Below are 56,168 nucleotides of genomic sequence, written 5' to 3'. Positions count from 1 at the left end.
CTCGCGCTGCCTGCCGCTGAAACTGGCGCCGCTAGCCGACGAGGCCCTCGTTGCGGCGCTTGCCCATCTCGGTTTGTCAGGCGGGGGCGGCGTGCTTTCGGCGGCCAAGGGCAGCGTCGGCGAAGCGTTGAAGCTCTTGAACTATGGCGGCGGAGACATCATCGCCTGTTATGACGAGGTGCTTTCCGCCGAGGGGCCGATGGCCCGCAAGGCGATGCACCGGCTGGCCGACACGCTTTCGGGCAAGGAAAGCAACACGATCTTCGATTTCTTCGTCAGCCATGTCAGCGATGACATCATGAACCGGGCGCGTACGGCGGCGGGCGAAGGGCGGATCGCCGCGGCGGAACGGCTGGCGCGGCTCTATTCGGAAATAACTGAGCGGCTTGCCGTTTCCGACGCCTATAATCTCGACCGCAAGCAGACGATCATCAGCATTCTCGCCGATCTCAAGCAGCCGGGTCTCTAGATCAGGCCAGCAGTTTCCATGCGACAACCGCAAGCGTCACCGCAAGGACAATGCGGATGGTGCGTTCGTGCAGCTTCGGCGCCAGAAGGCTTCCGATGACAATGCCCGGAATGGAGCCGACGAGCAGGGCAAACAGCATCGGCCAGTCTATCTCGCCGATCAGCCAGTATCCGGTGCCGCCGATCAAGGTCAAAGGGACGGCGTGGACGATATCGGAACCGACAATCTCCCGCACATCGAGCCTGGGATAGAGAACGAGCAGGATCGTCACTCCAAGCGCACCAGCTCCAACCGAGGTCAAGGTGACAAGGACGCCGAGACAGAACCCGAGAATGACGGTGAGGGCAAGTATGGTCGCCGGCCGCGGCGGCATGCGTTCGCCGATGACGCGGCGCGCCAATTCGAGGATCGGGCCGCGAAAAACCAGCATGAATGCGGTCATGACAAGAAGCCAGCCGAGGGCCGATGTAATGGTGTTGGTGACGCCGATACTCTTGCGATCGACGCCGGCCAGCAGCCAGAGCATCAGCAAGGCGGCCGGCACGCTGCCGGCGGCGAGACTGCCGACGACCTTCCAGTTGACGCGCCCGTGCACGCCGTGAACGGCAGTGCCGGCCGTCTTGGTGATCGCCGCATAGAGAAGATCGGTGCCGACGGCAGTGGCGGGATGGACGCCGAAGAGCAACACCAAGAGGGGTGTCATCAGCGAACCGCCGCCAACGCCGGTGATACCCACGAGGGCGCCGACGAACAGGCCCGAAATCGAATAGAGAGGCTCGAATGTCAAGCAAGCGCCTCCGATGGCGCGCAGCTACGACGCTTTCGGTAGATGAAAATTGGCACTTGGTTCTGTCCCGCCCTCTTTCTGGCGACCGGTAAATTGCGCGCGAAGCGGAGTCAAGTTCACGACCTCCGCTCCTGGAAATCATCGACAGGGGCGAAACTTGATGTTTCGCTTGGCGGTGACATGCGCTAAGAGCGGCTGACCATTTTTATAGAGTTAGCCGGACATTGGCCGCCATGACAGACAAGACACCCTTCTACATCACCACCGCGATTTCCTATCCCAACGGCAAGCCGCATATCGGCCATGCCTATGAGCTGATCGCGACGGATGCGATGGCCCGTTACCAGCGGCTGGATGGCAAGGACGTCTTCTTTCTGACCGGCACCGACGAACACGGCCAGAAGATGCAGCAGACGGCGCGGGCCGAAGGGATTTCCGCGCAGGCGCTGGCCGATCGCAACTCCGGCGAATTCCAAGCGATGGCGGAGTTGCTCAACGCCTCGAACGACGACTTCATCCGCACCACGCAGGAGCGTCATCACGAGACTTCCAGGAATATCTGGAAGTTGATGGCCGATAATGGCGACATCTACAAGGACAGCTATGCCGGCTGGTATTCGGTTCGCGACGAGGCCTATTACCAGGAAAACGAGACGGAATTGCGCGCCGACGGCGTGCGCTACGGCCCCCAGGGCACGCCCGTCGAATGGGTGGAAGAGGCAAGCTATTTCTTCAAGCTCTCCGAATACCAGGAGAAGCTGCTGAAGCACTACGAGGAGAACCCCGATTTCATCGGCCCGGCCGAGCGCCGCAACGAGGTGATCTCCTTCGTCAAGTCGGGGCTCAAGGACCTCTCGGTGTCGCGCACGACCTTCGATTGGGGCATCAAGGTGCCGAACGATCCCGCCCATGTCATGTATGTCTGGGTCGACGCGCTGACCAACTACCTGACCGCGACCGGCTATATTGAGGACCGGAACGGTCCGCGGGCGAAATACTGGCCGGCGGATGTGCACATCATCGGCAAGGATATCATCCGCTTCCACGCGGTTTACTGGCCGGCCTTCCTGATGTCGGCGAAGCTGCCGCTGCCGAAGCGCGTCTTCGCCCACGGGTTCCTGCTCAACAAGGGCGAGAAGATGTCGAAGTCGCTCGGCAATGTCGTCGATCCCGTCAATCTCGTGAATCACTTCGGTCTCGACCAAGTGCGCTATTTCTTCCTGCGCGAAGTCTCCTTCGGCCAGGACGGCAGTTACAGCGAAGAGGCAATCGGCACGCGCATCAATTCCGACCTCGCCAACGGCATCGGAAACCTCGCTAGCCGGTCGCTGTCGATGATCGTCAAGAACTGCGACGGCAAGATCCCGGAATGCGGGCCGCTCAGCGACGAGGACAAGGCGATGCTGGCCCAGGCCGACGCGCTGCTTGCATCGACGCGCGAGGATATGGGCAAGCAGCTCATCCATCGTGCGCTTGCCTCGATCATTGCAGTCGTTTCGGAGGCTGACCGCTATTTCGCCGGTCAGGCGCCCTGGGCGCTGAAGAAGACCGATCCGGCGCGCATGGGCACGGTGCTTTACGTCACCGCCGAAGTCGTGCGCCAGATCGCCATCCTGCTGCAGCCTTTCATGCCGGAATCATCGGGTAAGCTGCTCGACCTCGTGGGCGCTCCCGCCGACAAGCGCGATTTTGCCGCCCTTGGCAAGACGGGCCGGCTCGTTGCCGGAACAGTGCTCGAAGCGCCGACTCCGGTCTTCCCGCGCTATGTGGCTCCGGAGGCTTGAGGCCGTGCTGATCGATACGCATTGCCATCTTGATTTCCCCGACTTCGAGGCGGAGCGCGACGAAATCGTCTCGCGCGCCCACCAAGCCGGCGTCAAGCAGATGGTGACGATCTCGACGCGCGTGCGCAAGCTCGACGGCCTGCTCGCCATCACCGAAAAATATCCGTCTGTCTTCTGCTCTGTCGGCACGCATCCGAACAATGCCGGTGACGAGCTGGATATCCAGACGGAAGAGCTGGTGCGTCTAGCCAACGCCCACGCAAAGATCGTCGCGATCGGCGAGGCCGGTCTCGACTATTTCTACGATACGCAGAAGCCGGAGGACCAGCAGACCGGCTTTCGCCGCCATATCGCAGCGGCGCGCATCACGCAGCTGCCGCTGGTCATCCATAGCCGCAGCGCCGACGTGGACATGGCTGCTATCCTGACCGAGGAAACGGGGAAGGGGGCATTCCCCTTCATCCTGCACTGCTTCTCGGCCGGCCCGGAGCTTGCCAGGACCGGCGTCGAGCTCGGCGGCTATATCTCCTTCTCCGGCATTTTGACCTTCCCAAAGTCGGAAGAGCTGCGTGAGATCGCCAGGACCATCCCGCCTGAGCGGCTGCTGGTGGAAACCGACGCCCCCTACCTGGCGCCGAAGCGCTGGCGCGGCAAGCGCAACGAGCCGTCCTATGTCGTCAACACGGCGGAAGTGCTCGCCGAGGCGATCGGCCTTTCCTACGCGGACGTCGCACGGATCACGACGGAGAACGCTTTGCGCCTGTTCTCGAAAATGCCGAGGATCTAGCGGCGTGCTCTACCGGCGGCGTTTCACCATTCTCGGCTGTTCGTCGTCACCGGGCGTGCCGCGCATCACCGGCGACTGGGGCGCCTGCAATCCCGACAATCCAAAGAACCGGCGTACCCGCGCCTCGTTCATGGTGCAGCAATTCGGGCCTGACGGCGGCGTGACGACGGTGGTCATCGACACCGGGCCGGATTTTCGCGAGCAGATGATCAGGGCAGGGGCCGACCATGTGGATGCAGTGCTCTACAGCCATCCGCATGCCGACCATATTCATGGCATCGACGATCTGCGCGGCTATTTTCACAATACGCGTCGCCGGGTGCCGATCTTTGCCGACCAGTATACGATGGACAGGCTGCGTGAAGCCTTCGGCTATTGCCTGGAAACGCCGCCGGGCAGCAATTATCCACCTATCGTGCTGCCTGTTGTCATCGAAAATCTTGACGAACCCGTCGAAATCCGCGGCCCTGGCGGCAAGATCCAATTCTCACCGCACATTCAGCAGCATGGCGATATTCATTCGCTCGGCTTCCGGATCGGCGATGTGGCTTATTGCAGCGATATCAGCGATTTCCCGCCGCAGACCGTCGAGAAACTGCAAAATCTCGACGTGCTGATCATTGATGCCCTGCAATATACCTACCATCCAAGCCATTTGTCGCTGGAACAGTCGCTCGACTGGATCGGCCGGCTGAAGCCGACACGGGCGATTCTCACCCATATGCATACGCCGCTGGACTACGACGCAGTGATGGCGCAGACGCCGGACCATGTGGTGCCGGCATTTGATCAGATGAGCTTCGAGATAGAGGTTCGCGCCTAATTCGCGGAATATCAGAAAGACGCGCGCAAAGCAGGGCCGGGGGCCGAGCCCCCGACCGCTGAGGAGGTCACTGCATATAGGGCAGAACCTCGACGGCGCCGCGATAGATCATGTCGAGCGAGACATAGAGGATGATCAGCAGGCCGACATAAGCGATCCAGCGATGGCGACCGAGCAGCCGGGCGATCAGGTTGGCGGCGATGCCCATCAGCGCGATCGACAGGCCGAGGCCGATGACCAGGACGCTGGGATGTTCGCGCGCAGCGCCCGCAACGGCGAGCACGTTGTCGAGCGACATCGAAACGTCGGCGACGACGATCTGGGTCGCTGCCTGAAAGAAGGTCTTTCGCGGCACGCCTTCGCCGCTTTCCGCTACTTCTTCCTCATGGTGGCCGTTGCGAAGCTCGCGCCACATCTTCCAGCAGACCCAAAGCAGCAGCAGGCCGCCGGCCAGCAGCAGGCCGACGATCGCCAGCAGATAGACGGCGACACTGGCAAAAAGAATACGCAGAATCGTTGCGGCAAGGATGCCGACAATGATCGCCTTGCGCCGTTGCGTGGCCTCGAGGCCGGCAGCGGCAAGACCGATAACCACGGCATTGTCGCCGGCGAGAACAAGGTCGATAGCAATGACCTGCAGCAAAGCCGTCATACCGGCTGCCGTGAAGATATCCATATGAAATGTCCCCTATGCGTCAAGAGCCGTGCTAGCGTCTCGATGGTTTGACGTCAACCGCCGAGGGATGCAACAGGCGGTGCAATTCATCGCGTGGTGCTTCTGAAACCACAGGCGACAACGTTATGGAACTGCTGGTGGCATGCAGGCCGATCCATCGCCGTTGCCGTGGAACATTCATCTCGGCTGCCGGTTCTTCAAGTCAGAACCAGGCGTCGGGTCGACGGCTGGAACGAGACATCGAGAGGAGCGTTCCGTGAGCAACCTTCACAACGATACCAACCCGGGCATTTCGGGCCCGATGGGCGGCGGCAGCCTTACCGCATTCTTCGACAGCCGGTCCGACGCCGAATCCGCCGTCTCCCGTCTTGAGGATGCGGGAGTGCCGGTCGCCAGGATCAGATTGATGCCGGGATATGAGGCGGATGAAAAAAATGCCGGCGTCATGAGCGACCGCAGCGGCTTCTTCGACGCGCTCGCCGATTTCTTCTTCCCGGACGAGGATCGCGCGATGTACGCAGAAGGGCTGCGGCGAGGCGGCTTCCTCGTTCAGGTCAACGATATCGACGACGCGCTCTATGAGACCGTTCACGATATTCTGGACGACGAGGGCAGCATTGACATTGATGAGCGGGCGGATCTCTGGTTATCGGAAAGCGGCCGTCAAGGCGGGTCCAATACGGGTTTTGCCGGCTCGGCCCGTGGCGGCAAAGCCGCGGATGACCTGGCCGTGTCCGAGAGCGCGTTCGAAGCGTCGTCTTCCGAGGCGGCGCGACCGGTGGCGATGCGCGACACGACGCACGGAAGCGCCAAGGTGCGTGCCTATACCTTTCCCGGCAGTTCGGCATCATCGAACGATTCAGATCGTCAATCGCAGACACAATCGCAAGGCGGATCTCACCAGAGCCAGGGCTTCCGGCGTGACCATTGATGTCGACCAAGCCGGAGAATCCTTTGCGCTCGCTAATTCGAGGACATGTCCATGCAATCATCAATCAACCGCGACGGCCACCTTCCTGACCCCGATGAACTGATCGCGGAAGGTGAGCCGCCTTTCGCCGATGCCGCCGTGGAGACTGCGCGTGAAAAGGACGACCAGGATCTGAGCGCTTTGCAACACGAGCTGAGGCTGCTCAGGGCCCGCATCGGCGGGCTGCGAGAGGACGCCGAAACGGCGCTGAAAGCCAAGGCCACATCGGTCGATGCAAATGCCCATGTGCAGCTCGGCGATTATCCTTGGCTGAAGCTCGCCGCAGCGATCTGCGCAACCTTCATCGGAGCTCGGCTGGTTCGACGCCTTCCGCTCGGGGTCATGCTTGCCGGAGTTGCCGGTCATCTCTCGGAGTCGAGATCGCGTTGACGTTCTAACGCTCCGATACGAGCGCCGCCAACGGCTCGCCGAACACAACCCCGCGGGTTCTGACCGCGGGGGCAATACGCGCTTGGAGCTGCCGTTACCTCGAAGTAGTGTCTCAGAAAATCTACACAGAATTCGGGGGCACTATGGATTTTCTGGACATTGCGGCGATCATTTTTTTCATTCTCGTCTGGGTTGCCGTAGAACCTTTGATGGCAGCAGGCTGGCCGCGAAGGAATGACAGCCTTTCCGTTGATATGGTGCGCGTTCGTACGGCCTGGATGCGGGAGGTCCTGACCCGAGACAACAACTTCATCGGCGATGCCGCGATCCTCGGGCACACGATCAATTCGGCATCCTTCTTCGGCTCCGCCAATCTCATCGTCATCGTTGGGCTAAGCGGCGCGCTCTTTATGGAGCCGAACTATGGATCGGGTGGCCTGATCGCGGTGTTTGCGGCTCAGGACCCCGCATGGTTTTTCCAGTGCAAGGTCCTGTTGGTCATGGCCACGCTGTTGCGAGGACTATCCGATTTCATATGGGCAGTACGGCAGATCAACTACTGTCTGGCAGCGATCGGAGCGAGTCCGTCCCGCGATGAAGAAAGGGACATCGCCAGTTGGACGAATGCCCTGACCCTGGTTTTGAATCCCGCGCTTCGATCATTCAGCGTCGGTGTGCGGTCTTACTATTTCACCGTCGCGGCCGCCTTCTGGTTCATCGGGCCGATCCCGTTCGCTGTCGCGACCATCCTGAGCGTCGGCGTTTTAATCTGGCGTCAATCCTGGTCGGATGCCGCAAAGGGGATCATGGCCATACGCAAGCTGCTTGACTAAGACCAAGTCTGGACCTGAAAGGAAGGGCCGGCCGTTGACCCGCCCGGATGTCCGCCAACCTCCGGTGATAAAGCTCGATGCCGTTGCTTACGGACGACAGAGCGTCTGTCTAGGTTCATCGATTGAAGTTGATCGCGCAACGCTTCACAAAGCCCGAAGTCGCCGCTGCCGGTAGCAGTGGCGCAGGAGAGACGCAAATTCGAGCGGCCGAGAATGCGGGCCAACCGGGTCGATAGCTATGCTATTGTAATCAAAGGAGATCGTTATGTTCCATAATCTGTCTTATGTGATTTTTGCTTGTCGCGGTGGCTTCAGGGATGAGCTGCGATTTGCGATAGCTACCAATGCCACCGTCCCTGTTGGCCCAAGCCAGACATCGGGGTAAATTGACACCGTACTTCGCTTCTCCTTTGAGGTTATAAGGTAGCGGATGCCCGTATCGGCTTACTTTCAGGCAGGTTTGTTTGTAGTCGCCGCAGCTGCCGCATTGTTCGCATCGGCCGGCACGATCGCTCTGCCAGGCTTTTGGGCCTATCTCGCAATCATCGCTGTCGTCATGATCGTTTCGTTCGCGGCGCTCGATCCGGACCTCCTGCGAGAACGCATGCGGCCGGGTGGCGAGAAGCCCCCGATCTCGCTGAGAGTCTTCTCGCTCGTTCTGTTCCTGCACTGGATCGTTGCCGGGCTCGACCGTGGCCGCTTCCATTGGAGCGACAACGTGCCCGATTGGCTTCAGGGCGTCTGCTTGTTCACGGTCGCGGCCGGCTACGCCCTTGCACTATGGGCGATGCGTGTGAACCGATTTTTCTCCTCGGTCATTCGCATCCAGGCCGACCGCGGCCAGCACGTCGTCAGCACGGGACCTTATGCCTTCGTCCGCCACCCTGGCTACACCGCTGGATTTCTGATCATAGCGGCAAGCGGACCGGCGCTCGGATCGTGGCTTGCGGCTGCGCTTGTCGTGCTCTTTAGCCTGCCGTTTCTGCTCTACCGCACCATCACGGAGGACCGAATTCTTCGCGCGGAGCTTATTGGCTACTCGGATTACGCCGCGCGGGTCCAATGGCGGCTTCTGCCGGGTATTTGGTGAGACCAAACCTCCTCAGCAGGCGGAAGCTTGTTCGAAGGTCGCCGCGGCCTGCCAGTGCAGCTGTTTTCTCAGCGGTTTATGTCAGATTGATAGGTCCTGACTCTGGCAGTCTTGACATTTTCCTGAACACATTGCCCCATCCCACTGATATCAGGGGTAACGGGCGGTCGAGCTTGTACGAAGAGGACGCACTATGACCGGTGGGCATTCTTGAAATGAGCGTCACAAAGCTGCTGCTAATCCCGTTGCTGGCGGTGGCTTTCGCCTATATCTCGATTGTCGGTTTGGTCTATCTTTCGCAGCGCGCCCTACTCTATCCCGGCGCCAGCGCGGCACCTGTTCCCGAGACTGCGGGCTGGGGCGAGAATGTCCGTATAATGACCTCAGACCACGAGACTCTTCATGGCCTAAACCATGCGTGCTGCTTTTCTTCGGCAATGGGGACCGCGTCGACAATTACGACTTTCTCTCACGCGCCTTGGCCGCGCGCGGCATCGGCCTGCTGGCGGTTTCCTATCGCGGTTATCCGGGATCGACCGGTTCGCCGAGTGAACTGGGTCTGCTCGCCGACGGAATCGCCGCATTCGACTGGCTCTCGACACGCTGCAAGGGCGAGATCGTCATACTTGGCCGGTCGCTCGGCACCGGCGTCGCCGTGAACACGGCTGCGCAGAGGCCGGCCGCCGGCGTTGTCCTTGTGTCCCCATACCTGTCGGTTCTATCCGTAGCGCAGACGCATTATCCGTTCTATCCGGTTGCGCTTCTGCTTAGAGATCGGTTCCGCTCGGACCTCAAGATCGCGGCGGTGAGACAACCGAAGCTGTTCATTCACGGCCGCCGCGACGACAGCATCCCTCTCTCTTCGGGCGAGGCACTGTACCGGGTCGCGCCCGAGCCCAAGCGGATGGTGATTGACGACGGCGCGGGCCACAACGACATCTGGAACGACAGCACGATCGGTGAGTTGATCCGCTTTGTGGAAGGATTGAAAAGCGCCGCTCGCTGAAGCCGTCAAGCTCGAGTAGCGCCTTTGCGCGAAGAAGCCCACGCCCCTACCCTCAAAGCGGCACGATGCCCGGCTGGATTCTCCGCCAAAGAGTTGAACTATCCCCATTCTACAACGTTGAATATTATTGAATGGCCGGAAGTTTGCGAACGGGATCGGCAGCGATGAACAAGCGTGGTGTCTCCGGCCCTGCAATGGTGGATCCATTTCGGCCTCCTGATGGGCGGGCTGGTCGGTTTAGCGTTGCCTTAAAGAAACTGTGCAAGGATGCAGGCCTATCATCCACACCGGCGACCTGATGACGTTTCTAAGAAATCCAAAGATAGCACGCAGGCGCGCGGGCTCCCTGGCCAGCCATGCAAGCGCCTTTGCTCCAGCAATATTTGCGGCCATTATTGCAGTCATCCTCGTCTGGGTGGCAACGAACTGGCGGATCGAGCGATCTCTGGCGGATGAACGCTCGATTATTGCCGGTGAGCTTGCCACCATATCATCCCGGCTGCAAACGAACCTCAACAGCAATGTGAAACTCTTGCAGGGGCTGGCTGCCGGTATTGCAGTCGATCCCGCTATGGGTCAGGACGGATTTTCCAAGCTTGCCGCGCAGATTTTGCAGCCCGATTCACAATTGCGAAGCTTTGCCGCGGCGCCGGACATGGTGGTCAGGTGGGTTTATCCGGAAAAGGGAAATGAAAGGGCGATTGGACTCGACTACCGCAAGAACGAGAAGCAACGGGCTGCTGCAATGCTGGCGCGCAACACCCACAATATCGTTTTGACCGGCCCGGTAGAACTTGTCCAGGGTGGAACGGCTTTCGTGGTCAGGTGCCCTATTTATATCAATGATGGGAACAGCCAGATCTTTTGGGGTCTGCTTTCCGGGATTATCGATACTCCGAGGCTTTACACAGACAGCGGCCTCGGTTCGACCGATCTGGAGATTGCCATCAGCACCGTCCCGGAGCCGAATTCGTCCAAACAGGTTTTTCTCGGCAGCCTGGAGACCTTTCAAAAGAAACCGGTCGTGGCCTATATCGATATGACCTACGGCCGGTGGACGCTCGCCGCGCGCCCCAAGAGCGGATGGGGCCAAAATAACGGAATCGGTACATTCGAGTTCTACGCCAGCCTGTTGGCTTTCTGTGTCGTTGCGCCAATCGTCTGGGTCGGATTTCTGACCAAATCGCGCCAGGGCACCATCGAAAAGCTTCGCCTGCACAAGAAAAAGCTCGTTCGCGCGCGGGAAAGGCTGGAATACCTGTCGCTGCACGACGCATTGACGGGGCTTCCCAATCGTCGGTTCGTCGACAAGATGATCTTGCAACCGCCGCGCCCCGCTCCGGAAGATTGCCTGATCCTTATTCATATCGACCTTGATCGATTTAAAGAGATCAATGACACCAAAGGGCACGCCGGCGGTGATTTCGTCCTCCGAACAACGGCGTCTCGCCTTGCCGATTTGACCGGGCCAAACGATGTCGCTGCCCGGGTCGGTGGCGACGAGTTCATCTTCGCGAGTTGGGGCACCAATCCCGAGCCCAAAGCAACCGAATTGGCCAACCGGATTGTCGGTGCGCTCCAACAAAACATCTTCATCGACGACGCGGCATATGTGGTCGGAGCAAGCGTCGGCGTCGCCTGGGAGGCTGAACCTGCGAGGCGGGATCTCGGCCAGTTGCTTCTGGATGCCGATCTGGCTCTGTACGAGGCGAAGAAGGCGGGTCGCGGCCGCGCCGCTGTTTTCACCGAAGAGCTTCGCAGCGCCGCAATCCATTCAAAAGAACTGGCGGATGAATTCAACCAGGCGCTCGAACGCGACGAACTCGTTGCGTTCTTTCAGCCGCAGTTCAATGCAAACACCTTGACGATCGAAGGCGTCGAAGCGCTCGCCCGCTGGGACCATCCCAAAAGAGGTCTGCTCGGCCCGAATGAGTTTCTTGATGCTGCGGAAAAGCTCGGGCGCAGCGGCGACATGGATCGGCTGATCCTGCAGAAGGCCCTGTTCGAACTGACAAGATGGGACGGGTTGGGAATGCAGATCCCACGGGTCTCGGTCAATATTTCAGCGCGCCGGCTGGCGCAGGCAAGTCTGCTCGCCGAACTGTCCGCACTTCCCGCAGCCAGGGGTCGCCTGTGTTTCGAGTTGCTTGAGACGATCTCCTTCGACGAGCTTCAACCCGCTCTCACTGAGGTAATTCCAGCGATCAAGGCGCTCGGCATTGAAATCGAGATCGATGATTTCGGCACCGAACATGCCAGCATCGTCAGCCTGCTTCGATTTGAGCCGCGAAGACTGAAGATCGATCGAGAGATTATCAAGCCGATTATTGCGTCTCCGTCCCAACGCCGTCTGGTCTCCTCGATTATCGAAATCGGCCGCTCGCAGAACATCGACATCGTTGCCGAAGGTGTTGAGACCATGGAGCATGCGAAGATCCTGAAAGATCTCGGGTGCCATCTGCTGCAAGGTTACGCTCTGGCCCGGCCCATGACCTCGGAGCAGTTGATCGAATTTTGCCGTAGGAAAAACAAGGGAACGGCAGCGGCAGCCCGATAGCGCCGGCCGCATTACGTTGCAGACCTTCTCCTCGTCAACACGCCGGCTTGCGACCGGCAACAGGCGTGGCATTCAAAAGGCGATCGTCATTCCGCCGCCTGTTTGTGCTTGCGGGTTTTCGTCAGCAGGTTCATTCTCATCTCTATTGTGAAGCCCGCCGGCTGACATTGGCCGTTGCATCGGGTTTTCGTGAGATGCCTGCGATGGAATGCGCCGGCTGCGGTTTCGATATTCAGAGCGGCTATGCTTTCTGTCCGCGATGCGGCGCAAGGCAACCACTGTCCTGCGCGGCGTGCGGCTTTCCATCTCAGCCTGATTTCGCCTTCTGCCCCAAATGCGGCGCATCGCTCTCGGGCAAATCCCAGCCCGCCGCGATGCCAGCCATCGGAACGGAACCGGCCAAATCCGATGGCGATGCCGACCGGCGGCCCGTGACGGTGCTTTTTGCCGATCTCTGCGGCTTCACGACCTTGAGCGAGCAGATCGATCCCGAAATCATGCGGGTGCTGCAGAACGAATTGTTCGAAGAGATGACCCGGGCAGTCGAAGCCTATGGCGGCTTCGTCGACAAATTTGTCGGCGATGCTCTCCTGGCGCTGTTCGGCGCGCCGGTTGCCCATGAGGACGATCCGGTGCGGGCGGTTGGCGCCGCACTTGATATGATCGACCGCGCCGCCGCCGTCGGCACACGCTGGCAGTCGCGCGCCGGCGTGCCGCTGCGTCTGCATATCGGCATCAATAGCGGCCCGGTCGTCACTGGCGGCTTCGGCGGCGCCGGTACAAAATCCTATTCCGTGACCGGCGACACGGTGAACACCGCCCAACGGCTGCAATCCATGGCCGGCGAAAACGATATTCTCGTCGGTCCCCTGACATACCGCCTCACCCGCCATGCCTTTGCCTTCGACAGTCTTGGCTCGCAGAGCCTGCGCGGCAAGAGCGGAAACGTCCTCGTGCATCGGCTCACCGGGGTCCTGAAAGCGCCGCATACGGCGCGCGGACTCGAAAGTTTCGGCCTCCAGGCACCGATGGTCGGACGGGACGCGGAATTGTCGCGCCTGCTGACATGCCTCGATCTTGCCTGCGGGGGTGCGGCGCAGCTCGTCCGCCTGATCGGTGAAGCGGGCATCGGCAAGTCGCGTCTGGCCAGCGAATTCGTCGGGATCGCCGCCGATGCGGCCCGGTTTCCCGGCCTTGCCATCCGCAAAGCCACCTGCTCTCCCCTCGGCGAACAATCCTACGGTACGCTCGCAGCGGTCGTGCGCAGCGCCTACGGCATCGGCGAGCGCGACGATCCCGACAGGACGCGACAACTGCTGACGACCGGGTTTCGCGCGCTCGATCTCACGGCTGATGACGTCGAGGCACTCTTGCCGCTCTTTCTGCATGTCCTCGGTCTCGGCGACCCCGGTGGCGCGCTTCGACACATCGAGCCGGAACAGCTGCGGCGGCAGATCTTCTATGCGGTCCGCACCGTTTTCGAGCGGCGGCTGGCGCAAGGCCCTCTCCTGCTTGTCATCGAGGATCTCCACTGGGCGGATGCGGCCTCACTGGAGGTGCTCCGCTTCATGATGGACCGGCTGGAGCGCAGCCGGCTGATGCTGCTTGCGATCTACCGGCCGACGTCGCAGACCGACCCGCTGAACTCCAATCGCGTCAGCGTCACCGTGCAGCGTCTCGGCCCCCTCGTCGCTGCCGATGGGCACAAGCTGCTTGCCGCCTTTTTTGGCGAGGGTCACGGCAAGTTGCCGATGCCGGTGCGCAAACGCATCCTTGAGCGCGCCGGCGGCAATCCGCTGTTCATCGAAGAAATCCTGCGCGGACTGATCGACATGGGCACGCTGCACAATGACGGGCAGCACTGGCATGTCACGGCCGAGGACATGGATGTCGATATACCGGTCAATCTGCAAGCCCTGTTGCTTGCCCGCGTCGATCGGCTGCCACAGGAGATCAGGCGTTTGGCGCAGGAGGCGGCGGTCGTCGGCCCGAAGTTCGAGACCGCCCTGCTCCGCACCGTTGCGACCGACCCGGCCGCCATCGATGCGGCGCTGGACTATCTCTGTGATGCCAATATCATCGAGGAACTGCGCGGACCGGATGCGGTGATATCGCCGGGCTATCGCTTCAGCCAGACGCTGATGCACGACGTCATCTACCACAATCTGCTGCTGCAACGGCGGATGGAGCTTCATCGACGGATCGGCCGGGCTCTGGAACGCCAATATGGAGTCGCGCCTGATCGGGCCGAGCATCTGGCCCAGCTTGGCCATCACTTCAGCCTGACCACCGAAAAGGCCAAGGGCGCCGGTTATCTGATGGCGGCGGGCGATTTGGCCCGCAAGGTCTATGCCAATGACGATGCCATGCGTCTCTACCGTCAGGCGCTTGCGGCCTTCGCCGACGAGCCGGAAGTAGCGCCGGAGCAACCGGCGCTGCTGGAGCGCCTTGGCGATCTCTGCGGCCCTGCCGGCCGGCGCGACGCCGCCCTCACCCATTATCAGCAAGCGCTTGCGACTTACCGCCTGAAGGACGATCGCATCGCCGCTGCGAGGATCTTGCGCAAGATCGGCCGTCTGCATCTCGATGCAGGACGCCGCGATCAAGCGGAGAGCCATTGCGCCGAGGCCGCAGCGATGATCGCGACGATCGATGCGCCGGTCGAACATGCCCATCTCCTGCAGGAACGCGGCCACCTGGCTTTCCGCATGGGTGATCAGGCCGCCGCCGCCGAATGGGCCACACAAGCGCTGCAATGCCTGCAAACGCTGCCGATCGACGGAACGACGGAAGCTGGACGGGAGGCCGCGCGGGCGATGGCGGAGGCGCTGAACACCAAGGGTGCGGCGCTCGCACGGCTCGGCCGTCGGCGCGATGCGGTTCAGGAAGTGGAGCGCAGCCTCTCGGTCGCCGAGAAGGCTGATCTGCAAAGTGCTGCCTGCCGCGCCTATTCCAATCTTGGCGTTCTCTACACGATCGTCGATCCGGCCCGCGCCATCAAGATCTGCCGGCGCGGCTTGGAGGTCGCCAACCGCATCGGCGATCTCGGTTTTCAAGCGCGTCTTCTCGCCAATCTCGCGGTTTCCTGCTGCACCTTCACCGATCGCTGCTCGGCCGAGGGCGTGCCGGCGGCGGAGAAGGCGGTGGAAATTGACCGAGCGCTCGATCAGCGCGACCATCTTTCCGTGCCGCTGATCGTACTCGGGCAGATTCATCAATGCCACGGGCAGCCGAAGCTAGCTCGTAAGTATTACGAGGAAGCTCTTGAAGTCGCGAGGGAATTTGACGAACCGCAGCTGCTCTTTCCGTGCTATGATGGCTTGGCGACGCTGAGCCTCGAGCATGACGATATGGACGAAGCGGAACGGTATTTCACGCTGGCACAGGATGTGTGCATCCGCCACCACCTCGACCCGAGCACATTCGTCGTCCTGCCGTTTCTCGACTGAAGGGTTCGCGGCGAGAAAATCGATCGATATCGAGTCAAGAAAGCAATTCAGGCAGATAAAGGGAGGAACGAACAATGCAGGAGAACCACGCCGATAAACCATTACAGCCTGGAGATCGCGCTCCCAACGTAGTGCTGGATGCAATCACCCGCGATGGCAAGATCGCCATCGACGATTTTCGCGGCCAGAAGCCGGTGCTCGTCGGCTTGTTCCGTGGCCTGCATTGCCCCTTCTGCCGGCGGCAGATCGCGGCCATGGCCGAACTCACCGACGCATTGCAGGAGAAGGGTATCGACAGCCTGACGGTCGTCAATACGCCGATCGAGCGAGCACGCCTCTATTTCCGCTACCACCCGCTTCCCAATTTGCTGGCCGCCTCCGATCCCGACAGGGTATCGCACAGAGCCTTCGGCCTGCCGAACATCCAGTTCACCGAATCCGAGAACGATTGGCCGCACAAAGTCAGCATGAGCACGATGTCCTCGATGCGCATCGAAATACCCGGTGAGCTGCCGGAGCCCATGGGCGTGTTCGATGCCGTGGACTATCTCGACAAGGCTGACGGTTATGAATTCACCGAGGACGACACACGGATGATTGCTACCGGCCACGGCCAGCTTGTCGGCGAATTCCTGCTCGATCGCGATGGCGTCGTGCGCTGGTGTTTCACAGAAGTCGAGGAAGGTGGTCGCAATTTGTTCGGTGGCCCCGCACCTCGGGATGTGATGTCGGCGGCGGCGAACATGGCTGTTTGATACAGCTGCGACGGTGCTTATTGCGCCCTGAACCGGGCGTGGCAGCTCGTGCAGGTCTGCAGCATCAGGTGGAAGACATGTTCCGCCGGCATTGCCGCCAGGGCCTGATCGTTGCGGACATGGGTGCCCAGAGGACCACCGCCCATGGCCTCTCCAGGTTTCATGCGCATGCCGGCGGGCATTGGCCCGGCGTTATTCAGCGCGGCGGCGTCGAGCGCAACGGCGTAGTCCCGTAGGTCGTCTGCAAAGCGATCGAACCGCTCGCGCTCCTCAGGAATGTCCGGCAGCGCCTTCGATTGGGGGCCGGCTACCCCGGGTGCGAAGTGTCCGGAGAGGCCAGGCCCCGATCTGTCGCGGATGGTATCGGCCGCCCGTCTGAACTCGGCAGAATTGTAGCTCCCCGGATCCTTGAACATCCCGGCGATCGTCTTTGCCGCGGCAGCCATCGCCTTCATGTCCGCCTGCCGAAGCGCGACGACATCCTCGGCGGCCAGTGACGGAGCCACAGTCGTCAGGACCGCTCCCACGCAGGAGAGCAGTCCAAACCTATACGAAAGAAGGGTCGGTCTCATATGGCTGCGTTCCGAAAACGTCATGCTGTTTGCTACGGATATCCCTTCTCATCTGGGCAGCAAGAGGGCGAGCGCCCTCCCCGGATCACGCCGCCATCTTACGGCAGCTCTCGGCGCAGTTGCGGCAGGCATCGGCGCAGCTCTGCATGTCGCCAATGTGTTCGCAGTCTTCGGCGCATTGCGCGCAGATTTCGGCGCATTCCCGGCAGATATGCTTATGGTGGTCAGAACCGATCAGCATGAAATGCGCGGACGTCCGGCAGATCTCCGCGCAGGCCATCATCAGCTTGAGATGCGGCGGCCTTGTATGCTCTCCGCCGAGTTCCAAGCAGTGCCCCATAGCCATCGACAGGCACTCGCTGTAGCAGGTCAGGCAGTTGGCGATGCAGTTCTTCATTTCGGTCGACATGGTATGCATGGCGAAGCCTCCTATTTGACTTCCTTGATCGAAGATGGATGCAGTGTCAGATAACGGAAGTTCGGGGAGGAGGATCGATCGCACGGATCAGCAGCAGCGGCCGATAGACGAACGGCATCCGTTCATGGCGTCTCGATTCGAAGCGGGGAGCCGCAACGCCGGAGAGTTCTGGAAGGATCGGACAGCATTGCATTGTCGAGCAGCAGCCGGCCTGCCATGCGCACGGATGCCCGCGCTGGGGATGCTCCCCGATTGTCACGTCAGGGTGCGGGTTTGAAAGGGTTGCCGTGGCCGGCGCCACGCCGAATGGGCTCACTGCGACGAAAGCGACGACAACAATTCTGATGTAATGGAGTAGGCTCCCAAGTCTCATCCGCGGGGTCCCTTCGACAGGTAGAACCGTAGCGCCGCGAAAATGTTCCAAGTTATCCGATCCGGGCGGCAGGGTGCTTTTGCAACGTTCCCGAGAGGAAGCATTAACGACAGCGGGTTAATCTGCGTCTCGCGCGAGGAGAGGATCGATGAGAGCTGGCTATTCGCTGGTCCAGATCGGGCTTCACTGGCTGGTCGCCATCATGGTGCCGGTGCAGTATCTGACTGGTAGCAGTATCGAGAGAATCCATCATGCCCTCCACATCGGGCTCACACCCTCCGCATGGGACGTGGTCCAGCACCAGATTCACAATTATGCCGGGATTGCAATCGGCCTGCTGATGGGCGTGCGGCTCATTCTTCGTATCCTGCAGCCGTCCGAAGCCACTCCGCCCGGCATCTGGATCGGACGCGCCGCCACGGCGCTTCATCACGCCTTCTACGCCGCAATCATCGGCCAGGCCTGCATGGGGTTTGTCGCAAGTTACGTCTGGTTCGGGATCGCACAGTACCATGTCGTCGGGTCGAAGATCATTCTGGCGATGGTGGCTCTGCATCTCGCTGCGGCCGCCTGGCACACGCTGGTGGCCCGTGACGCGACGGTTGACCGGATGCTGCTGCCGCGCCGAAAGCGGCGGGCCGAAAATCTGTAAGAAAGCCGGCTTCAGCACGAGCGCCCGTTCCTTGCATCATGCGCGTCACACAAAGGACTCGAACTTCGAAGAAGAATAGTCCGCATTGAAATCCGGCTGCATTGCATATAGCTCTGTTCGGGAATGGGAAAGATGTACCGAATCACAGTGAGCGCGCTGCTCGTTATGATGCGGCTGGTGATCATCGTATCACTGGCGGGGTACTCGCTGTCGAACGCCAGCGCCGCCATGCACGGATCCTCTTTCCCCGAGCTGCAGGCCGGCGCCTCCGCGGCGACCGCGTCTCATGAAGGCCACGCCATGGCGGAGGCCTCCCACCACGACCATTCGCGCAGTGACATGTCTGATGACAACGGCGGTACGCCGAAGCTCGTCAAGCAGGAATGCTGCAAGGATTTCTGTGGCGGGCTCGGCATCATTTGCGAAAGCCCCGACGTTGGCGGACCTGTCATGACTTCGATCCGGCAATTCGTGGACGACCGTACGACCTTCGGCGAACTGCCGCCGCTCGACCGCCCTCCGAACATCTGAATAGAGACGAGCCCGCTCGATCGGGTCCAGCCGGCCGCCGCCTGAAACCGGGCGAGCGCCCGTAGGTTTATCTTTTATTCGGAATTTCATAATGAAACCCTCGCTTTTCGTGGTGGGGCTGCCGCTTGTTATCGGCAGCTGCGCATCTACGCTTCCTCCCGACGTGGTGGCATCTTCCGCCGCAGTCGAACAGCCGTCGCCGCGCCCGGTCGCATATCAGTCGCCGGTCTCGGACTATGTTGCCAGGCAGCCCGTCGATCCAAAGCCGTGGCGAAGACAGAATGATCTGCAGTCTCCCGCGAAAGGAGACGCCTCATGATCGGCCTCATAAAATTTGCGGCCGTGCTGGCGTTCCCGCTGACTCTGAGCGGCTGTGTGACGGGCGCCGAATATTCCAGCAAGCAAGCAGGCTTCGCTTCCGTTGCCGACAAGACCGCGATCGCGACCATGAAGCAAACCGTCTGGATCCAGAACCAAAACCAGGCCCGGTCGGCCGCCGCGCAAGTCAGAAGCCTGCTCGCGCAAAAGAAGCCCCTCGACGTCGAGACGGCCGTCCAGATCGCCCTGCTCAATAACAGGGGCCTCCAGGCCGCCTATGCCGATCTCGGCGACAGCGCGGCCGACGCCTGGCAGTCGACAATGTTCATCAATCCGACCGTCTCCATCGGCACGACGGGCCTGGGAACGCCGGAACTGGAAGCGTTCAAGACCATCGAGGGGATGATCACCACGAACATCCTGGCGCTCGTAACGAAGAACCGAGACATGGCGATCGCCGACGCCCGTTTCAGGCAGGCGCAGTTGACCGCGGCGGTAAGAACGCTCCAGGTCGCCGCCGATACGCGGCGTGCCTGGATCGGGGCGGTGGCTGCCTGGGAGAACGTCGGGCAGCTTCAGCGCGCTCAGGCCACCGCGGACGCGGCGTCCGAGCTCGCGGAGAAGCTCGGTGAGACAGGCGCAATGACCAAGGGCGCCCAGGCGCGGGAACACGTGTTCGTCGCCGAATTGGCGGGAGAGACCGCCAAGGCTCGCTTGGCTGCTCGTCTCGCCAAGGAGGAACTGACGCGGCTGATGGGTCTCTGGGGATCCGACCTGGACTATCAGGTTCCGAATAGCCTACCGCCACTGCCCAGGTCCGTGGTTAGGCGCGACGCCATCGAGGCCGAGGCCCTGAGGAACCGCATCGACCTTCAGGTGGCGAAGCTCGAACTGGAGGCGACGGCCAGGTCCTACGGACTCACCGAAGCGACGCGCTATGTAACCGATCTCGAAATCCTGACCGGCTTTGAGACGGAACGGGAAATCGAGGACGACGAGAAAAAGACCAGAACGACCGGCCAGGTCGAGCTGGAATTCGTGATCCCGATCTTCGACACCGGCAAGGCGCGGATGCGCAAGGCTGAGCTGGCCTATATGCGGGCGGCCAACCAGCTCGCGGAGAAGGCCGTCAATGTCCGTTCGGAAGCACGTTCGGCATACGAGGCGTACCGCTCGAACTACGACATCGCGCGCCACTACCGCAACAATGTCGTGCCGCTGCGCACCAAGGTCGAAGAGGAATCCCTGCTGACCTACAACGGCATGATCACCAATACGTTCGAGCTGCTCACCGACACGCGCGAAAAGATCAACTCCATCCTGCTTTCCGTCAACGCCAAGCGTGATTTCTGGCTCGCGGAAGCCAATCTCGCGCCTGCGATCTACGGCGGCGGTGCGACCAACGCGTCGGCAGAGAGCGAGGTCGCCGCTGCTTCCGAAGGCAGCGGTGGCGGCCATTGAGAAAGGAAACCATCATGTTCAACAGACGACAACTGTTCGGTGCGAGTGCGGCCCTGCTGGCGGCCGGCGCCTGGACGAAGACCTCGGCGATGGGCCTGCCCGAGGCCCCGACGATGGAATCGGCGGACATGCAGCCGCCGCTTCACCCGACCTCCGGCCCGGACTACCAGCCGGTCGTCACCCTCAACGGCTGGACCCTGCCCCACCGGATGAACAACGGCGTCAAGGAGTTCCACCTCGTCGCCGAGCCGGTCGAACGCGAGATGGCCGACGGCATGACCGCATATCTTTGGGGGTATAACGGCCAATCTCCGGGTCCGACGATCGAGGCGGTCGAAGGTGACCGGGTGCGCATTTTCGTCACCAATAAGCTGCCGGAACACACGACGATCCACTGGCACGGCATGATACTGCCGTCGGGCATGGACGGCGTCGGCGGGTTGACCCAACCGCACATCCCTGTTGGCAAGACTTACGTTTACGAGTTCGACCTCGTGAAATCGGGCACCTTTATGTACCACCCGCATTCCGACGAGATGGTGCAGATGGCCATGGGCATGATGGGCTTCTTCGTCGTTCATCCCAAGGACCCTGCGTTCATGCGCGTCGACCGCGACTTCGTCTTCCTGCTCAACGCCTACGACATCGATCCCGGCTCCTACGTGCCGCGCGTCATGGAAATGACCGACTTCAACATGTGGTGCTGGAACAGCCGCGTGTTTCCAGACATCAGCCCGCTCGTCGTTTCCAGGAACGACAGGGTGCGGGTGCGGGTCGGCAACCTCACCATGACGAACCATCCAATCCACATGCATGGCTACGACTTCGAGGTGACATGCACGGACGGCGGCTGGGTGCGACCGGAAGCACGTTGGCCGGAGGTGAGCATCGACATCCCCGTCGGCGCGATGCGTGCCTACGAGTTCGACGCCAAATACCTGGGTGACTGGGCGATCCACTGCCACAAGTCGCACCACACGATGAACGCCATGGGCCATGACATCCCGACCTTCATCGGCACTGATAAGTCGAAGGTTGCCGAGAAGATCAGGAAGCTTCAGCCGGACTACATGCCCATGGGCACCAAGGGCATGGCCGACATGGGCGAAATGGAAATGCCCATTCCCGAGAACACCGTCCCGATGATGACCGGCTGGGGGCCGCATGGCCCGATCGAGATGGGCGGCATGTTCTCGGTCGTGAAGGTCCGCGAAGGCATCGCAGCGGACGATTACTCGGATCCGGGCTGGTACGAGAACCCGCCCGGGACGCAGGCCTGGGAGTGGACCGGCGAGCTGCCGGACGCGACCAAGGCCAAAGACGCGAAGACGCAAATCACGCCGAAGCCGACAAACGGCTGAGGCTCAATCTCCCACATCAAAAAGGATCTACACATGAAGAACTATGTACTGGCACTGGCGCTCGCGGCGCTCGCAACTCCCGCCCTCGCCTCGGGCAACCACGCCGGCGGCCATGGTGAAAAAATGGCGGTCGGAGAGCCTGGGGACAAGGCCAAGGCGACGCAGACGATCCGCGTCACGATGAAGGAAACCGACGACGGCAAGATGGTATTCACGCCGGCCGTCTTCAACGTCCGCAAGGGACAGACGGTCAAGATCGCGATCAAGAATGCCGGAACCGTCGACCATGAGTTCGTCCTCGATCAGGAAGACAAGATCCTGGAGCACAAGAAGGTCATGGAGAAGTTCCCGGAAATGGAACATGACGATCCGAACTCGATCCGCCTTTCAGCCGGCCAGTCCGGTGAGATCGTCTGGAAGTTCACCACCGACGGTGAGTTCAAGTTCGCCTGCCTGATCCCCGGTCATTACGAAGCCGGCATGCACGGCGACGTCAGTGTCGCCGGCAAGTAACCCTCAATAAAGGAGCCATGAACATGAAATCCGCAGTGATCAAGATCGGCGTCGCCGCCCTCATTTCCGTGGGCGCTGCGTTCAGCGCCTTCGCCCAGGAATTCACGAAGGGCGTCGTCAACAAGATCGACGCCAAGGCCAAGAAGGTCACCATCAAGCACGAGGACCTGAAGAACCTCGACATGCCTGCGATGACGATGGTCTTCCGCGTCGAGGACCCGGCCTTGCTGGAAAAGCTGAAGGAAGGCTCGGACATCGAGTTCGTTGCCGAACGCGTGAATGGCAAGCTGACCGTCACCGAAGTAAAATAGCCAGCTCCTGCCGCCCGGATCCATCCGGGCGGCAGGACATCGAGGAGTGGAGACGATGTACAGGAGAAACTTCATCGCTATGGCGGCGTCCGCGCTGGCGTTTCCCGGCGGATCGGTCCTCGCCGCCGCGCCGGCGAAGATGACGGTCTACAAGGATCCGAACTGCGGTTGCTGTCATCAATGGTCGAAGGCGATGGCCGCGGCGGGATTCTCCGTCGACGCCCGGGACACCGACGACCTTGCCGCGGTCAAGGCGCGGCTGGGCGTGCCTGCCGAGCTGGAGGGCTGCCACACCGCCGTCGTCGACGAATACTACCTGGAGGGACACGTGCCGCTCGAGGCCGTGCAGCGGCTGCTGGGGGAGCGGCCGCCGCTCCGAGGGCTCGCCGTGCCCGGCATGCCGCCCGGCTCGCTGGGAATGGGCGACGACCCGCAGGCCTCCTACGACGTCTACGCGATCCCCATAGGGACCGGAGCGCCATACTTGTTCATGGAGGTCCGTCCCCGTAAGGGCTGAGACCTTCGACCAACCAGGCACCGGGCTGCCCGATCAGGAGACCGGAGCGTTGCACACCGCCGCCCAGAGATCGTGCTTCCAGTCGGCTCCTGGCCGCGCCGAAACGTCGACCGCATAATCGGCGGAATTGATCCGCACCGTGGCGGGCGAAACGCAGCGAACGCTCGCCTTGTGCCGCCCTCCGTCCCGATAGAGCACCGCCCCGCCACCGTCGAATTCCGACAGGGTGATGACGACATCGAAATCGAAGGCGGGATTGCGGGAGACCGTGCCCTCCGCCAGACTGAGACTGACCGACCGGCTGCCACCGAACGAAGCGGTGTGGAAGATCGCAAGCTCAGAGGCCGCCGATATCGGTGCGGACTGTGCGATGAGGATCAAGGACACAAGGACTCGGCGCATTTACCCCTCCCGCGGAGAATGCAACACGATCCTATCATATCCTCGGAGGCTCTGCGACTATTTGCAGAGCCTCCGAGCCGATCCGCCGGATCCGCTAGGGCCGCATGAACGCCTGGATTTCCTCGGTCGTGACCTTGCCGTCCTTGTTCGAATCCACCGCGTCGAAAATGCGCTTGTGAACGGCCGTCACCTCCTCGAAGGACAGCGCGCCGTCCCCGTCCGTGTCGGCGACTGCGAACATGATCTTCATCATGTGTCCGCGCATCGCCATCATCGGCATGCCGGACGGCATCATCGTGTTTCGCCCCATCATTCCCTGCATCATGTCCATCCCACCAGGCATGGCTTCCTGGCCCTGCCGTGCCGTTCCGTCGGCAGCGTCGGACGGCGAGGCCTCCTGGCCCGACGTCGCGGGATGATGCGGATCGGCATCGTTCGTCTGCGCAAGCGCGAGACCAGCCCCAGCTGCCGCGATCAGCGCGGCCAGCACAATCACCTTCTGCAGTCTCGTCGTCATGTCAGTTCTCCTTTTGCATGACCTTCTCTACCTGCGTCTTCCTCCTGCGCAGGACAGGCACTCATCCATCGTGTCTCGGCCTAGTCTAGCGACGAACGGCGCAGGCGCAGGGAGTTGGCGATGACGCTGACGGAAGACAGCGCCATGGCGGCGGCCGCAATGATCGGCGAGAGCAGCAGCCCCAGGGCCGGATAGAGCACGCCTGCCGCCACGGGCACGCCTGCTGCGTTGTATATGAAAGCGAAGAACAGGTTCTGGCGGATGTTTCTCATGGTAGCATGGCTGAGCTTGCGGGCTCTCGCGATGCCCTGAAGGTCTCCCTTTAGCAGCGTAACGCCCGCGCTCTCGATCGCGACGTCAGTTCCTGTGCCCATGGCGACGCCGACGTCGGCGGCGGCGAGCGCCGGGGCGTCGTTGACCCCGTCGCCGGCCATCGCAACGACGCGACCTTCCGATCGAAGTCTGGCGACTACCTTGCCCTTATCCTCGGGCAGGATCTCCGCCTCGACGTCGTCGATGCCGAGCCTTCTCGCCACCGCCTGCGCCGTCGTCCTGTTGTCGCCGGTCAGCATGACGACGCGGATGTTCTCCTCCTTCAGCGAGCGCAGCGCCTGGGGCGTCGTCGCCTTGATCGGATCGGCGATGGCGACAAGACCGCGAACTTTGCCGTCGATCGCGACGTAGATCACCGTCGCGCCCTCGCCGCGCAGCGTCTCTGCCTCCGCCGCGAGCGACGACAGGTCGACTCCCGCTTCGGCCATGATTCTATGGCTGCCGATGACGAGATTCCGGCCATCGACCGTTCCGGTGACGCCCTTGCCGACAGGGCTGTCGAACTCGCGGGCCTCGCCGAGGGCAAGGCCTCTCTCCTGCGCCGCGGCGACGATGGCCGCGGCAAGTGGGTGTTCGCTGGCACGCTCGAGCGTCGCGGCCAGCCGCAGAAGTTCCGCTTCGTCGAATCCTTCGATCGCCTTCAGCGCGGTCACCTTCGGTCGGCCCTCCGTCAACGTCCCGGTCTTGTCGACCACCAGCGTGTCGATCTTTTCAAAGCGCTCCAGCGCCTCGGCATTCTTGATGAGGACACCCATTCGCGCACCGCGGCCGACGCCCACCATGATCGACATCGGCGTCGCCAGTCCGAGGGCGCATGGGCAGGCGATAATCAGCACGGCGACGGCGGCGACGAGGCCGTGGGCGAATCGTGGCTCCGGTCCCCAGACGCCCCAGCCGACGAAGGCTGCGACCGCGATCAGGATCACCGCCGGGACGAACCAGCCCGATACCTGGTCGGCAAGTCGCTGAATCGGCGCGCGGGAGCGCTGGGCCTCGGCCACCATGCGAACAATCTGCGAGAGCATCGTGTCGCGCCCGACCTTGCCGGCCCTCATCACGAAACCGCCGCTCTGGTTCATCGTGCCGCCGATCAGCTTCGCGCCGATCTCCTTCGTCACCGGCATGGATTCGCCGGTGATCATGGATTCGTCGACGGAGCTCCGGCCCTCAACGAGCTCGCCATCAACAGGGACCTTCTCGCCCGGCCGGACGCGCAGGCGATCCCCGACCACGACGGCGTCGAGCCCGACGTCCTCGTCCGAGCCGTCATGCCTGATGCGGCGGGCCGTCTTCGGCGCGAGGTCCAGCAGCGCCCGGATCGCGCCGCCGGTCTGCTCTCGCGCCCTCAGTTCCAGAACCTGGCCGAGCAGCACCAGCACGGTGATCACCGCGGCCGCTTCGAAATAGATCGAGACCGAACCGTCGGCGGCGCGGAACGTATCCGGAAAGATGTTCGGCGCCGCCGTGGCGACGACGCTGTAGATCCATGCCACGCCCGTTCCCATCGCGATCAGCGTGAACATGTTGAGGCTGCGGTTGACGATCGAGGCCCATGCCCGCTCAAAGAACGGCCATCCCGCCCAGAGCACGACCGGCGTCGCCAGAGCAAGCTGAATCCAGTTGGAGAGCTTGGCACCGAGCACCATGTGCAAGTTGGTGAGATGGCCGCCCATCTCGAGTGCGAGGACGGGCAACGACAAGGCGAGCCCGATCCAGAACCGCCGGGTCATATCGACGAGCTCGGCGCTCCGCCCGGTCTCCTTCGTCGTGATCTCCGGCTCGAGCGTCATGCCGCATATCGGACAAGTGCCGGGACCAACCTGCCGGATCTGCGGATGCATCGGACAAGTATAGATCACGCTCTCCGGAGCCTCCGGCGGCCTAGTAGCCGCTTGCGTGGCCGCCCACTGCTCTTCGTGATGGTGATGGCCGGCATGGGTATGGACTGCATGGACGTTGTGGTCAGTCATGGACAGCTCCTCCGCGATGGCTTCCAGCCGCATCGGTTCCGTGGCCAAACCTCGGAAGGAACCGGGGAACTGCTCGGGCATAAGCTTCCCACGCGGCTCCGAACTCGGCGCGCGAGGCCTCCTCCTCCCGCTTCGCCAGGCGTACGTAGACCCAGACCAGCACCGGGAACATGGCTAGCGTCACCAGCGTCGGCCACTGCAAAAGGAATCCTATCATGATGACGACGAAGGCGTCGTATTGCGGGTGCCGGACGCGGGCGTACGGTCCCGTGGTCGCCAGACGATGCTCGCGCTGGGCGGCGTAGAGCACGTGCCAGCTCGAGGCGAGCAGCCAGAAGCCGGCGACGATCAGAATGTTGCTCGCGAAGTGGAATGGCCCGAAATGCGGGTTGACCCGCCAGCCGAACATCATCTCCAGCAGATGGCCGGCGTCATGCGACCAGAAGTCGACGCCGGGAAACTGCCGACCGAGCCAGCCCGACAGCAGATATATGGTCAGCGGGAATCCGTACATCTCGGTGAAGAGCGCGACGACGAATGCGGAGAAGGCGCCGAGCGAGCGCCAGTCCCGCTTGGTCTCGAGTCTCGTGAAGCTCGCGGCGAAGACGATGAACACCACGGAATTGATGATCACCAGGGTCCAGAGCCCGTAGGCCGGGGCGTCAGACATCTTCTTTCTCCTTCGGCTTGTGCGGCATCATGCGCGCACCGTGACCCCAATGATGATGGCCGGAATGGCCGCCGTGCCCGTGATGCATGAACAGATGCATGAGCGGGCAGGCGAGGATGAGGAGCCAGGGCAGGATGCCGAGGACGTGGACGCGGTGCTCGTAGGCGATAAGCGCAAGAGCGATTACGGTGAAGGCGATGAAGACGCTCCGGCTGTAGCTACTCCATGCCGATGGTGAATGGTTGTCGTTCATGACGATGTCTCTTTCGAATGAGTTCGGGTAAGGCCTCGCGTTCCGGGGAACGCGTCAGCCGATGCCGTCATAGATGACGTAGGCCATCATGCCCGTCGCCATGTGGTACAGGTGATGGCAGTGGAACGGCCAGCGGCCGGGATTGTCGGCGTCGAAAGCCAGCACGACGCTTGCCATCGGCGGCAGCAGGACGGTGTCCCTGACCGCACCCGCAACCGGGGTTCCGTTAATGGCGACCACCTGGAAATGGTGCCCGTGCAGATGCATCGGATGCGCCATCATCGACCTGTTGGCGATCGCCACCTCGATCCGCTCGCCGCGCTTCACGACGAGACCGTCCGCGCCGTCGATCGCCCAGTCATAGGCGGCCATGTCGCCCGTCAGCGAGAGTTCGAAACGGCGGTCTGCCGCACGCGAGGCAAAGGGAGTGACGGGACGCAGCCGCTGTTCGAGATCGAACCCGAGAACTGGTCCCATCGCATCGGCCTCCACAGCAATCTTGCGGACGGCCGCGCCCGCGGTGGCTAAGATGATGCCCGCACGTTCCGCGGCTCCCTCGCGCAGGGCGAGGACGGGAAACGCGCCTGCCTCCCCCGGCAGACTCAGCCGGATATCGAGGCGCTGGCCCATGGCGACGGGAAAGGATGTCCCGGTGACTGGCGCCACGCCCTGTCCATCGACGGCGACCAGCTCTGCAGAAAGGTGTCCAGTGTCGACGGTGAAGGCGGTCGCCGTCGCGCCGTTGATGATCCGCAGGCGGACACGGCCGCCCTTGTCGACCCTCACGACCTCGGGATCGTCGAGCGTGCGGTCGTTGGCGAGATAGGCGTCGTAATCGATGTCGTTGAGGTCGATGGCCCCCGCCCCCGGCATCGCCATGCCTGCCATGTCGCTGCCGGACATCATGTGCTGCAGGCCGGACATGCCCTTCATCGAACCGTGGGCCATGGGCATGGCACCGGGCGCAGCATTCCCTTTCAATTTCGCCAGCAGCTCCTCCGCCGATTGGAAGGAGAAGTCGTGCAGCAGGACGACGACCTCCTGCTCGTCCCGTTTCCCGTCGTCTGCGGTCCGCACGACAAGCGGGGCGGCGAGCAGGTTCTGCTCCTGCAGCGTATGGGCGTGCATCCAGTGCGTGCCGCCCGCACCGACCGGAAAGGTGTAGCGGCGGGTTTCGAAAGGCTTGAGAAGCGCCGCCGGATTGTCCGGCACCCCGTCTGCCGCCCAGGGCGGCGTCAGCCCGTGCCAGTGGATCAGCGTGGGTTGATCGATGGCGCTGGATAAGGCGACGTCGAATTCGGTTCCGGCGTCGAGCGTCAGACCGGGCGTTCCATCCGGACCGACCAGGCCGAAGACGCGGGCGGATCTACCCCTGACTTCGATGGACCGGTAACCAACGGACAAGCTGCGCGGCTTGGGAGATGGCTTGGCGGCGGCTTCCTGCGCCAGGCTGCGCATGGGACGAAAGGCGACCGATGTGCCGAGCGCGGCTGCGCCGACCATCAGGCCGTTGAGAAATTCACGACGTTTCATTGCAGTTGGTCCTTGTTTCCAGGTCTTGGGCATCCGGGAAAATGCCCGTGAAACGACCGGATGCCGCGACGAAGACGGCCTCCGGAATCCTCAGACCGGACGACGAGGAGGACCGAGCGTCGGTGACGGCGCCAGACCGCTGCCGGTCTGGTCGCTCCATGAAAAACGAAAAAAGAAACCCGTGGCCGTGGGAGCTTCCGTCCGCTGGATGGCGGACAGGACGACGCAGAAGCCGCACTGGACGGTGCAGCAGGACTTGTGGTCGGAAGTGTGAAAGCCGCCTTGAGGCGTGAGGTGAGCGTCGTCGTTCAGGACGAACGAATGCTCCAGGTTGGTCTGTCCGTGAGCCGGACGCTCATGGCACTGCATCGCCTGCGCGCCTGCCGTAGGCGCAAGCAGAACCGCGAGTGCGACCAGGAAGGCCAGCGCTGCGTTCATCCATGCGAATCTGCGGCGGTCGACGGTCATGTGCGCGGCTCCGCTCCCTCTCAGCCGAGCCGCCGGCTGATGAAATTGAAGATCGCAGCGATCGATGCCCCTGCATAGCCGCCGAAGATGACGCTTTGAAGGAGGCCCAGCGCCAGGCTTCGAAGATCGAAGCCCGTCAGGCCGAGATAGAACTGCAGCCACGGCCTATGAAGACCCCAATCGGGCGCGACGAAGCCGAGCAGCATACATAGCAGGAACGAGATGGCGGCGAAGACGGCGAGCGTCGCACCCAACACGGGCACCGAAACATGCGACGGCATCGCTGGAGAGCTTGCAGGTTGACCATGAAGAACAGTGTTTGCCATCGAGCGATCCTCCACAGGCCGAGTTTATACCATGTCAACACCGCAATTATCTGCCCACCCGTCGTAAACCTCTTTGATTCAAGTCAAATTCCGGCGGCCATAGTTAGGCCGGCGCGCCTGAAGCCTTCGCATCGATAATCTGCCTATAGGTCCAGCGTCGAGTTTGTCGCTGAAAGTGCGTAAACGGCAACCGGTCACCGCAGTGCTATTGCCATTTCTTGTCGCCCGGATCGTGCGCGCGGCGCCCCGACCGCCCGACCGCATCCCCGCAGAAGCACTGATGCCCTGCATCGGGTTTCCCCTGTCGATTATACGCTGCAAGTCTCTCGAAAGTATTGCGCGTCAGGGAAGTCCGGCCTTGCGGAAGCCGTCGACGAAATGCTCAAGTGTCGCGGGATCGCGGAAGGGCTCCGTCATCGCCCAGTGAGCTGTCGAAAAATCCGGGTTGGCGACAAGGAAGAGTGCGGTCTCCGCCCGCGCCTCGTCGAGCTGGCCGAGTTGTGCCAGACTTGCCGCCAGGAAACGACGGGAGCTTGTGCGATAGGTTTCGTCGCGGCGCAGCGTCTCGACAGCGGCGCCATATTGCCCAGCCGCGTATTGCGCCTGGCCGAGGATCAAATAATACCAGCTCGCCGGAAAGGGATTCAGCCGGAACGCCTTGCGGACATGCTCGAGGCCCTCCTCAATCCGCCCGGCGAGGACCGTGATGTCGGATAATGCGGCAAAGGTGTCCGCCTCGTTCGGGTCGAGTTCGATTGCTTTGGCGAATTGCGCATCCGCCTCGGCGAAATCGCGCTCATAGGCAAGCAGGTAGGCCAGGACCCATCTGCAGCCGGCATCGTTGGGATCGATGGCAACAGCCTTGCGCGCCAATTGCAAAGCAATGCCGCGGGTCGATTCCGCCGGTCCGCCGCTATGGACCCATCCCATCCAGTGGTTCATGGCTAGCCAGCGATGGGCCTCGGCATAGTCGGGGTCGAGGGAGATCGCGCGCGTCAGCATCAGATGCGCTTCCTCCGCCGCCTGCGGGGCATCGTCCATCAGTTTGCGCGCCCGCACGCAGAGATCGTAAGCCTCGAGGTTCTTCGGCCGATTGCGCGGCGGCGGCGGTGCGCGCAGCCGGCCGAGCAGCGCCTCGACGATCCTGCCCGTCACCTCGTCCTGAAGAGCGAAAATATCGTCCAGGCTGCGATCGAAACGTTCCGCCCAGAGGTGATCGCCGCTGACCGTGTCGATCAGCTTGGCGTTGATGCGCACGCGCCCGGCGGCGCGCCTTGCGCTGCCCTCCAGCAGATAGCGCACGCCGAGCGCCTCGGCGATCTCTCGCACGTCCATCGCCCTGCCCTTGTAGGCGAAGGCCGAGTTGCGGGCGATGACGAACAGGCCGGGCATTCTGGAGAGGTCGGTGATCAGGTCTTCGGTCAGCCCGTCCACGAAGGATTCCTGCTCGCGGTCGCTGCCGATATTCAAAAAGGGCAGGACAGCAATCGACGGCTTGTCAGGCAGCGGCAAGGTTTTTCGCCTCACGCCGCTGAGCCGATGGACGGCTCCCGTGAAGCGGTAGCCGACACGCGGAACCGTCGCAATCCATTCGCCGCCGCCGGCGGACGAACCAAGCAGCTTGCGCAACTGCGCGATCTGGACCGTGAGGTTGCCTTCCTCGACCGCGATGCCTGGCCAGGCCGCGTCCATCAGCTCGGTCTTGGCGACGATGTCGCCGGCTCGCCCGACAAGCGCCACAAGCAGCTTCAGCCCGCGGTGGCTAACGGCAACGGGATCATCGTTCCGAAGGAGTGTTCCCGCATCCGGATCAAGCACGAACGGGCCAAAGGCAAAATGGGATCCCTGCATGTCGTGGACCTATAGTCCGTTTGGAAGTTTTTGAGAACATTTTGGCGAGGCTTAATTACGCCGCTCCCCCTATCCCGCAGAATTTCATCCTCTTTCAGGCCAGGCGGCGCCCTTCAGACCATACCGACTGTCGAGGATATCAGCATGACGAGTGCAAGTACGACGTCACCGCAAGAGGATCAGCTCCCACTGGCCGCGATGGCGGGCATCATTGCAACGGTCACGGTGTTTGCCGTGGCGCAGGGACTGACCTATCCGCTGCTGAGCTTTATCCTGGAACGGCAGGGACTGACGTCAGGGCTCATAGGCCTGTCGGCAGCGATGACGCCGCTGGGTTTCATCTCATCGGCGCCCGTCATTCCGGCGCTTTCGCGACGCCTGGGCGGGGTGCGGCTTGCTATCCTCTGTTCGATCCTGGCCGCCCTCATCCTGCTTGCGATTGGCTGGATCCAGCACGCCTGGGTCTGGATGCCGCTGCGCTTCCTGCTCGGCTTCTTTGCCAATCCCCTCTACGTTATCAGCGAAACCTGGCTGATCTCGATCACGCCGGCGGCACGCCGCGGCCGGATCATGGGCCTCTACTCATCGATCGTTTCGGCTGGTTTCGCCGTCGGCCCGCTATCCCTCGGCGTCGTCGGAACGGAAGGCTGGCCGCCCTTCATCATCGGCGTTACGGCCTTCCTTGCCTGCGGCCTGATCGTGCTTGCCGTTGCTCCCCGCCTGCCTGACATGCCTGGCGAAGGCGAGGCAATGTCGGTCGGTGGCTTCTTCGCGCTGGCGCCGCTGCTGCTCTTTGCGGTTTTCGCTGCCGCCGCCTTCGAACAGATCCTGCTTTCGCTGTTCGCGGTCTATGGCGCAGCCCTGGGCAGCGCCGAGGGGCGCATTGCTTCACTCATCACCTGTTTCGTTGCCGGCAATGCGATGCTGCAGATCCTGCTTGGGCACGCGGCCGAACGGTTCGGTGCGACGCGCACGATGTTATTCTGCGTCCTGGCTTGCCTCACCGGCTGCCTGCTGCTGGCGCCGCTCTTTACCACATGGCTCATCTGGCCGCTGGTATTCGTCTGGGGCGGCGTCTCGTTCGGACTCTACACCACGTCACTGATCCAGCTCGGCGAGCGTTTCACCGGCCGGCCCCTGATCGCCGGCAATGCGGCCTTCGCCTTCACATGGGGCATTGGCGGCATGGCGGCCTCACCAGCAGCCGGATTGGCGATGCAACTGATCGGGCATCACGGGTTGGCCTTGTCACTCGGACTGCTTAGCGCTGCCCTCGCGATACTCCTCATCTCAGATCTGAACAGGACGCGGTAATGCTTTAAATATGCATTATGTTTCCGCTATTCGATTCCGTTGAGCCCTGCCCTTGAACAGGCGTATCTCGCAATATATAACGTGTTATATAACATTTAATCGAAATGGCGAGGTCGGCATGATCGAAGATGTGGTCCGAACGCTCGGCTTTCTGTGTCTGGGAAGCCGCCTGCGGCGCATCGGGGAACGATTGCAGGCTGATACACAGCAGATCATCGACGAGGCCGAACTCGGCATTCAAGCCGGTCAGTATCCGTTCCTGGCGGCGATCGACCGGGCCGGGCCGCTGACCATCGGCGAGCTCGCCCAGTCGGTGGGCATCACCCAACCCGGCGCGACGCGGACGATCGGCCAGCTTCTTGAACTCGGCTTCGTCGATATGCAGCCGGCACCGGACGATCAGCGCCGCAGACTGGTGTCTCTGACCGACAAGGGACAGGAACTCGTCGATTATTCGAAGGCGACGATCTGGCCGCGCGTCGCGGCTGCCGTTGCGGATCTCTGCGGCGATCTCGACGGGCCGATCCTCGAACAGCTCGCCGCCATCGAGGACGGGCTGGCGGCGATGCCGCTCAAACGCCGGCGCACCGCTGCCGCACCGCGCGTCCTTTCAGACGCCGAAGAGGAGGAAGGACGATGAAACATGTGCTCGACAGGCCGATCTGGACCGCGCTGCAGACCGCGCATGCCGATCTCGCCGAAGGCGGCAAGTACGCACGGCGATACCCGCCGTCCATCGTCCCCTTCGCCGCCTCCGCGGACGATACGCCGGAAAGCCTCGATGCCCTGGAGAAGCTGCCGTCGCGGCAGGAGCGCATGTTTCTCGTCGAGGCTGGACCAATCGCGGTTCCGCCAGGTCTTAGCATAATCATGGAGGCGCCGGTGACCCAGATGATTGCCGGGCGGCCTCACGAGAAAATTTCCGATCCTCGCATCCAGCCGCTGACGGAGGCTGATGCCGCCGATATGCTTGACTTGGCAACCCTGACCAAACCGGGCCCGTTCACCTTGCGCGCCCAGAGCCTTGGCCGCTTCTGGGGGATAAGGCATGAGGGTCGTCTGGTGGCGATGGCCGGTCAGCGCATGCGACAGCCGGGCTTTATCGAGCTCAGCGGGCTTTGTACCCATCCCGCTTTCCAAGGACGCGGCCTCGGCACCTTGCTCTTCCGCTTCGTTGCCGGCGAAATCGCATCCAGCGGCGACGTGGCCTATCTGCATGCCTATTCAGCGAACACATCGGCCGTTGCGCTCTACAAGGCGCAAGGCTTCGTGGTTCGGTCGGAAATGAACATGCGCGTGGTCAAACGTCGCCCCTGATTGTTGCCCTGCCCGATCGTCGCAGCGAAGTGTCAGATCACTGTCATCGAAACCCGTTAAAGCGCCGGCAACGATTTGATTGATACGAGGCGCATTCGATGGCGACATTGCAGCAGGTCGCGTTCCGGGCAGGATGTTCGCTGGCAACCGCAAGCAGAGTTCTCAACCGCAACGGGCCCGCCAGCGATCTGATGGTGCGCAAGGTGCGCCGCGCTGCCGCTGAACTCGGCTATCACGCAGCCGGGCGACTGGGACGCAGACCCGTGGTCGGCGTCTTGATTCCAAGCATCACCAATCCGGTCTTTGCCTCATCGCTGTCGAGTATTCAGAACCGTATGCTCGTCGCCGGCCACGGCGTATTGATCGCCCAGTCGAACTACGATCCGGCGCGCGAGGCCGATGCCGTCGCCGCACTGCTGAACGACCGGCCGACCGGCTTGATCCTTACCGTCTGCGACCCGTCGACGAGCGAAGCGCTGCTTGCGAGGCTGCCGCCGACGGTGCTTCTCAACAATCTGCCGACGGCGCAGTTTCCAGCGGCCGTCACTGCCGACAACCGCGGTGCCGGAAGAGAGATTACGACTTTCCTGATCGGCATGGGCCACCGCCACATTCTCTTTCTCTCCGGCAATTTCGCCGCCTCCGATCGCGCTCGTCTTCGCTACCAGGGCTACCTCGACGCCATGGCCGAAAACGGCCTGACACCGCTTGATGCGATCCAGATCTCCTTCGTCGGCGGTTATGACCAGCTCGATCTCAGCACCGCCATGAATTCGATTTCGCCGACGGCGATCATCGCCTCCAACGATCTGCTTGCGCTCGGGGTGATCGGCGCACTGAAGCGCGAAGGGCTTTCGGTGCCCGGCGATGTTTCGGTCGCCGGTTTTGACGGCATCGCGATCGGCCGGCTGATCGATCCGCCTCTGACAACGATCGAAATGCCGGATGCCAGCATGGGGGCGACGGCTGCCTCGCTACTCCTCGACATGGCGGAGAATGCCGCCCCTGCCCGCCACCTCAATGTCGCTTATACGCTGCGCCGCGGCGGCACGGTGCGCGCCATTTAAAACGCGGCAAACAGAAGGGCCGCCGCGCGCTCGGCGTGGCGGCCCTTGCCATTCGGAAGAGGACTATCAGCTGCGCGGCAGCATGTCCTCGACATCGGCCGCAGCATCGTCAAGCGCTTCCTTCGGATCGGCCGACTGGTCGACGATGCGCGAGAGGTTGTCGACGATCGTCTGAGTGACCTTGACGCCGTTCGAACCCGGGAAGGCATACCATGGGATCATCACCGGCATCTGGCTGAGGCCTGCCTGGAACAGCGGGTTCTGCTTGTAGAAGTCGCCGAGATATTCAGGCGACTTGGCGGCAAGCTCGTTGTTCGGGACATAACCGGTGCCGGGCACGACGACGGAAGCGCCGTATGGGCCGGCGGCGAATTTGGCGAATTTCCAGGCGGCGTCCTGCTTGGCGGCGTCATGCGTCAGGATGACGACCGCGTTGCCGCCTGTGGGAAGGCGGCCATTGACCGGATCGATCAGCGGGATCTTGGCTGTGCGCAGATCGAACTTGTCGCCGACGTTCTTGATCGTGTTGCGCAGCGCGCCGGTCGTCTGGAACTCGAAACCGACCTTGCCGGCTGCGAAGGCCTGTTCACCGGCGGGCTTGGTGAAGACGGGCATGCCGCCCTCGGTGACCAGGCGATGCAGGATCTCGACGGCCTTCTGGCCCTCCGGACCGTTGAAGGCGACCTTGCTTTCGTCATCGCTCAGCATTTTGCCGCCGGCGCCGAAGAGCAGCGCGGAAAACATCCAGTCGTCGCCCTGCCAGCGGAAATCGACACCGTCGACACCATTGCCGAGCGCCTTGATCTTGCCGCCGAGCGCGATGACCTCATCCCAGGTCTTCGGCGGATTGTCGGGATCGCCGCCGGCCGCCTTCACGAGATCGGCATTGTAATACATGATTGGATTGGAGGTGGCGAAAGCGAGACCGACCTGCTTGCCCTTGACCTGGGCAAGCTTGAGGATGGTATCGGAGAAGCCCTGCTCGGCCATGTTGCCGTCCTTCTGGACGAGCGGACCGAGATCGACGGCGACGTCGCGTTCGTCGAGCATGCGCAGGCGGTTGAGGCCGATGAAGGTGATATCGGGCATTTCGCTGGTGCCAACCTGACGAAGGATCGTCTGGATGCCTTCTTCATAGGTTGCCGAAGGGCTGGCGAACTGGACCTTGATATCGGGGTTTTCCGCCATGAACTTCTTCGAGATCGTGTCCATCACGTCCTTGAAGAAGCCCGGCATCGGGTAATGAACCGTCAGCGTCGTCTCGGCATGCGCGGGAAGTGCGAATGCCAAGGATACGGCCGCTGCGGCGAGAAGCTGGGTGATATGTTTCATCGCTCGTTCTCCTTGATAAAGCCGGTCAGCCTTTGAGACCGGTCATGGTGATGCCCTCGACGAAACGCTTCTGCGCCAGCAGGAAAGCGATGACGAGGGGAAGGGTAATGATCAGTGTCGCCGCCATCAGTGCGCCGTAATCGTCGCCGGCCTCGGCGGCGCGGAAATACATCAGGCCGAGCGGCGGCGTGGCGTAATCTTGTTTGCTGATCACGATCAGCGGCCAGTAGAGATCGTTCCAATGGGCGACGACCGAGAAGATGGCGAAGGCGGTGACGGCAGGCCAGGCATTCGGCACGATGACGCGGGCGATGATGCCGAGCTCCGACATGCCGTCGAGACGCGCGGCATGGATGAGATCATCCGGCATGGCGCGGAAGAACTGCAGGAACATGAAGATTGCGAAGACCGAGATGGTGAAGGGCGCGACGAGCGCTGCATAGCTGTTGAGCAAGGCGGCACGGTCCAAGGCGACATAGAGCGGCAGCGCCGTCGCATGGATCGGCACCAGCAGGCCAAGCATGACCAGCACCATCATGGCGCGGGCGGCGGCGAAGCGCAGCTTCGCCATGGCGTAGGCGCAAGGGATCGCCACCAGCACCTGGAAGAAGAAGATCAGCCCGCAGACCACGACGCCGTTCCACAGCAGCCGCGCCATCGGCACCCGGCTCAAGGCCTTGGCGAAATTCTCGACATAGGCGAGATGCGTGGGGACGAGCGACAGCGAGGAGGTGAAAATGTCGCTCTGCGTCTTGCCGGCCGCCGAGATCATGAAGATGTAGGGCGCCAGGAAAATGATCGCGCCGAGGGAAAGCAGGCTCAGGCGGATTACCCTGCCGCGGGAAAGAGGGCTGACCATCATGTGTAATGCACCCGGCGATCGAGGACGCGGTACTGCAGGAACATCAGCACCACCAGGATCAGCAGAAAGACCACCGTCATTGCCGAGGCATAACCGACGCGCAGATAGACGAAGCCCTCCTGGTAGATGGTGAAGAGCAGCACTTCCGACGCCTTGTTCGGGCCGCCCTCCGTCAGAGTTTTGACGGTCTCGAACACCTTGACCGCATTGGTGATGCTGATGGTGATGATGAAAAGGGTCGTCGGCCCGAGCATCGGCCAGGTCACCAGCAGGAAGCGGTCGAGCGACGACCTGGCGCCGTCCACTTCGGCTGCGGCGTAAAGCTCGCGCGGGATTGCCGTAAGCCCGGCCAGGAACAGCACCATGTTGAAGCCGGTCGATTGCCAGACGCCGATGATCGAAAGGCTGTAGAGCACCGTGCCGGAGCTGCCCAGCCAGTTCGGGCCGGACAATCCGGCAAGCGCCAGCAGCGCGTTGAGCGGACCGATCGTCGGGTGGAACATATATTGCCAGACGGTCGCCATGGCGACGATCAGCGAGGCGACCGGAAGGAAATAGGCGGTGCGGAAGAAGCTGCGCGCCGCGGTCTCGCTCTCGATCAGCATGGCGATGCCGAGACCGAGAAGGATCGAGACAGGCGCGACGATCGCCGTATAGACCGTCGTATTCCAGAGCGACTTGCGGAATGTGCGGTCGGTGATCAGATGCGCGTAGTTTTCGAAGCCGACAAACCGGAACTTGCCGTAGCCGAGCTCGAAATCGGTAAAGCCGAGCACGATCACCGATGCGACCGGCAGAAGCACGAAGAGAAACAGCAGGATGATGGCCGGCAGCACCAGCATCCAGGCAATGCGGGCTTCGCTGCGCCGATGGGCAACGGCAGAATCGTCCGGCAAGGCCGCAGCTGCTATGCTAGCCATGGGCGCGCTCCCGCTGCGCGTCGCCGGCATCGGCAGCGTCGAACCCGGCATCGCCCGTTGCGACGCGGCCGGCCAGCCGGCTGCCGTCCTCTGCAAAGATAAGCGTCCGGCCTGGCGACAAGCGAAGCCCGATGGAATCGCCGGCCGTAAGGCCTGCGGCTTCGGCGGGCTGAACCTTGGCGACAACGGTTTCGCCAATCGCTTCGATGCGGCAATGGAGAATGACTTCGGAGCCCAGGAATTCCACCCGTTCGATCCGGGCAGCAAGGCCGTCATGCCTGTTCCTGGACAGAAAGACGAATTCCGGGCGAATGGCGAGGGTCACCGGCATCTTTCCGCCGGGCGCATTTTCGAGCGTCAGGCGCAGTCCGCCGCAGAGGACGACGCCGCCCTCGGCAAAGGCCGGCAGCAGATTGATGCGCGGCTGGCCGATGAAACGGGCGACCTCGACATGGGCTGGATCGTCATAGATCACCTCGGGGCTGGCGATCCGCAGCAACCGTCCGCCCATCATCACCGCCACCCGGTCGGCCATCGACAGCGCCTCCGCCTGGTCGTGGGTGACATACAGCGTCGGCACGCCGGCGCGCCGATGCAGATCGACGATCTCGCCGCGGGCGTGGACGCGCAGGTTGGCGTCGAGGTTGGAAAGCGGTTCGTCCATCAGGAAAATCTGAGGCTGGCGCACCATGGCGCGGGCGAGCGCCACGCGCTGCCGCTGGCCGCCCGACATCTGGCCGGGCTTGCGGTCGAGCAGATGGTCGATCTTCAGCGACGTCGCCATCTCGCGAACGTCGCGGGCGATTGCCGCGCGCGTGGCGCGCTGACCGGGCATCAGTGAACCGATGAAGGGCAGCCGCTGCATCTTCGACAGCCGGCGCATCGCCAGGGGCACGGCGATGTTTTCTGAGGCCGTCAGATGCGGATAGAGCGCGTAGGATTGGAAGACCATGGCGATGTTCCGGTCGGCGGCTGCCACACCGGACATGTCTTTCCCGCCGATCAGGATCTCGCCGCGATCGGCATGATCGAGGCCGGCAAGGATGCGCAGGAGCGTGCTCTTGCCGCAGCCGGAGGGGCCCACCAGCGCGATGAATTCGCCGGCATTGACGTCGAGGCTGACGCCGTCGAGGATCTGGTTGCTGGCGAAGGCCTTGGTGATGCCGCGAAGCGAGAGCGCACTCATTCCACCGGTTCCCGCTGCTTGAGCGCCTGGGGATAGACCTCGTGGACGACATCGTCGAGCACATGCGCGGTCATACCGGGCACGGCGACGATCGCGCTTGCGACCGATCTATCGAACTCGTGGATAACGGCACCGATCAGGCGTTCGCCCGGCATCTCCCGCTCCATCTTATCGATGATGAAGGCTGCCGACGGCCCCCATGTCAGCCGGGTATTGCCGAAGCCGCCCTGCCAGGCCCAATGGAGGTGGCCGCTCGCGAAAAGAGCCACGTCATGGGCAGCGATCAGATCGTAGAGCCGCCGGCGCTGAACCGGCCGAACGCTCCAATAGCCGGTATCACCTTCGTCAGGTGCATCCACGAACAGCGGCTTGTGCGCGAAAAGCGCCACGCGCCGGCCTGCCCGGTCGGCGAGCGCCCGCTCGAGCCATTCGAACTGCGCCTCCTCCTCATCATCCTGATGACCGAGAAGCAGCGCGTTCAAGCCGATGAAACGCCAGCCGGCCGCATCCTCCAGCCAGCGATCGGGGCCGGCAAGGCTGCGCCAGCGGGCAAGCCGCTCGGCATTGACGGGTTGGTCGGAGTCCTTGAGGTGGCCGACATCGTGATTGCCGGGAACGATGAGCATCGGGATCGATACCTGGCGCATGAGATCCATCGAGAAGACGATATCCTCATCCTGGTCGGCGCCGTCGACGGTGAGATCACCGGTATGGACGATCAGATCGGCGCCGGTCTCTTCGATCCAGGACAAAAGCGGCGCCCAGTTGCCGTTGAAATGCGGCTTGCCGGGGCTGAAATGGGTGTCGGTGATCTGAATGATTTTCACGGGGTGTCTCCGAGACCTGAGAACGTGTCATGGACGCTCCCTTCTCGGGCCCTCTCTAGAAGGCTCCCATGTCAATCAGACATCTGCGGTTTTCAGCTGTTTTTCAGTTTTGACATCAATTCGACATGCTAGCACAGGCCGCCCCGAAAACGGGCGGCCATCCTCAGGACTGTGTAGAGATCAGTGCCGCGGCGCGTTGGCGGGAATGGACGACACCGTTGCCGATACGGGGTCGCTTGCCGGAAAGGTATCTTCGAGGCCCTCATTCAGTTCTTCTTCCAGCGTTTCGCTATCGTGAGTGGAGCGCGCACTCGGTTGGCCGACGAGGCCCTTGCTGCCTTCGTCGAAGTTGCCGTTGCTCAAGGCGTCGTAACGGTTGATGCTGCCGTCTGCGTCACGGCCGGGAAAGGTGGTCAGCTGAACCATCATCACCTTGGCGTGGTCGAGCGCCGTCGAGTTATCGAGCTCGCCACGGGAATTGTCGATTTTGACGGCAATCGACTCTCCTCCCTCACCGAGAAATTCGACGGTGAAGAAGTTGCCGGACTGTGTCACGCGGGTATCGATCAAATGCATGGGAACCTCCCTGTGTTTATGGCAGGTCAACGGCGATCAGCATCAGGAGTTCCACTGCCACTCCATTTCATTGCGAATGCATGTCGCGGCGGCTCGGGGCGTGCGGCGCATTTATGGTTAATTTATTAATAATCCGAGGTCTATAAATGGAACCAAGCGGCCTTTCTGAGTGTTGATGTTGCGCCGTGGAGGAACCCCCGATGATCCTGAAAATCCTTGCTCCCAAGATCGACGCCGATTGCCATGATACCGGCACCTATCCCGATGGGTTATTCGCCGACAACCGCATCGACCTCTCGCGCCGTGAGGGCCGCCGTCGCTCGCCGCATGAGCGGGACTACGGCGCCGACAGGCAGCTTGAAAAACTGCCCCTCGGCTTTGCCTGAGGGCTCCCGCCTCTCCCATGATTGCCTGCGAAGGCCAACACGCCCGACGCGCGGGCGATATGACATTGAGCGCTCCTGCCGTGGCTCCGATCTTTCCGCCGCGATTACCGACCAGCCGCTACATCTGTTGGCATCTGTATCGAACAGATCTCCTGCCAAAGGGTGGTCCCCAGGCGTTCGTTGCGCAGCCAATGGCCGTCATCGAAAGGGGAATCGTTCAACGAGCTCACGACGAGGAAGTCTTCGCCGTCCAGCGATCCACAATCCCGGATGCTGCCCTTTGCATGCCGATGTTTTGAACCGTTCCCGTGTCGTCATCGGATATGGCCGATCACGGGACCGGCCAACTCAAGCAAGACATCACTGACGTTCGCCGATCAGACCGAGAAGCGAATGCCGTCTTCTCCATCACGCCGCAACCTGGTTCGCTGAATGCAAGCGTAGATTTCATAATAAATTCTGGTGGAACGAGCCACATTCGAAACAACATATCGTGGTTAACCGGCAGCAGCGACACGGCGCTCCTCGTGTATTAGTTCGAATTAGCGACAGCAATGGGGATCTATTCCCAGCGCCAGTTCCCTCGTAGACCGGGAGAAAAACACATGCCTCAAGCCGTTAGAGTAAACGATATTAGCCGTTCCTTTGGTATTGATACGCATATCGATTACACCGACGGGAAATATTCCAACGTCGGCGAGGTCGTTAAGGCAATCGACTATCTTGGCCTCGATACGGTTCGCGATCACGCGCCCAATTCCAGTTCCGACCCCAACGGACAAACTCATCTCGGCGATGCGGCCGAAGCCGGCGTCCGATTCGTCTTCAGCGCCCAGCGGGAGGTCGACCCGGCCACCGTGGCCCAGCGGCTGCATGCTTTCGTTGAGGCCCATCCCGGCTCGGTCGTCGGCATTGAAGGCCCGAACGAAGTCAACAACTGGCCGGTCAGTTACCACGGCCTGAGCGGCCAGGCCGCAGCACTCGCCTATCAGAAGGACCTGTCTGCCGCCGTCAACGCCGACCCTTTGTTGAAGAACATCCCAGTCCTCGGCTTTACCGGATATACGGTCGCGTCCGCCTCCGACTACACGACGATCCATACCTATGCGAAAGATGGCGACCAGCCATATTCATGGCTCTCTCGAGAATCCGGCGCTCAGCGCGCTGCCGATCCCGGCAAGCCGCTGGCGATCACCGAGACCGGCTACCATACTTCCCTCACCGCCGATACCAATGGCGGCTGGGAAGGCGTCAGCGAAGCGACCCAGGCAAAGCTGCTTCTCAATACGCTGATGGACGGCGCGGCTCTCGGATCGAAACATACCTTCCTTTACGAACTGCTCGACGCCTATTCGGATCCGCAGGGCACTAATCAGGAAAAACATTTCGGCCTTTATCGTCTCGACTATTCGGCTAAGCCGGCAGCGACGGCGATCCACAACCTGACCGAAATATTGACCGACGACGGCGCTCAGAAGGCAAGCTTCAGCGCCGGGACTCTCAACTATTCGATCGAGGGCCTTCCGTCCTCGGCTGCCCGCAGCCTGCTTACGGAAAAATCGGACGGAAGTTACCAGATCATCATCTGGAACGAGCCCGATATCTGGAACCAGTCCACCGACACGGCGATTCAGGCCGCGACGACGGGCGTCAAAGTCAATCTCGGGACCGCATTCGGTTCTGTTAAGGTCTTCGATCCCTTGACTGGGTCGACGGCGATCAAAAGCCTCAGCAATGTGTCGTCCCTGACGGTTGAGGTGGTCGACCATCCCGTTATCATCGAGGTCGCAGGCAGCGGTAGCACGCCACCGGCAACCGGCCATATCTATGGCGGCGCGGGCAACGACACATTCACCGTAACCAACCCCACGCAAATCGTCGACGAAAGCAGGGGCGGCGGGACGGATACCGTCATGTCGTCGATCAGCTTCAGTCTCAAGGACGCGGCGCATGCGATCGGAAACATCGAGAATCTCACACTGACCGGCGCCGCCAATATCAACGCCACGGGAAATGCGCTTACCAATGTTCTCGTCGGCAATTCCGGCAACAATATCCTCGATGGCAGCGCCGGCGCCGACCGCATGGCGGGGCGTGCCGGCAACGACACCTATGTGATCGACAATGCAGGTGATTTTGCCAATGAAGCGGGGGCATCCGGCAAGGACGCCGTCAAGGCTTCGACCTCCTTCAGTCTGGCAGATCTGCAGCGTACAGCCGGAACGATCGAAAACCTCACCTTGACCGGAACCGCCAATCTCAACGCAACGGGCAACAACACGGCCAACGTTCTCACCGGCAACGACGGAAACAACAAGATCAATGGCGGCAAAGGCGCCGACCAACTGACCGGCGGGCTCGGCAATGACAAGCTGATTGGAAAAACCGGCGCCGACATTCTCACAGGCGGCGGTGGAGCCGATTCCTTTGTCTTCGACGTCAAGCCCGACAATGTCGGCGTCGACAAGATCCGGGATTTCTCTTCCGCGGCGGGCGACAAGCTGTTGTTCGACCATGCGATTTTCGCCGCACTCAGCCTATCCAAGTTTTCGGATGAGAATTTCGTTCTAGGAACGAAAGCGCTCGAGGCCGATGATAGGCTGATCTACGATGAGACCAGCGGCACTCTATCGTTTGACGCGGATGGAAGCGCCGCGGGCAGCGCAGTCCATGTTGCCGACCTCGACAAGTCTCCCGCACTTCACTTCAGCGATTTCCAGCTTCTCTGATCGGGATGGCGGCCGTTCCGGCCGCTTCCACCACCATCGAGCGCAATGAATTTCCACGGCACTACAGGCAACGCGATCTAAGGCATCCTGCCAGGACGTGACTTGCATAATGATAGTTACTCCTGTAGTGACATCCGCCATGCAGCGGACAAGTTTCAGCCATTTCAAATGTCCGGCGGCGCGCGCGCTCGAGAGCGTCGGCGACTGGTGGAGCATTCTGATTCTGCGCGACGCCTTCCAGGGGCTGTCTCGCTTCGACGAATTCCAGAAAAGCCTCGGCGTGGCCCCGAACATCCTGACACGGCGGCTGAAACATCTGACGGATGAAGGGCTGTTCGAACGGCGCCTCTACCAGGAGCGCCCTGCCCGCTATGAATATGTGCTTACGGAAAAGGGCCGCGATTTCTTCCCGGTGCTGATGGCGCTGTTTTCCTGGGGAAGCCGGCACATTCCGCAAGAGGATCTGGCTTTTCTGCTCAGCGACGCCGCCTCGGGCAACACGCGCGAGACGATCCTGGTCGACGCGCGGACCGGCGATGAAATCACGCCCGAAAACACCAGCCTGCTGGCTGGCCCTGCAGCCGACGACGAGGTGCGCGAGCGGATCGCCCGCATGCGCGCCTGGTATCTCGGCAACGACGCATAGAGAGGAAATATCATGGATCGCATCGTTGTCACCGGTATGGGACTTGTCTCGCCACTCGGCACCGGCGTCGAGCCGGCCTGGAAACGCCTCGTCGACGGCGCCTCGGGTCTGAGCGTACTGTCGGAGGATGTCGTCGGCGAGCTCTCGGCCAAGATTGCCGGCATCGTTCCCGGCACTATCGAGGACGCCGAGGCCGGCTTCGACCCTGACCGTTACATCACGCCCAAGGACCAGAAGAAGATGGATCGCTTCATCCAGTTCGCCATGGCGGCGACGGAGGAAGCGGTAAACCAGGCCGGCTGGATGCCGACCGATGAAGGCAAGCGCGAACGCACCGCGACGATCATCGCCTCTGGCGTTGGCGGCTTTCCTGCGATCGCCGAAGCGGTGCGGATCGGCGAAACGCGAGGCGTACGGCGGCTGTCGCCCTTCACCGTGCCCTCCTTCCTCGTCAACCTCGCCGCCGGCCAGGTCAGCATCCGCTACGGCTTCAAGGGACCGCTCGGCGCGCCGGTGACGGCCTGTGCGGCGAGTGTGCAGGCGATCGGCGATGCGGCGCGACTGATCCGCTCCGGCGAAGCCGATGTGGTGATCTGCGGCGGCGCCGAGGCCTGCATCGACAAGGTAAGCCTCGGCGGCTTTGCCGCCGCCCGCGCGCTATCCACCGGCTTCAACGAGACGCCGGAACTGGCCTCGCGACCGTTCGACACGGCGCGCGACGGTTTCGTCATGGGGGAAGGCGCCGGCATCCTGGTGATCGAAACGCTGGAGCATGCGCTTGCCCGCGGGGCAACGCCGCTTGCCGAACTGGTCGGCTACGGCACGGCGGCGGACGCCTACCACATGACCGCGGGTCCGGAAGATGGCGACGGCGCACGCCGGGCGATGGAGGCAGCGCTTCGGCAGGCAAAAATCTCCGCCTCGGATGTCAAACACTTAAACGCCCATGCGACCTCGACACCGGTCGGTGACAGAGGTGAGATCGCGGCGATCGGCAGGGTTTTCGGCCGCAACGGCGGCATTGCCGTCAGTGCGACCAAATCAGCGACGGGCCATCTCCTCGGCGCCGCCGGTGGCCTGGAGGCGATCTTCACCATCCTTGCCCTGCGCGACCAGATCGCGCCGCCGACACGCAATCTCTATGAGGCCGATCCCGATGCCGAGGGCATCGATATCGTCGGCAAGACGGCGCGGCCGCTGGCGATGGATTATGCCATCACCAACGGTTTCGGCTTCGGCGGCGTCAATGCCAGCGCCCTCTTCCGGCGCTGGTCGTAAAGTTCGCTTTTCTTGCGCTGGAAAAGGCCTACACTTCCGCTCTATCGGGGTCATTCCGCCGATAGAGCCGGAGATAACTCATGCGCGCCTTTCTCGCAGTCCTCATTCTGTGTGCCGCGTCCCTCCTCTCTCCTATACCGGCCCGCGCCGAAGACCCGATCGACACGACGCGGACGATGATCGAGGAGCAGATCAAGGCCTTCCTCAAGGACGATGCCGAGACGGCCTATTCCTTCGCCGCGCCGGGCGTCAAGGCGATGTATCCCGATAAGAACCTGTTCTTCGCCATGGTCAAGAAGAGCTATGAGCCGGTCTATCATCCCGGCAATTACGCCTTCGGCCGCAGCCGCTCGATCGACAACGGCGCGCTGATCTATCACGAGCTGCTGATTTCGGGCCGCGACGGCAAGGACTGGACGGCGATCTACCAGATCACCCGCCAGCCCGACGGCAGCTACCGGATCAACGGCGTACAAATCCTGCCCGATGCCGACAGCAAGGGCATCTAGCGGATCAAGCATCCTTACAGATCAAAGTTGTGCCCGGCTGCCGCGGAAGATAGAAGCCTCCGTGTTTTCACATGGGTTGAAACTCGATGCATATTTCCTTGAAGTAGCTGGTCGCCGCGGCGGTCGGCTTTGCCACCGCTCTGCCCGGCATTGCGCAGGCGGAATCCTTTTCCCAACTTGCGCGGCAAGATTATGCCGCCGGCAAACTCACAAAGGGGAAGGCTGGTGGCTACGGTTGGGTCGTCTCGAACGGCCACGGGCGGTTCTGAGCATCACAACCAGCGGACGGCTCATCAAGGTGGACCGCGCCACATTCGAGGCATCGATCGGCGGTCCCGACCCGTCGATACCGCAGTGGAGCGACCTTCAGGCCCTGTCAAACCGGATCACGTCGGAAGCTGCACTCCTGCTGCCTGATCCAGCGGATATCCGATTTAGAGGCTTTCCGCTTAGATAGGCCGGTCACCGGCGAACGGCTCGGACGGAAACGCCACGGCACAATGTCTCGTTGCACTAACGATTTCGAAATCCTCTCTCGAGTACACGGATATCAGCGGGGGACTGATGGGTTTGAACACTGGCAAGCAATTTTTCACAGCCCTTGAAGCGTTGCGAGGAATTGCGGCCATTATGGTCATGTTCCGGCATACGGGCGGGACGCTTGGCCCGATCCCGCAGAATATCGGCTACCTCTCGGTAGACCTCTTCTTTCTTTTGAGCGGCGTCGTTCTTGCGAATTCATACGAGAAACAATTGGCGACGGGAGAAATTTCGCCCGCCAAATTTATTGTACAACGCCTCATCAGGCTTTATCCGCTCTATCTTCTTTCTCTTCCTGTCGGCCTTCTCAATTATGCGCTTCAATTCGGCTTGGACTACCTTACCCTGGCCGACCTTCTCCTGAGGGCGATCCTGTTCGTCCCGAGCTCAGATGTGGAAGGCGCCTTTCGCTTGAACGGTCCCAGCTGGTCGCTCTTCTTCGAACTCTGGGCCGGAGTGCTGTTTTCCACGCTTCTGATACGGCTGTCATGGAGAAGCCTACTCGCCATCACCATGGGAGCCGCGGGCTTTACACTGTACGGAGCATTGGCCGCAGGCAACCTCGATATTGGCCACCAGGCGGGCTATTTCAGATTTGGCTTTTCAAGAGTTCTTTTCTCTTTCTCGCTCGGAATCTGCCTCTATCGCTTATACGAGGTTCGGAAACCGAAGGTGGCCGAAAGCGGCAACATGGTCGGCCTGCTTCTGTGTGCCTGCCTCGTCTTCATCACGAATATCCCGGCCAGGATATTCTTCGGTTTTCCGTATTTTGATTTTCTGCTGTGCCTTGTCGTCTTTCCCGCCATGGTCTGGATGGCGATGTCAACAAGGCAGGCCGGCTTGGTGGAACTGGTATTCCGATGGTTGGGGAGACTTTCTTATCCGATTTACATTCTGCATGGGCCCATCTTCAGTCTGCTGCAGTCCCTGCGGCAAAGGGGCTTTGACCTTCCCGCCTCCCCGGCAGCCGGTATGATTGTGGTTTTCGCTATTTTCATTGTGGCTGGCATAGCCGCCGTTCACTTCGACGAGCCGGTGCGCAAAAAACTTAAAATGATGATTGCGCTGAACCCGTCGCCCGCTGTCCCCGCTGCCAGCAACACGGTGACTGAGCAGCCTTAAACCGGGTCGAGATCGCCCCTCGCCCATTCTTCCATCGTCTGCGCCATGAAATCGGCAAAGCGGCCTTCGGCAATCGCCTTGCGGATACCCTGCATCAACTCCTGGTAATAGGCGAGATTGTGCCAGGACAGCAGCATGCCGCCGAGCGCTTCGTTGGCGCGGACGAGATGGTGGAGGTAGGCGCGCGAATAATCGCGCGAGGCCGGGCAGTTCGACTGTTCGTCGAGCGGGCGCATATCCTCCGCATGGCGGGCATTACGGATATTGACCTTGCCGCGGCGGGTGAAGGCCAGGCCATGGCGGCCGGAACGGGTCGGCATGACGCAGTCGAACATGTCGACGCCGCGGGCAACCGACTTCAGTATGTCGTCAGGGGTTCCCACTCCCATGAGATAACGTGGCTTTTGCGAAGGAAGCACGGGCAGCGTCGTTTCCAGCATCCGCAGCATGACGTCCTGTGGTTCACCGACGGCCAGGCCGCCGATCGCATAGCCCTTGAGGTCGAGCTCGCTCAGCGCTTGCGCCGAACGGATGCGCAAGGCGGGAATATCGCCGCCCTGGACGATGCCGAACATCGCCTTGCCGGGCTGCTCGTCGAAGGCAACACGGCAGCGCTCGGCCCAGCGCAGCGACATTTCCATGGCGCGCTCGATCTCCTTCGGTTCGGCCGGCAGCGCTACGCATTCGTCGAGCTGCATCTGAATATCGGAGCCGAGCAGGCCCTGGATTTCGATGGAACGCTCCGGCGACATATGATGCAGGCTGCCGTCGACATGCGACTTGAAGGTGACGCCCTGCTCGTCGAGCTTGCGCAGGCCGGAGAGCGACATGACCTGGAACCCGCCGGAATCGGTCAGGATCGGGTGTTCCCAGCGGATCAGCTTGTGCAGGCCGCCCAGCCGCGCCACGCGTTCAGCCGTCGGACGCAGCATCAGATGATAGGTGTTGCCGAGAATGATGTCGGCGCCGGTTTCGCGTACCTGGTCGAGATACATGGCCTTGACGGTGCCCACCGTGCCGACCGGCATGAAGGCCGGCGTGCGGATCGTGCCGCGCGGCATGGAAATTTCGCCGAGGCGCGCGCCGGCATCGGTCTTGTCAAGCCTGAATTGGAAGTTCTCTGTCATCTAATCTTTCCGAAAAAGAAGGCTCGCGTCGCCGTAGGAGTAGAAGCGGTAGCCCGTCGAGATGGCGTGCTCATAGGCCGCATGCATGGTGTCGAAGCCGGCAAAGGCCGAGACCAGCATGAACAGGGTCGAGCGCGGCAGGTGGAAATTGGTCATCAACATGTCGACCGCCTTGAAGCGGTAGCCGGGCGTGATGAAAATGCCCGTGGCCCCGGCCCAGGGCTTGATCTCTCCGTTTTCCCCGGCCGCGCTCTCGATCAATCGCAACGAGGTGGTGCCGACACAGACGATGCGCCCGCCGCGTTTTCGCACCGCATTCAGCCGGGCGGCAACCTCGGCGCTGACATAGCCGCTTTCGAGATGCATCTTATGATCGTCGGTATCATCCGCCTTGACTGGCAGGAAGGTGCCGGCGCCGACATGGAGCGTGACGAAATGGCGTTCGATCCCGGCCCTGTCGAGCGCTTCGAACATATCCGGCGTGAAGTGCAGGCCGGCCGTGGGGGCTGCGACCGCGCCCTCCTCACGGGCATAGATCGTCTGGTAGTCAGCACGGTCGCGCTCATCATCGGGCCGCTTGGCGGCGATATAGGGCGGCAGCGGGATATGGCCGACGGCGGCGATCGCCTCGTCGAGCGCCGGACCGGAAAGATCGAAGGCGAGCGTCACTTCGCCCGCTTCGCCTTTTTCTTCCACGGTCGCATCGAGGGCGCCGATCATGCAGCTTTCGCCGCTGTGGCCGAAGGCGATGCGATCGCCCTCCTTGATGCGCTTGCCCGGTCTGGCGAAGGCTTTCCAGCGGCTGGGGCCGACGCGCATGTGCAGCGTTGCAGAGACCTGCTGGCCGCCGGCGCCCTCGCGATGGCGGATGCCTTCGAGCTGGGCGGGAATGACCTTCGTGTCGTTGAATACAAGCGCATCACCGGCGCGCAGGAACGACGGAAGATGGGAGACGCGATGATCCGAGAGCGTGCTTGCCGTGGGATCGACGACGAGCAGGCGCGCGCTGTCGCGCGGCTCGGCGGGCCGCAGCGCAATGCGGTCATCCGGCAGGTCGAAATCGAAAAGGTCTACGCGCATAAGGGCACTTTCACGCAAAGCGAAACCCGCCCCGCGCTTTCGCGCAAGGGCGGGTTTCAGCAGAAATCACAATCAGACGTCGGCGGCAACCCGCATGGAGACGATCGAATCCGGATCGGAGACTGGTTCGCCCTTCTTGATCTTGTCGACGTTGTCCATGCCTTCGATGACCTGGCCCCAGACCGAATACTGTTTGTTGAGCCACGGCGCGTCGGTGAAGCAGATGAAGAACTGGGAGTTGGCCGAGTTCGGATTCTGCGAGCGCGCCATCGAGCAGGTGCCGCGGACATGCGGCGTGGCGGAGAATTCGGCCTTCAGATCATCCTTGGAGGAGCCGCCCATGCCGGCGCGACCCGGGTTGAAATTCTCGCCACCCTTCTTGCCGAACTCCACGTCGCCCGTCTGCGCCATGAAATCGGCGATGACGCGGTGGAAAACGACGCCATCATAGGCGTTTTCGCGGGCAAGTTCCTTGATGCGCTTGACATGCTCGGGTGCCACCTGCGGCAGAAGCTGGATAACAACCTTGCCCTTGGTGGTTTCCAGAATGATGGTGTTTTCGGGATCCTTGATCTCGGCCATTGTCTTCTCCTCTGTTTCTTCTCGTCGGTTACTTCTTGCCCAGCGTGACCTTGATCATCCGGTCGGGATTGCTGACTTCGCCGTTCTGGCCTTCGCCCTTCTTGATCTTGTCGACGTTTTCCATGCCGGAAACAACCTTGCCGACGACCGTGTACTGGCCATTAAGGAAGGAACCGTCGGCGAACATGATGAAGAACTGCGAATTGGCAGAATTCGGATCCTGAGCGCGCGCCATGCCGACCGTGCCCCGAACAAACGGAGTCTTGGAGAATTCGGCTGGCAGGTCAGGCAGATCGGAGCCGCCGGTACCGGCCTGGCTCGCGTCGAAGTTCTTTTCCATGTTGCCGTATTTCACATCGCCGGTCTGGGCCATAAAGCCCGGGATAACGCGGTGGAAGGCAACATTGTCATATTCGCCCTTCTTGGCCAGCGCCTCGATCTGGGCGACATGCTTCGGCGCGACGTCGGGCATCAGCTGAATGACGACAGGGCCGTTCTTCAGCTGGATGGTGAGATAATGATCGGCTGACTGGGCGAAGGCATCGCCGGCAAAAGAGGCGAGATAAAGCACGCCGGCAAATGCGAGATAAAAGAGTTTCATGTGAGCTCCGTTGGGCGTTATCGGCCTAGTCTTTGCGCTTGGATTTGAGGGCTTGCAAGACGGCGGCCGGCACGAAAGCGCTGACATCGCCGCCCATGGCGGCGATCTGGCGGACCAATGTGGCGGTTATGGGCCGTGAAGCCGTGCCGGCCGGCAAAAAGATGGTCTGGATATCGGGCGCCATTGTCCTGTTCATGCCGGCCATCTGCATCTCGTAGTCAAGATCCGTGCCGTCGCGAAGGCCGCGGATCAGAAGGGTGGCGCCGTGGGCGCGGGCGGCATCGACGACCAGATTGTCGAAGGCGACGACAGTGACGTTGCCGGTCTTGCCGGGCAGCGCTTCAGCCAGCGAAAGGCGGATCAGTTCGGCCCTCTCTTCGAACGAAAAGAGCGGGGCCTTGCCGGGATGGATGCCGATCGCGACAATGACTTTTTCGGCGACGTTCAGGGCCTGGACCAGAACATCCACATGTCCGTTGGTGATCGGGTCGAAGGACCCAGGATAAAAAGCTGTCGTCATGTGGTCCGGCCGTTGGTTTGACGCCTTTTGTCACGGATGCGGACTCGCCGCAAGTCATTTACCCGGTCGCGCCGCGGGGCTGAACAGCGGATGAACATGCCATTCAAGGCCGTTTCAGACGGGATCTGCTTAACTCGGAACATCAACCCAGCCGATGCCATTCCGGCATCCGGCGCTCCCCGAAAGACCGAGATCCATGCTGATCGTGCTCGTTGCATCTGCCGTCATTTTCTCCCTCGCCGCCGAGGCGGCCTATGGTTTTTTCGCCGATCGCTACGCGCTGAACTGGGTGAGACCGGAGCTTGCCGAACACGCAGCGATCGTGCGCGCCCAGAGCCGGCTGCGCGACAAAACCGGACTTCGAATCTGAACGCCAGATGAACGAGACATTCAAGGAGGCTTCAGATCGGCATTGGTAAACACCCCTCAACATCCGGCGGAACCATTTTTAAACGGATGCGTTCACTCAACCGACACAGAAATGCGTCAAAGCGCGGCAGGAAGGACTAAAGATGCCCGGCAAGATTACGATGATTAACGTGCTCTGGATGGTCATGGTCACGGGCATGCTCACCGCAACTGTCGCTCTTTATGATCAGAAGGTCGATACCTCCAAAGTTTATGGCCCCTATGCTTCGGCCCGCACGGCCGTACTGGGTCAGTACTGAGGGGCAGAACGCAACTCCCCAGGAAAGGAATGCCTATGTTCACGATCTTGACAGTGCTCACCGCCCTCATCAGCGTCATGTTTATCGTGTCCGTGGCCTCGACGATTTCAGCGCTCAGACGTGAGACCGAAGAGGTCAAGGCGCTCAACGAAAAACATAGCGCCTTCTGACATTCCTTTTCCCCACCCGCGCGCGGCGCCCTTTCGCCGCCTGGGCCTTTCAAAAGCCGGATGCACCCAGCGTCCGGCTTTTTTCTTGGGCAATGAACACACTCAAACGGCTTGCTCGATCGGGCCGCATGGGATGTACGACTTCGGCACGCACCGGCGGGTCAATAGAAAAGGGCGGCTCGAAAGCCGCCCCGTTCACTTCATCATTCCTCAGCAGCACCGCCCGGATCGCCACCGGCACCCGGCGTCTCCTCGGCGCCTTCGGCCGCATCGACGGCTCCGTCAGCCTCATCCTCTTCCGGCTCGCTGATGCGCTCGACCGAGACGACCTTCTCGTCCTTGGCCGTCGAGAAGATGGTGACGCCCTTGGTGGCGCGGCTGGCGATGCGGATGCCGCCGACCGGGACGCGGATCAGCTGACCGCCATCGGAGACCAGCATGATCTGATCGCCGTCATCGACCGGGAAGGCGGCGACCAGTTCGCCAATCTCGCCGGTCTTCGACGTATCGGTGGCGCGGATGCCCTTGCCACCACGACCGGAGATGCGGAAGTCGTAGGAGGAGGAACGCTTGCCGAAGCCCTTCTCGGAGACGGTGAGCACGAATTGCTCGCGCGCCTTCAGCTCTTCGTAGCGCTCGTCCGAAAGCTGCCCCTCTTCGGTGACCTCTTCGCCAACCAGAGCGATATCCTCTTCATCAACGCCTATCGCGCGGCGTTCGGCGGCGGAGCGCTTGAGGTAGGCGGCGCGCTCCCACGGCTCGGCATCGACATGGCCGACGATCGTCATCGAGATGATGCGGTCGCCCTCGCCGAGATTGATGCCGCGCACACCGATCGAGTTGCGTCCGGCAAAGACGCGTACGTCGTCAACGGAGAAGCGGATGCACTGGCCGAGCGCCGTCGTCAGGAGCACGTCGTCCTGATCGGTGCAGGTCTCGACGGAGAGGATTTCATCGCCCTCCTCCTCGAGCTTCATGGCGATCTTGCCGTTGCGGTTGACCTGCACGAAGTCCGACAGCTTGTTGCGGCGAACCGTGCCGCGGGTCGTCGAGAACATGACGTCTAAATTATCCCAGCTCGCCTCGTCCTCGGGCAAAGGCAGGATGGTGGTGATGCGCTCGCCGGGTTCGAGCGGCAGCATGTTGATCAACGCTTTGCCGCGCGAGGTCGGAGTGCCGATCGGCAGGCGCCAGACCTTTTCCTTGTAGACGATACCGCGCGAGGAGAAGAACAGCACCGGCGTATGGGTATTGACCACAAATAGCCGGCTAACAAAATCTTCGTCGCGTGTCGTCATGCCGGAGCGGCCCTTGCCTCCGCGGCGCTGGGCTCGGTAGGTGGTCAGCGGCACGCGCTTGATGTAGCCGAGATGCGAGACCGTGACGACCATGTCCTCGCGGGCGATCAGATCCTCGTCGTCCATTTCGAGGCCGCCATCGACGATCTCGGTGCGGCGCGGCGTACCGAACTCGTCGCGGACCGCGGTAAGCTCGTCCTTGACGATCGTCTGGATGCGCACGCGCGAGGAAAGAATATCGAGGTAGTCCCGAATTTCCTCGCCTATCTTATTGAGTTCATCACCGATTTCGTCGCGACCAAGTGCGGTCAGACGCGCAAGGCGCAGCTCGAGGATAGCGCGCGCCTGCTCTTCGGAGAGGTTATAAGTCAGGTCATCGTTGATGCGGTGGCGCGGATCGTCGATCAGACGGATCAGGCTTTCGACATCTTCAGCCGGCCAGCGGCGCGTCATCAGCTCTTCGCGTGCCGACTGCGGATCCGGCGCCTGGCGGATGACGCGGATGACTTCGTCGATATTGGCAACGGCAATGGCGAGACCAACCAACACGTGGGCCCGCTCGCGCGCCTTGCGCAGCAGGAATTTCGTTCTTCGGCTAACGACCTCTTCGCGGAAGGAGACGAAGGCCCGCAGCATGTCGAGCAGCGTCAGCTGCTCCGGCTTGCCGCCGTTCAGCGCCACCATGTTGCATCCGAAGGAGGTCTGCAGCGGCGTATAGCGATAGAGCTGGTTGAGGATGACCTCGGCATTGGCGTCGCGCTTCAGCTCGATGACGACCCGATAGCCCTGGCGGTCGGATTCGTCGCGGAGATCGGAGATGCCTTCGATGCGCTTTTCGCGCACCAGCTCGGCCATCTTCTCGATCATCGTCGCCTTGTTCACCTGATAGGGAATCTCGGTGATGATGATCTGTTCACGGTCGCCGCGCATCGGTTCGATATTGGCGACGCCGCGCATGATGACCGAGCCGCGGCCGGTCTCATAGGCGGAGCGGATGCCGGCACGGCCGAGAATCTTCGCGCCTGTCGGGAAATCGGGGCCCGGAATGATCTGCATCAGCTCCGGCAGCTCGATCGCCGGATCGTTGATCAGCGCAATGCAGCCGTCGATGACTTCGGAGAGATTGTGCGGCGGAATGTTGGTCGCCATGCCGACGGCGATACCGCCGGCGCCGTTGACCAGCAGGTTCGGGAACTTGGCGGGAACCACGACCGGCTCGGAAAGTGTGCCGTCATAGTTGTCGCGGAAGTCGACGGTTTCCTTGTCGAGATCGTCGAGCAGCGAATGGGCGGCCTTCTCCAGCCGGCATTCGGTGTAACGTTCGGCCGCCGGCGGGTCGCCGTCGACCGAGCCGAAATTGCCCTGACCGTCGATCAGCGGCAGACGCAGCGACCAAGGCTGCGCCATGCGGGCAAGCGCGTCATAGATCGCGGCATTGCCGTGCGGATGGTATTTACCCATCACGTCGCCGGTGACGCGGGCGCATTTGACGTATTTCTTGTTCCAGTCGATGCCAAGCTCGGACATGCCGTAGAGGATGCGCCGGTGCACGGGCTTCAGGCCGTCGCGCACGTCGGGCAGCGCGCGGCTGACGATGACGCTCATGGCGTAATCGAGATACGACCGCTGCATTTCCTCCATGATGGAGATAGGCTCGATGCCTGGCGGGAGCTTCCCGCCGCCGGGGGGTGTTTGCTCAGTCAAAACAGATCACGATCTCTTCTAGAATCACTTGAAGATTTATAGCGGAAAGCCTGTTCCCACGCCAATTTCTGAGCGCCTTTT

At 61.8% G+C, this 56,168-nt stretch carries 57 protein-coding genes and 2 pseudogenes (1 of these 59 cut by a window edge); 33 read left to right on the top strand and 26 right to left on the bottom strand.

All coding sequences use genetic code 11. The features are described from left to right. Nucleotides 1-469, top strand: partial view of a DNA polymerase III subunit delta' gene (locus J0663_RS20235; RefSeq protein ID WP_207242143.1) — the final stretch only. 554 nt of this gene lie to the left of the window's left edge; the window shows 469 of its 1,023 coding nt (coding positions 555-1,023); the start codon falls outside the window, past its left edge; its stop codon occupies nt 467-469. 1 nt (nt 470) lies between these two features. Here J0663_RS20235 and J0663_RS20230 read toward each other — a convergent pair whose 3' ends face one another. Beyond that, complete coding sequence (locus tag J0663_RS20230) at nt 471-1,256, bottom strand: sulfite exporter TauE/SafE family protein (RefSeq protein WP_207242142.1); 786 nt, start codon at nt 1,254-1,256, stop codon at nt 471-473. 233 nt (nt 1,257-1,489) lie between these two features. On the opposite strand from J0663_RS20230, the gene metG reads away from it, so the two are divergent. Genes metG through J0663_RS20215 form a run of 3 tightly spaced genes read left to right on the top strand, consistent with a single transcriptional unit; the run spans nt 1,490 to nt 4,650 of the window. Next, entirely contained in the window at nt 1,490-3,040 is a 1,551-nt protein-coding gene (gene metG / locus J0663_RS20225; RefSeq protein WP_207242141.1) for a methionine--tRNA ligase, read from the top strand. Between the two features lie 4 nt (nt 3,041-3,044). Next, nucleotides 3,045-3,827, top strand: a complete 783-nt coding sequence (locus J0663_RS20220) for a TatD family hydrolase (protein ID WP_207242140.1) — start codon at nt 3,045-3,047, stop codon at nt 3,825-3,827. Between the two features lie 4 nt (nt 3,828-3,831). Beyond that, on the top strand, nt 3,832-4,650 hold the full coding sequence (locus J0663_RS20215; protein ID WP_207242139.1) for an MBL fold metallo-hydrolase: 819 nt from the start codon (nt 3,832-3,834) through the stop codon (nt 4,648-4,650). A gap of 67 nt (nt 4,651-4,717) precedes the next feature. Here J0663_RS20215 and J0663_RS20210 read toward each other — a convergent pair whose 3' ends face one another. Further along, nucleotides 4,718-5,326 carry a TerC family protein gene (locus J0663_RS20210; RefSeq protein WP_207242138.1) on the bottom strand — a complete coding sequence of 203 codons (609 nt, stop codon included), beginning with the start codon at nt 5,324-5,326 and terminating at the stop codon, nt 4,718-4,720. Between the two features lie 256 nt (nt 5,327-5,582). Here J0663_RS20210 and J0663_RS20205 point away from each other — a divergent pair, with 256 nt between their 5' ends. From J0663_RS20205 to J0663_RS20170, 8 genes and pseudogenes are all read left to right on the top strand, one after another. After that, nucleotides 5,583-6,257 (top strand): hypothetical protein, encoded by a 675-nt coding sequence (locus tag J0663_RS20205; protein ID WP_207242137.1) that lies wholly within the window; start codon nt 5,583-5,585, stop codon nt 6,255-6,257. Nucleotides 6,258-6,308: 51 nt separating this feature from the next. Then, nucleotides 6,309-6,686: a hypothetical protein gene (locus tag J0663_RS20200; protein WP_207242136.1), complete on the top strand. Its 378-nt coding sequence runs from the start codon at nt 6,309-6,311 to the stop codon at nt 6,684-6,686. A 143-nt stretch (nt 6,687-6,829) separates the two neighbouring features. Then, nucleotides 6,830-7,519, top strand: coding sequence for a DUF599 domain-containing protein (locus J0663_RS20195; RefSeq protein ID WP_207242135.1), 690 nt, complete (start codon nt 6,830-6,832; stop codon nt 7,517-7,519). A gap of 430 nt (nt 7,520-7,949) precedes the next feature. Then, nucleotides 7,950-8,609: a methyltransferase family protein gene (locus tag J0663_RS20190; RefSeq protein ID WP_207242134.1), complete on the top strand. Its 660-nt coding sequence runs from the start codon at nt 7,950-7,952 to the stop codon at nt 8,607-8,609. A gap of 215 nt (nt 8,610-8,824) precedes the next feature. After that, nucleotides 8,825-9,615: pseudogene (locus tag J0663_RS20185) on the top strand (alpha/beta hydrolase). Between the two features lie 298 nt (nt 9,616-9,913). Further along, on the top strand, nt 9,914-12,172 hold the full coding sequence (locus J0663_RS20180) for a bifunctional diguanylate cyclase/phosphodiesterase (RefSeq protein WP_207242133.1): 2,259 nt from the start codon (nt 9,914-9,916) through the stop codon (nt 12,170-12,172). A 203-nt stretch (nt 12,173-12,375) separates the two neighbouring features. Beyond that, nucleotides 12,376-15,621 carry an adenylate/guanylate cyclase domain-containing protein gene (locus J0663_RS20175; RefSeq protein WP_207244550.1) on the top strand — a complete coding sequence of 1,082 codons (3,246 nt, stop codon included), beginning with the start codon at nt 12,376-12,378 and terminating at the stop codon, nt 15,619-15,621. Nucleotides 15,622-15,695: 74 nt separating this feature from the next. After that, on the top strand, nt 15,696-16,376 hold the full coding sequence (locus J0663_RS20170) for a peroxiredoxin-like family protein (protein WP_207242132.1): 681 nt from the start codon (nt 15,696-15,698) through the stop codon (nt 16,374-16,376). A gap of 17 nt (nt 16,377-16,393) precedes the next feature. Here J0663_RS20170 and J0663_RS20165 read toward each other — a convergent pair whose 3' ends face one another. Further along, on the bottom strand, nt 16,394-16,948 hold the full coding sequence (locus J0663_RS20165) for a cytochrome c (protein ID WP_207242131.1): 555 nt from the start codon (nt 16,946-16,948) through the stop codon (nt 16,394-16,396). 85 nt (nt 16,949-17,033) lie between these two features. Next, nucleotides 17,034-17,366 (bottom strand): four-helix bundle copper-binding protein, encoded by a 333-nt coding sequence (locus J0663_RS20160; RefSeq protein ID WP_207242130.1) that lies wholly within the window; start codon nt 17,364-17,366, stop codon nt 17,034-17,036. 521 nt (nt 17,367-17,887) lie between these two features. Between J0663_RS20160 and J0663_RS20155 the strand changes: the two genes are divergently transcribed. The 8 genes from J0663_RS20155 to J0663_RS20125 all read left to right on the top strand — a co-directional run bounded on the left by J0663_RS20155 (nt 17,888) and on the right by J0663_RS20125 (nt 23,403). Further along, nucleotides 17,888-18,391, top strand: a complete 504-nt coding sequence (locus J0663_RS20155; RefSeq protein WP_207242129.1) for a cytochrome b — start codon at nt 17,888-17,890, stop codon at nt 18,389-18,391. A 132-nt stretch (nt 18,392-18,523) separates the two neighbouring features. Continuing rightward, nucleotides 18,524-18,922 carry a hypothetical protein gene (locus J0663_RS20150; protein ID WP_375337258.1) on the top strand — a complete coding sequence of 133 codons (399 nt, stop codon included), beginning with the start codon at nt 18,524-18,526 and terminating at the stop codon, nt 18,920-18,922. A 91-nt stretch (nt 18,923-19,013) separates the two neighbouring features. Next, nucleotides 19,014-19,241, top strand: coding sequence for a hypothetical protein (locus J0663_RS31320; protein ID WP_246590327.1), 228 nt, complete (start codon nt 19,014-19,016; stop codon nt 19,239-19,241). Beyond that, nucleotides 19,238-20,701 (top strand): TolC family protein, encoded by a 1,464-nt coding sequence (locus J0663_RS20145; protein WP_207242127.1) that lies wholly within the window; start codon nt 19,238-19,240, stop codon nt 20,699-20,701. Before J0663_RS31320 ends, J0663_RS20145 begins: the two co-directional genes overlap by 4 nt. Before the next feature lie 14 nt (nt 20,702-20,715). Beyond that, complete coding sequence (locus tag J0663_RS20140) at nt 20,716-22,062, top strand: multicopper oxidase family protein (RefSeq protein ID WP_207242126.1); 1,347 nt, start codon at nt 20,716-20,718, stop codon at nt 22,060-22,062. Between the two features lie 33 nt (nt 22,063-22,095). After that, complete coding sequence (locus tag J0663_RS20135) at nt 22,096-22,575, top strand: cupredoxin domain-containing protein (protein WP_207242125.1); 480 nt, start codon at nt 22,096-22,098, stop codon at nt 22,573-22,575. A gap of 23 nt (nt 22,576-22,598) precedes the next feature. Next, nucleotides 22,599-22,886 carry a copper-binding protein gene (locus J0663_RS20130; protein ID WP_207242124.1) on the top strand — a complete coding sequence of 96 codons (288 nt, stop codon included), beginning with the start codon at nt 22,599-22,601 and terminating at the stop codon, nt 22,884-22,886. A gap of 55 nt (nt 22,887-22,941) precedes the next feature. After that, on the top strand, nt 22,942-23,403 hold the full coding sequence (locus J0663_RS20125; RefSeq protein WP_207242123.1) for a DUF411 domain-containing protein: 462 nt from the start codon (nt 22,942-22,944) through the stop codon (nt 23,401-23,403). Nucleotides 23,404-23,436: 33 nt separating this feature from the next. Here the strand turns inward: J0663_RS20125 and J0663_RS20120 are convergent, their stop codons facing one another. From J0663_RS20120 to J0663_RS20080, 9 genes are all read right to left on the bottom strand, one after another. Then, complete coding sequence (locus J0663_RS20120) at nt 23,437-23,805, bottom strand: hypothetical protein (protein WP_207242122.1); 369 nt, start codon at nt 23,803-23,805, stop codon at nt 23,437-23,439. Between the two features lie 94 nt (nt 23,806-23,899). Beyond that, nucleotides 23,900-24,322 carry an EF-hand domain-containing protein gene (locus J0663_RS20115; protein ID WP_207242121.1) on the bottom strand — a complete coding sequence of 141 codons (423 nt, stop codon included), beginning with the start codon at nt 24,320-24,322 and terminating at the stop codon, nt 23,900-23,902. 80 nt (nt 24,323-24,402) lie between these two features. Then, the gene (locus J0663_RS20110) at nt 24,403-26,625 is read right to left on the bottom strand and encodes a copper-transporting P-type ATPase (protein WP_207242120.1); all 2,223 of its coding nucleotides are present in this window, start codon (nt 26,623-26,625) and stop codon (nt 24,403-24,405) included. After that, complete coding sequence (locus tag J0663_RS20105) at nt 26,618-27,295, bottom strand: methyltransferase family protein (RefSeq protein WP_207242119.1); 678 nt, start codon at nt 27,293-27,295, stop codon at nt 26,618-26,620. Before J0663_RS20105 ends, J0663_RS20110 begins: the two co-directional genes overlap by 8 nt. Next, complete coding sequence (locus tag J0663_RS20100; RefSeq protein ID WP_207242118.1) at nt 27,288-27,548, bottom strand: DUF2933 domain-containing protein; 261 nt, start codon at nt 27,546-27,548, stop codon at nt 27,288-27,290. Before J0663_RS20100 ends, J0663_RS20105 begins: the two co-directional genes overlap by 8 nt. 54 nt (nt 27,549-27,602) lie before the next feature. Beyond that, entirely contained in the window at nt 27,603-29,081 is a 1,479-nt protein-coding gene (locus tag J0663_RS20095) for a multicopper oxidase family protein (protein ID WP_207242117.1), read from the bottom strand. Nucleotides 29,082-29,171: 90 nt separating this feature from the next. Further along, nucleotides 29,172-29,549 carry a hypothetical protein gene (locus tag J0663_RS20090; RefSeq protein ID WP_207242116.1) on the bottom strand — a complete coding sequence of 126 codons (378 nt, stop codon included), beginning with the start codon at nt 29,547-29,549 and terminating at the stop codon, nt 29,172-29,174. Nucleotides 29,550-29,569: 20 nt separating this feature from the next. Further along, on the bottom strand, nt 29,570-29,875 hold the full coding sequence (locus J0663_RS20085) for a hypothetical protein (RefSeq protein ID WP_207242115.1): 306 nt from the start codon (nt 29,873-29,875) through the stop codon (nt 29,570-29,572). 342 nt (nt 29,876-30,217) lie between these two features. Beyond that, on the bottom strand, nt 30,218-31,726 hold the full coding sequence (locus J0663_RS20080; RefSeq protein WP_207242114.1) for a winged helix-turn-helix domain-containing tetratricopeptide repeat protein: 1,509 nt from the start codon (nt 31,724-31,726) through the stop codon (nt 30,218-30,220). A 144-nt stretch (nt 31,727-31,870) separates the two neighbouring features. Between J0663_RS20080 and J0663_RS20075 the strand changes: the two genes are divergently transcribed. The 4 genes from J0663_RS20075 (at nt 31,871) to J0663_RS20060 (ending at nt 35,424) form a co-directional block, all read left to right on the top strand. Further along, on the top strand, nt 31,871-33,040 hold the full coding sequence (locus tag J0663_RS20075) for an MFS transporter (protein ID WP_207242113.1): 1,170 nt from the start codon (nt 31,871-31,873) through the stop codon (nt 33,038-33,040). 118 nt (nt 33,041-33,158) lie between these two features. After that, complete coding sequence (locus J0663_RS20070; protein WP_207242112.1) at nt 33,159-33,680, top strand: MarR family winged helix-turn-helix transcriptional regulator; 522 nt, start codon at nt 33,159-33,161, stop codon at nt 33,678-33,680. After that, nucleotides 33,677-34,357, top strand: a complete 681-nt coding sequence (locus J0663_RS20065; RefSeq protein WP_207242111.1) for a GNAT family N-acetyltransferase — start codon at nt 33,677-33,679, stop codon at nt 34,355-34,357. The genes J0663_RS20070 and J0663_RS20065 overlap by 4 nt, the downstream gene beginning before the upstream one ends. A gap of 98 nt (nt 34,358-34,455) precedes the next feature. Further along, complete coding sequence (locus J0663_RS20060) at nt 34,456-35,424, top strand: substrate-binding domain-containing protein (protein WP_207242110.1); 969 nt, start codon at nt 34,456-34,458, stop codon at nt 35,422-35,424. 66 nt (nt 35,425-35,490) lie between these two features. Here the strand turns inward: J0663_RS20060 and J0663_RS20055 are convergent, their stop codons facing one another. The 6 genes from J0663_RS20055 to J0663_RS20030 form a co-directional block, all read right to left on the bottom strand. Next, nucleotides 35,491-36,756, bottom strand: coding sequence for an ABC transporter substrate-binding protein (locus J0663_RS20055; RefSeq protein WP_207242109.1), 1,266 nt, complete (start codon nt 36,754-36,756; stop codon nt 35,491-35,493). 25 nt (nt 36,757-36,781) lie between these two features. Then, nucleotides 36,782-37,618, bottom strand: coding sequence for a carbohydrate ABC transporter permease (locus J0663_RS20050; RefSeq protein WP_207242108.1), 837 nt, complete (start codon nt 37,616-37,618; stop codon nt 36,782-36,784). Then, complete coding sequence (locus tag J0663_RS20045) at nt 37,615-38,538, bottom strand: carbohydrate ABC transporter permease (RefSeq protein ID WP_375337146.1); 924 nt, start codon at nt 38,536-38,538, stop codon at nt 37,615-37,617. Before J0663_RS20045 ends, J0663_RS20050 begins: the two co-directional genes overlap by 4 nt. Further along, complete coding sequence (locus J0663_RS20040; protein ID WP_207242106.1) at nt 38,531-39,724, bottom strand: ABC transporter ATP-binding protein; 1,194 nt, start codon at nt 39,722-39,724, stop codon at nt 38,531-38,533. Before J0663_RS20040 ends, J0663_RS20045 begins: the two co-directional genes overlap by 8 nt. After that, complete coding sequence (locus J0663_RS20035; RefSeq protein ID WP_207242105.1) at nt 39,721-40,551, bottom strand: metallophosphoesterase family protein; 831 nt, start codon at nt 40,549-40,551, stop codon at nt 39,721-39,723. The genes J0663_RS20040 and J0663_RS20035 overlap by 4 nt, the downstream gene beginning before the upstream one ends. 180 nt (nt 40,552-40,731) lie before the next feature. After that, on the bottom strand, nt 40,732-41,127 hold the full coding sequence (locus J0663_RS20030) for a hypothetical protein (protein ID WP_207242104.1): 396 nt from the start codon (nt 41,125-41,127) through the stop codon (nt 40,732-40,734). 200 nt (nt 41,128-41,327) lie between these two features. Between J0663_RS20030 and J0663_RS20025 the strand changes: the two genes are divergently transcribed. The 6 genes from J0663_RS20025 (at nt 41,328) to J0663_RS20000 (ending at nt 48,337) form a co-directional block, all read left to right on the top strand. After that, nucleotides 41,328-41,513 carry a hypothetical protein gene (locus J0663_RS20025; RefSeq protein ID WP_207242103.1) on the top strand — a complete coding sequence of 62 codons (186 nt, stop codon included), beginning with the start codon at nt 41,328-41,330 and terminating at the stop codon, nt 41,511-41,513. 605 nt (nt 41,514-42,118) lie between these two features. Beyond that, the gene (locus J0663_RS20020; protein ID WP_207242102.1) at nt 42,119-44,242 is read left to right on the top strand and encodes a calcium-binding protein; all 2,124 of its coding nucleotides are present in this window, start codon (nt 42,119-42,121) and stop codon (nt 44,240-44,242) included. Nucleotides 44,243-44,381: 139 nt separating this feature from the next. Continuing rightward, nucleotides 44,382-44,888, top strand: a complete 507-nt coding sequence (locus J0663_RS20015; protein ID WP_207242101.1) for a winged helix-turn-helix transcriptional regulator — start codon at nt 44,382-44,384, stop codon at nt 44,886-44,888. Nucleotides 44,889-44,900: 12 nt separating this feature from the next. Next, nucleotides 44,901-46,166, top strand: a complete 1,266-nt coding sequence (fabF, locus tag J0663_RS20010; protein WP_207242100.1) for a beta-ketoacyl-ACP synthase II — start codon at nt 44,901-44,903, stop codon at nt 46,164-46,166. A gap of 80 nt (nt 46,167-46,246) precedes the next feature. Continuing rightward, the gene (locus J0663_RS20005; RefSeq protein ID WP_207242099.1) at nt 46,247-46,675 is read left to right on the top strand and encodes a DUF4864 domain-containing protein; all 429 of its coding nucleotides are present in this window, start codon (nt 46,247-46,249) and stop codon (nt 46,673-46,675) included. Between the two features lie 570 nt (nt 46,676-47,245). Then, the gene (locus tag J0663_RS20000) at nt 47,246-48,337 is read left to right on the top strand and encodes an acyltransferase family protein (protein WP_207244549.1); all 1,092 of its coding nucleotides are present in this window, start codon (nt 47,246-47,248) and stop codon (nt 48,335-48,337) included. On the opposite strand, the gene tgt is transcribed toward J0663_RS20000, so the two are convergent. The 5 genes from tgt to coaD form a co-directional block, all read right to left on the bottom strand. Further along, on the bottom strand, nt 48,334-49,464 hold the full coding sequence (gene tgt / locus J0663_RS19995) for a tRNA guanosine(34) transglycosylase Tgt (protein WP_207242098.1): 1,131 nt from the start codon (nt 49,462-49,464) through the stop codon (nt 48,334-48,336). The genes J0663_RS20000 and tgt overlap by 4 nt on opposite strands. Next, nucleotides 49,465-50,544, bottom strand: coding sequence for a tRNA preQ1(34) S-adenosylmethionine ribosyltransferase-isomerase QueA (gene queA, locus J0663_RS19990; protein WP_207242097.1), 1,080 nt, complete (start codon nt 50,542-50,544; stop codon nt 49,465-49,467). 72 nt (nt 50,545-50,616) lie between these two features. Next, nucleotides 50,617-51,126 (bottom strand): peptidylprolyl isomerase, encoded by a 510-nt coding sequence (locus J0663_RS19985; RefSeq protein WP_207242096.1) that lies wholly within the window; start codon nt 51,124-51,126, stop codon nt 50,617-50,619. Nucleotides 51,127-51,154: 28 nt separating this feature from the next. After that, on the bottom strand, nt 51,155-51,727 hold the full coding sequence (locus tag J0663_RS19980) for a peptidylprolyl isomerase (protein WP_126823144.1): 573 nt from the start codon (nt 51,725-51,727) through the stop codon (nt 51,155-51,157). A gap of 25 nt (nt 51,728-51,752) precedes the next feature. Then, nucleotides 51,753-52,247, bottom strand: a complete 495-nt coding sequence (coaD, locus tag J0663_RS19975) for a pantetheine-phosphate adenylyltransferase (protein ID WP_207242095.1) — start codon at nt 52,245-52,247, stop codon at nt 51,753-51,755. Between the two features lie 90 nt (nt 52,248-52,337). On the opposite strand from coaD, the pseudogene J0663_RS31740 reads away from it, so the two are divergent. From J0663_RS31740 to J0663_RS31635, 3 genes and pseudogenes are all read left to right on the top strand, one after another. Continuing rightward, a pseudogene (locus J0663_RS31740) lies at nt 52,338-52,617 on the top strand (hypothetical protein). A gap of 142 nt (nt 52,618-52,759) precedes the next feature. Then, nucleotides 52,760-52,915 (top strand): hypothetical protein, encoded by a 156-nt coding sequence (locus tag J0663_RS19965; RefSeq protein ID WP_003539654.1) that lies wholly within the window; start codon nt 52,760-52,762, stop codon nt 52,913-52,915. 35 nt (nt 52,916-52,950) lie between these two features. Next, entirely contained in the window at nt 52,951-53,085 is a 135-nt protein-coding gene (locus J0663_RS31635; protein WP_258156729.1) for a hypothetical protein, read from the top strand. A gap of 49 nt (nt 53,086-53,134) precedes the next feature. On the opposite strand, the gene J0663_RS19960 is transcribed toward J0663_RS31635, so the two are convergent. Next, entirely contained in the window at nt 53,135-53,326 is a 192-nt protein-coding gene (locus J0663_RS19960; RefSeq protein ID WP_207242094.1) for a hypothetical protein, read from the bottom strand. Beyond that, nucleotides 53,289-56,087, bottom strand: a complete 2,799-nt coding sequence (gene gyrA / locus J0663_RS19955) for a DNA gyrase subunit A (RefSeq protein WP_207242093.1) — start codon at nt 56,085-56,087, stop codon at nt 53,289-53,291. The genes J0663_RS19960 and gyrA overlap by 38 nt, the downstream gene beginning before the upstream one ends. Between the last annotated feature and the right edge of the window lie 81 nt (nt 56,088-56,168).

Origin of the sequence: Rhizobium lentis (assembly GCF_017352135.1) — a bacterium.
Lineage (GTDB): Bacteria > Pseudomonadota > Alphaproteobacteria > Rhizobiales > Rhizobiaceae > Rhizobium > Rhizobium lentis.
The sequence above is the reverse complement of the archived record's forward strand: the minus strand, read 5'-3'. Positions and strand labels throughout refer to the sequence as shown.

Excerpts from the sequence above, each read along its gene's own strand:
- J0663_RS20030 (WP_207242104.1), bottom strand. The coding sequence starts at position 41,127 with ATGCATTTGATCGATACCCGCGTGACACAGTCCGGCAACTTCTTCACC.
- J0663_RS20045 (WP_375337146.1), bottom strand. The coding sequence starts at position 38,538 with ATGGCTAGCATAGCAGCTGCGGCCTTGCCGGACGATTCTGCCGTTGCC.
- J0663_RS20190 (WP_207242134.1), top strand. The coding sequence starts at position 7,950 with ATGCCCGTATCGGCTTACTTTCAGGCAGGTTTGTTTGTAGTCGCCGCA.
- J0663_RS20020 (WP_207242102.1), top strand. The coding sequence starts at position 42,119 with ATGCCTCAAGCCGTTAGAGTAAACGATATTAGCCGTTCCTTTGGTATT.
- J0663_RS20080 (WP_207242114.1), bottom strand. The coding sequence starts at position 31,726 with ATGCAGGGATCCCATTTTGCCTTTGGCCCGTTCGTGCTTGATCCGGAT.
- J0663_RS20075 (WP_207242113.1), top strand. The coding sequence starts at position 31,871 with ATGACGAGTGCAAGTACGACGTCACCGCAAGAGGATCAGCTCCCACTG.
- J0663_RS20105 (WP_207242119.1), bottom strand. The coding sequence starts at position 27,295 with ATGTCTGACGCCCCGGCCTACGGGCTCTGGACCCTGGTGATCATCAAT.
- J0663_RS20145 (WP_207242127.1), top strand. The coding sequence starts at position 19,238 with ATGATCGGCCTCATAAAATTTGCGGCCGTGCTGGCGTTCCCGCTGACT.
- J0663_RS20100 (WP_207242118.1), bottom strand. The coding sequence starts at position 27,548 with ATGAACGACAACCATTCACCATCGGCATGGAGTAGCTACAGCCGGAGC.
- J0663_RS20160 (WP_207242130.1), bottom strand. The coding sequence starts at position 17,366 with ATGCATACCATGTCGACCGAAATGAAGAACTGCATCGCCAACTGCCTG.
- J0663_RS20070 (WP_207242112.1), top strand. The coding sequence starts at position 33,159 with ATGATCGAAGATGTGGTCCGAACGCTCGGCTTTCTGTGTCTGGGAAGC.
- J0663_RS19965 (WP_003539654.1), top strand. The coding sequence starts at position 52,760 with ATGCCCGGCAAGATTACGATGATTAACGTGCTCTGGATGGTCATGGTC.
- queA (WP_207242097.1), bottom strand. The coding sequence starts at position 50,544 with ATGCGCGTAGACCTTTTCGATTTCGACCTGCCGGATGACCGCATTGCG.
- J0663_RS19985 (WP_207242096.1), bottom strand. The coding sequence starts at position 51,126 with ATGGCCGAGATCAAGGATCCCGAAAACACCATCATTCTGGAAACCACC.
- coaD (WP_207242095.1), bottom strand. The coding sequence starts at position 52,247 with ATGACGACAGCTTTTTATCCTGGGTCCTTCGACCCGATCACCAACGGA.
- J0663_RS20085 (WP_207242115.1), bottom strand. The coding sequence starts at position 29,875 with ATGGCAAACACTGTTCTTCATGGTCAACCTGCAAGCTCTCCAGCGATG.
- J0663_RS20095 (WP_207242117.1), bottom strand. The coding sequence starts at position 29,081 with ATGAAACGTCGTGAATTTCTCAACGGCCTGATGGTCGGCGCAGCCGCG.
- J0663_RS20170 (WP_207242132.1), top strand. The coding sequence starts at position 15,696 with ATGCAGGAGAACCACGCCGATAAACCATTACAGCCTGGAGATCGCGCT.
- J0663_RS20165 (WP_207242131.1), bottom strand. The coding sequence starts at position 16,948 with ATGAGACCGACCCTTCTTTCGTATAGGTTTGGACTGCTCTCCTGCGTG.
- J0663_RS20015 (WP_207242101.1), top strand. The coding sequence starts at position 44,382 with ATGCAGCGGACAAGTTTCAGCCATTTCAAATGTCCGGCGGCGCGCGCG.
- J0663_RS31320 (WP_246590327.1), top strand. The coding sequence starts at position 19,014 with ATGAAACCCTCGCTTTTCGTGGTGGGGCTGCCGCTTGTTATCGGCAGC.
- J0663_RS20025 (WP_207242103.1), top strand. The coding sequence starts at position 41,328 with ATGATCCTGAAAATCCTTGCTCCCAAGATCGACGCCGATTGCCATGAT.
- J0663_RS20130 (WP_207242124.1), top strand. The coding sequence starts at position 22,599 with ATGAAATCCGCAGTGATCAAGATCGGCGTCGCCGCCCTCATTTCCGTG.
- J0663_RS20060 (WP_207242110.1), top strand. The coding sequence starts at position 34,456 with ATGGCGACATTGCAGCAGGTCGCGTTCCGGGCAGGATGTTCGCTGGCA.
- tgt (WP_207242098.1), bottom strand. The coding sequence starts at position 49,464 with ATGACAGAGAACTTCCAATTCAGGCTTGACAAGACCGATGCCGGCGCG.
- J0663_RS20120 (WP_207242122.1), bottom strand. The coding sequence starts at position 23,805 with ATGCGCCGAGTCCTTGTGTCCTTGATCCTCATCGCACAGTCCGCACCG.
- J0663_RS20050 (WP_207242108.1), bottom strand. The coding sequence starts at position 37,618 with ATGATGGTCAGCCCTCTTTCCCGCGGCAGGGTAATCCGCCTGAGCCTG.
- J0663_RS20090 (WP_207242116.1), bottom strand. The coding sequence starts at position 29,549 with ATGACCGTCGACCGCCGCAGATTCGCATGGATGAACGCAGCGCTGGCC.
- J0663_RS20210 (WP_207242138.1), bottom strand. The coding sequence starts at position 5,326 with ATGGATATCTTCACGGCAGCCGGTATGACGGCTTTGCTGCAGGTCATT.
- J0663_RS19980 (WP_126823144.1), bottom strand. The coding sequence starts at position 51,727 with ATGAAACTCTTTTATCTCGCATTTGCCGGCGTGCTTTATCTCGCCTCT.
- J0663_RS20180 (WP_207242133.1), top strand. The coding sequence starts at position 9,914 with ATGACGTTTCTAAGAAATCCAAAGATAGCACGCAGGCGCGCGGGCTCC.
- J0663_RS20115 (WP_207242121.1), bottom strand. The coding sequence starts at position 24,322 with ATGACGACGAGACTGCAGAAGGTGATTGTGCTGGCCGCGCTGATCGCG.
- J0663_RS20065 (WP_207242111.1), top strand. The coding sequence starts at position 33,677 with ATGAAACATGTGCTCGACAGGCCGATCTGGACCGCGCTGCAGACCGCG.
- J0663_RS20125 (WP_207242123.1), top strand. The coding sequence starts at position 22,942 with ATGTACAGGAGAAACTTCATCGCTATGGCGGCGTCCGCGCTGGCGTTT.
- J0663_RS20005 (WP_207242099.1), top strand. The coding sequence starts at position 46,247 with ATGCGCGCCTTTCTCGCAGTCCTCATTCTGTGTGCCGCGTCCCTCCTC.
- J0663_RS20055 (WP_207242109.1), bottom strand. The coding sequence starts at position 36,756 with ATGAAACATATCACCCAGCTTCTCGCCGCAGCGGCCGTATCCTTGGCA.
- J0663_RS20200 (WP_207242136.1), top strand. The coding sequence starts at position 6,309 with ATGCAATCATCAATCAACCGCGACGGCCACCTTCCTGACCCCGATGAA.
- metG (WP_207242141.1), top strand. The coding sequence starts at position 1,490 with ATGACAGACAAGACACCCTTCTACATCACCACCGCGATTTCCTATCCC.
- J0663_RS20140 (WP_207242126.1), top strand. The coding sequence starts at position 20,716 with ATGTTCAACAGACGACAACTGTTCGGTGCGAGTGCGGCCCTGCTGGCG.
- J0663_RS20040 (WP_207242106.1), bottom strand. The coding sequence starts at position 39,724 with ATGAGTGCGCTCTCGCTTCGCGGCATCACCAAGGCCTTCGCCAGCAAC.
- J0663_RS31635 (WP_258156729.1), top strand. The coding sequence starts at position 52,951 with ATGTTCACGATCTTGACAGTGCTCACCGCCCTCATCAGCGTCATGTTT.
- J0663_RS20175 (WP_207244550.1), top strand. The coding sequence starts at position 12,376 with ATGGAATGCGCCGGCTGCGGTTTCGATATTCAGAGCGGCTATGCTTTC.
- J0663_RS20155 (WP_207242129.1), top strand. The coding sequence starts at position 17,888 with ATGAGAGCTGGCTATTCGCTGGTCCAGATCGGGCTTCACTGGCTGGTC.
- J0663_RS20150 (WP_375337258.1), top strand. The coding sequence starts at position 18,524 with ATGTACCGAATCACAGTGAGCGCGCTGCTCGTTATGATGCGGCTGGTG.
- J0663_RS20110 (WP_207242120.1), bottom strand. The coding sequence starts at position 26,625 with ATGACTGACCACAACGTCCATGCAGTCCATACCCATGCCGGCCATCAC.
- fabF (WP_207242100.1), top strand. The coding sequence starts at position 44,901 with ATGGATCGCATCGTTGTCACCGGTATGGGACTTGTCTCGCCACTCGGC.
- J0663_RS20195 (WP_207242135.1), top strand. The coding sequence starts at position 6,830 with ATGGATTTTCTGGACATTGCGGCGATCATTTTTTTCATTCTCGTCTGG.
- J0663_RS20135 (WP_207242125.1), top strand. The coding sequence starts at position 22,096 with ATGAAGAACTATGTACTGGCACTGGCGCTCGCGGCGCTCGCAACTCCC.